Source organism: Stutzerimonas sp. LR2 (genome assembly GCF_055755175.1).
The window spans coordinates 345,111-400,033 of record NZ_JBVTRR010000004.1 but is presented as its reverse complement, the minus strand read 5'-3'; the positions used below and the strand labels follow the sequence as shown (position 1 = coordinate 400,033).

Here is a 54,923-nt window from a genome sequence, read left to right as displayed (position 1 = left end):
GTACCGGGCCTGGCTGTCTGGATATCCCATGTCTGTTGCCGACGCTTCCGCTTTGCCTGATTCCGTCTACCGTCAGCCTGGCTTTGTGCCATTTCTGATCAGTCGCGTGCTGGCCATGTTCGCCGTGCAGATCCTCGCCGTCGTGGTGGCCTGGCAGGTGTACGACATGACTCGCGATCCGCTGTCGCTGGCCTATGTCGGCCTGGCGCAGTTCGTCCCGATGTTCCTGCTGCTGATGCCTGCCGGCGACCTGATCGATCGCTACGATCGCAAGCGCATCCTCGCCCTGAGCTGGGCGCTCGAGGCAATCTGCGCGGCGGCTCTGCTGTGGCTCTCGCTGAGCGGCGGGGCGGTGCTCAGCTTCTATATCGTGTTGGTGTTCTACGGCTGCGCCCGTGCTTTCACCGGACCGGCGTTGTCCAGCCTGTTGCCGCAGATCGTGCCGCGCGAGCGCCTGGCTGCAGCCATCGCCGCCAACAGCATGATCGTCCGCGGCTCCACTATCGCCGGCCCGGTGTTCGGCGGAGGCCTGTACGCAATGGGTGGCGGTGGGCTGACCTATGCGGCTTGCCTGCTGTTCTTCCTCGCGGCAATCGTGCTGTTGCAACGGGTACCGGTGCGCTACGGCGAGGCCATGCGGGCGCTGGAGGCTACCGCATGGCAGCGCTTCACCGCAGGCATCCGCTTCATTCGCTCGCGGCCGATCATCCTCGGCACCATCTCGCTGGACCTGTTTGCCGTGCTGCTCGGCGGCGTGGTCGCGCTGTTGCCGATCTACGCCCAGGAGGTGCTGGAAGTCGGCCCGACCGGCCTTGGTGCACTGCGCAGCGCCATGGCGTTGGGCGAGGTGATGGTGGGCTTCTACCTGAGCACGCGGCCGTTCAACCGCCATGTCGGCATGACCATGTTCATTGCCGTGGCGGTGTTCGGTCTCGCCAACATGGTCTTCGCGCTGTCCAGCCTGTTCTGGCTGTCGTTCGCCGCGTTGTTCGTCGCCGGAGGTGCGGACATGGTGAGCATGTACATCCGCTCGTCGCTGATCCAGTTCTCCACGCCTGACGCCATGCGTGGACGCGTCAATGCCGTGAACATGCTGTTCATCGGTTCGTCCAACGAGCTCGGTGAGTTCCGCGCCGGCACCAGTGCCGCCTGGCTCGGTGCGGTACCGGCGGCACTGCTGGGCAGCTTCTGCACGCTGGCGGTGACCGGCGGCTGGATGCTCGGCTTCAGAAGCCTGCGACAGGTAGACCGCTTCGAGGATGCCTCGCCCGAGGCTCAGGCCTCGCGCGCCGGCTGAAACGCGACGGATTGACCGCCCAAACGAAAACACCCTGCGAAAGCGTTGCCTTCGCAGGGTGTCGGATTGCTCGCCGAGGCGGGCAGGTTCAGCGCTGAATCAGTCGTCGCCGCCGAAGATGCCCAGCAGCTGCAGGAGGCTGATGAACAGGTTGTACAGCGAAACGAACAGGCCGATGGTGGCCATGATGTAGTTGCGCTCGCCACCATGGATGATCGCGCTGGTCTGGAACAGGATGCAGGCCGAGGAGAACAGCACGAAACCTGCGCTGATCGCCAGCTGCAGCCCGGTGATCTGGAAGAAGAAGCCCGCCAGCATCGCACCGATCAGCACGAAGAAACCGGCAGTGATGAAGCCGCTGAGAAAGCTCATGTCCTTGCGGGTGATCAGCACGTAGGCCGACAGCCCGAAGAACACCAGTGCGGTCATCGACAGCGCCGAGCTGATCAGCTCACCACCGTTGGCCAACCCCAGGTACATGTTGAGGATCGGGCCGAGCGTATAGCCCATGAAGCCGGTCAGGGCGAAGGTGGACACCAGGCCCCATACCGAGTTGCGCAGTTTGGCGGTAAGGAAGAACAGGCCGTAGAAGCCGATCAGCACCACGAAGATATTCGGGTAGGCGGCGTTAGCCTGCATGGACAGGTATGCCACCAGGCCGCTGAACGCGAGCGTCATGGCCAGCAGCCCGTAGGTGTTGCGCAGGACCTTGCTGACCTCACGCTGTTCGACCTGCGTGTGGCTAAGCGCGTATTCGTGTTCGTGCATGGCGACACTCCTTGGATGAAATCAAGCCTGGGACGATTTGTCCCGGATCATAACAGAGGCAGTCCAGCTGCCTAGCATCAGTGTTTGACAGTGTATTTCTATCCGGTACTATTGCGCCCGCTTTATCCGGAAGTGTGGCCGAGTGGTTGAAGGCAGCGGTCTTGAAAACCGCCGAAGGGGAGACCCTTCCCAGAGTTCGAATCTCTGCGCTTCCGCCATCTGCAATTCTGAAGGCCCCGTACTCCGGGGCCTTCAGCGTTTCTGGGATGCGCATTCCGGCAGTCGGCGTTCCCATGTTGTTCCCATCCTCTAGCCTTTCAGCACCTGACTTTTGCTGGCCCCCTGGGTCAGGCCTGGCGTTCCGTTTGGTGCCTGTCCCACCGCGTACCCGTGATATCTCCATCCGGCTTGTGGCGCTGTTGGCAATCGGGCCGCCTGCGAGGCGGCCGCTGCTGCTAGAATCCGCGCCCCGACAAAAGGAGTTGTCGCCATGAAACGATTCAGACAGCCGGAGGCCTTCGCTCTGGTCCAGCAACACTACGAACCGCTGGTGTTCAACGCACGGATGGACTCGCCAACCACGGTGCGCGTGATGTTGCTCGATGAGGCCACTGGCGAATCCCTGCTGCTGACCGGCCTGCCGTGCCGCATCTCGCTGTCGCGCGCTGAAATCGCTGGCTTGATCGCCTCCATCGATGCCGATGCCGCCGCGCTTCGGCCCGCTCTGCTGAACAAGCTCAAGCGTCCGCGGCTACTCGGCTGATCGACCCGTTCCGCTTGTCCCGCCTGCCATCTCCAAGCCCGGCGCCAGCGAGCTCAACAGACGTCTGGTGAGAAACGGTGCCTGTTCCCTCAGCGAAAAGAGCTTGGGCGACAGCAGCCAGGTATGGGTGATGCCCATCAGGCTCGAATAGAGCAGCAAGGCCAGTGATCGCGCCGATCCTTCATCCGCGTGCGCCTTGGCAATCAGCTCTTCCAGCAACTGCACCATGGCACGGGTGAGCTTGCGTTCGCGTTTCAGGGTGCTCGCCATCTGCGCGGTGAGTTCGGTCTTGTTCAGCAGGATCTCGAAGGACTGCCGATACCAGCGCTCGTCCAGCAGCAGGCGAAACCATTCGCCGACGAAGTGCTCCAGCGCAGCCTGCGGGCTACCGGCCAGCTGGCGACTCTGCTCGATCAGCTGCTCCAGCGGCTCCTGGGAGTAGGCCAGCACCGCTTCGTACAGCTCGTCCTTGCTCTTGAAGTGCCAGTAGATCGGGCCACGGCTGAAGCCGGCGGCCTCGGCGATCATCGCCAGGGTGGTGTTCGAATAGCCGTTGCGGCTGAACAGCTCGAGCGCCGCGGCGATGATCTTGAGGCGGGTCTGTTCGGCGTCTTCTTTGGTACGGCGCATGAGGCTCCTCGAAATGCGCGGCGGCCACGCAGCGTGCCGGCAAGGCCCGCTGCGTGGCAAGCCCTCACAGGGCGCCGTCGGCGGCCATCTGCATGTAGGTGGTGTCGAAGCGCAGCTTGAGATTGCCCTGATCACCGAGCGCGCCGGCCGGCATGGCGATACCGACGAAGTCCGCCGAATCGGCACCGTCGCCCAGCAGGCCGTGGTCGAAGGAGAACTTGCGCACGCTGTCCATCGCTTCGTGGGCCGGTTCGCCGGAGATGAAGGCGACCGCTTCGGCTGGCTGATAGAACATGTGGGTGCCCTTGAGTTGCGCCTCGTAGCCGGCCTGGTCGGTACCGGAAGCTGCGCCCAGCTGGGCGCGTAGCTCGGCGCCTTGTGGCGTGTCGCTGGCCATGATTGCCATCACCTCGTACCAGGCGCCGGTGACCGCCTTGCCGAACGCGGGGTTGTCGGCCAGCGTCTCGCTGTTGACGATCAGCAGGTCCTTGACATGGCCCGGCACGCTGGCCGAGTCGAAGACCTGATGTGCATCCGGTGTGGCGGCGACTTCCTGCAGCAGCGGACTCCAGGTCGCCACGTTGCGTACATCGGCCGTGCTGAAGGCAGCGACGATGTCGGCGTCCGAGGTATTGACCACCTGCACGTCCTTCTCCGACAGGCCTACGCTGTCCAGCGCCTTGGCCAGGATGTAATGCGACACCGACAGTTCCACCAGGTGCACCTGCTGGCCCTTGATTTGTTTGAGATCGCTGGTGCCCTTCATCACCAGGCCGTCGTTGCCGTTGGAGTAGCTGCCGACGATCAGCGCGGTGGTGTCGACGCCACCGGCCGCCGGAATCGACAGCGCATCCATGCTGGTGGCGACCACGCCGTCGAACTGGCCGGCGCTGTACTGGTTGATGGACTCGACGTAGTCGTTGATCTGGCTGATGTTCACCTCGATCCCGTACTTGTCGGCCCACTTCTTCATGATTCCCGACTCGTCGGCGTACTTCCAGGGCATCCAGCCGACGTAAATGGTCCAGGCCAGGTTGAAGGTCTTTTTCTCCTCCGCCTGGGCCAGCGGGGCGAGGGCGGCGAGGGCAATGGCCCCGGCGCAAAGCAGCTTTTTCATCATGGTGCCGTGCATGGCGGTACTCCCGGTTCAGAAGAACTTCAGATAGCGCTGGATTTCCCAGTCGGAAACATGGGTGTGGTAGGCATTCCATTCGTCGCGCTTGAACTCGACAAAGGCCTGGTACATGGCATCGCCGAACACCTGGCGCGACAGCGGGTCGGCCTCGAAGGCGTCGATGGCTTCGCTGAGGGTGCGCGGCAGGGTCTCGATACCCATCTGCGCGACCTCCCGTTCGCTGTAGTGATACATGTTCTCGCGGTGCGGCTGGCCGGGATCGAGCTTGTCGCGGATGCCCTCCAGGCCGGCGGCGAGGATCATCGCGGCACCGAGGTAGGGGTTGCAGCCGATGTCGGCGGCGCGGCATTCGACCCGCGCGCCCTGGGATGGAATGCGCAGCATGTTGGTGCGGTTGTTGTTGCCGTAGCAGCAGAACACCGGCGCCCAGGTCGAGCCGGACATGGCGCCCTTGCGGATCAGCCGCTTGTAGCTGTTGACCGTAGGCGCGATGACCGCGCAGATGGCCTTGGCATGTTTCAGTACCCCAGCGATGAAGTGATAGGCCAGCGGGGTCACGCCGCAGCCGTAGGGGTCTTCGCCATCGACTTCGAACAGATTCTTGCCGGTCTCGATGTCGGCTAGCGACATGTTGTAGTGCGCGCCGCTGCCGGTGCGGTTGGCCGAGGGCTTGGGCATGAAGGTGGCGAAGGCGCCGTGCTTGCGGGCGATCTCGTTGGCCATCATGCGGAAGAACACGAAGCGGTCGGCCATGCCGAGGGCGTCGGCGTACTTGAAATCGGTTTCGAACTGGCCGTTGGCGTCCTCGTGGTCGAAGGAGTAGACGCCCCAGCCCATCTCGTTCATCGCCTGCACCAGTTCGTCGACGATGGGCAGGTTGTCCATCAGCAGGCGCGGGTCGTAGCAGGGCTTGGCCATGTCGTCGCGCTCGGAAATGGGCGCGAAGCCGCCATCCGGGGTGTCCTTGAACAGGAAGAACTCGGTCTCGATGCCGAGGTTGAAGGTGTAGCCCATCGCCGCAGCGGCTTCGGTCTGGCGCTTGAGAATGCCGCGCGAGCAGGCGTCGAAGGGCTTGCCGTCCAGGTAGAGGTCACTGGCGAACCAGGCAAGATCGCGGTTCCAGCTGCACTGGGTGGCGGTCGCCGGGTCTGGCATCGCGGCCACCTCGTTGTCGCTGATCTCCTGCGGGACGCCGTCCAGCGCCGCACCGGTGTAGAGCTCGGAGCCGCGGAGCATCTGGCCGAGATGGGCGATGGGGACGAACTTGCCCTTGATCACGCCGTGGATGTCGACGTAGCTGGCCATCGCGTACTTCACACCCTTGTCCTGCAACTGCTGTTTCAACTCCTCGACGGAGGAGAGGGGAAAGCTGGTCATCGGCTTGCGCTCCTTGGAGTCATGAATGGCGGCCGGGCCGCTGGCACGATTCCTTCATCCAATATACATGCCAGCGTGTATAGAAACGGGCCGACGCTGGTGCCGCCTGGCGCCCTATGCGCCACTGCAGGAGTCACGCAGATGATTGAAATAAAAAGGGAAAAGAAATTTTTCGCGCTGGGCGAAATGCGCCTCGAAAACGGCGAACGCCTGCGCAATGCGCGGCTCTGCTATCAGGTAGTGGGCACGCCGAACCGCGCCCGGGACAACCTGGTGCTGATTCCGAGCTACTACGGCGGCACACATTGGGGCAGCCTGCCCCTGCTTGGTGCGGATGGCCCGCTGGCAGGTGGCGATTACTGCGTGGTGCTGACCAACCTGTTCGGCGCAGGCTGGTCGACTTCGCCGAGCAACGCTGCGCCCGGTCAGGGCGCAGCGGACTTCCCGCGGGTCGGCCTGCTGGACAACGTGAGGGCGCAGAAGGCGTTGCTCGATCGGTTGTATGGCGACGACTGGCAGCTCGCCCTGGTCAGCGGCTGGTCCATGGGCGGCATGCAGACGCTGTTCTGGGCAATGGCCTATCCGGAACGGATGCGTGCCATCCTGCCGTTCTGCTGTACGGCACGCTGTTGGCCGCACAATCGGGTGTTTCTCGAAGGGGTGAAGGCGGCGCTGTGCGCCGACGCCGCCTGGCTGGGAGGGCGCTACAGCGTGCCGCCGGAACGTGCTTTGCGGGCTTTCGGCCGTGCCTATGCCGGCTGGGCCTATTCGCAGGCGTTCTATCGTCATGAGCTGTGGCGCGAGCTGGGTTTCGAGAGCCTTGAGGCGCTGCTCGACTACTGGGAACAGGATCATCTGGAGCAGGACGCCAACGACCTGCTCTGCGTGCTGCATACTTGGCAATCGGCCGACCCGGCCCGCAGTTTCGCTGCGGGCTCGCTGGCCGAAGCGCTGGGTCGCATCCGTGCGCGGTCCATCCTGATGCCCGGCAGCAGCGATCTGTATTTCACCGTCGAGGATGCCCGCCACGAGGCCGCGCTGATTCCGGGTGCCGAGCTACGGGTGCTCGAATCGGACTGGGGCCATTGTGCCGGTGGGCCGGGCCGCAGCGCGGCGGCCATGCGCCAGGTGTTCGCGGCAATGGCCGAACTGCTTGGCCGCTAGCCTTCAGCCGGCCACGGCGCTGAGTTTGGCCAGTTGCTCGAGGTCGGTCTGCATGCCGGAGGTTTCGCGGATCCGGGCGAGGATCTCGCGCTTGAGCTCGGTGAATTCCGGCGCGAGCTTCATGTCCTGGTGGCGCTGGGCCGGCAGCGGCGCCTCGTAGATGGAATCGATGCGCCCGGGGCGTGGCGCCATCAGCACGATGCGGCTGCCCAGATAGATGGCTTCTTCGACATCGTGGGTGACGAACAGGATGGTGCTCTTCTCCAGCCGGTGCACGTGACGGATCAGGTCGTGCATGACTTCGCGGGTTTGCGCATCCAGCGCGCCGAACGGCTCGTCCATCAGCAGTGTCGCGGGTTTGGGCAGCAGGGCGCGGGCAATGGCAACGCGTTGCTGCATGCCGCCGGAGAGCTGGCTGGGGTAGGCATCGGCGAAGCGCGTCAGACCCATCAGGTTGAGCAGGGCATCGGCGCGGCCGGCGGCGGACTCCACGTCTCCATCGTGGCGCACGGTATCGCCGATCACCTTGAGCTGGCGGCAGAACTTGATGTTCTGCATCACCGTCAGCCAGGGGTAGAGGCTGTAGTGCTGGAAGACCATGGCGCGGTCGACGCCGGGGCCGTCGATGGGCCTGCCGTCGAGCAGGATCTCGCCGCGACTCAGCGTCTCCAGGCCGGCGATGATGCGCAGCAGGGTGGACTTGCCGCAGCCCGAGGCGCCGACGAAGGTGACGAACTCGTTGGGCTGGATGTCCAGGTCGATCGACTGCAGCGCCTGCACCTCACGGCGCTCGCTGACGAAGGTCTTGCCGACCTGGCGTACACGAATCTTGGCATCGGACATGGTCATCTCCTCATCCAGGGAAAGGCGCGGCGGTGCAACCAGCGGAAGGCCTGATCGGTGATCAGGCCGATGAGACCGATCAGCAGGATGCCGGCGAAGATCTTGTCGGTGTGCATGTAGCGCTGCGCCTTGAGGATGGCGTAGCCGAGGCCGGAGTTGGCCGCGACCAGTTCGGCCACCACCAGGTAGGTCCAGGCCCAGCCACAGGTGATGCGCAGGGTGTCGAGCAGCGCCGGCTTGGCCGACGGCAGGATCACCAGCTTGACGATCTCGCTGCGGTTGGCGCCCATGGTCTGCGCCGCCTCGATCTGCGCCATGGGTACGCGGCGCACGTCTTCTGCGACCATCAGTACCATCTGGAAAAAGGTGCCGATGAAGATGATCAGCACCTTGGAGCCTTCGTCGATGCCGACCCAGAGCATCACCAGCGGAATGAAGGCCACGGCCGGCATATAGCGGATGAAGTCGGTGAGCGGTTCGAGAAAGGCCTGCACCGGCCGGTACGTGCCGATGTACAGCCCCAGCGGCAGGGCGATCAGTGCCGAGGCGCCGAAGCCGGCCATGACCCGCCAGACGCTGATGCCGATGTCTCCCAGCAGCCCCTCGCTGGTCCACCAGCGGCCGATGCGCTCGAGCACTGCGCCGGGGCTGGGCATGAACATCGGGTCGGCCAGACCAAGGGCGGTCCACAGCCACCAGACGACGAAGGGCAGGCTCAGCCCGGCGCCGGTGAGCAGCCAGGCGCTGCGCCGCGAGAGTTCGCCGCGAATGCGCCAGAAACTGCCTCTGCGGACCACCGGTTCGGCCCGCGCGACGGGTGCTGTGGTGTGTCGTTGTTGAGCAGCGGGGGCAGCGGAGGGGATGCTGATCTGTGCGGTCATGCGGGAACCTCCTCTGTAGCGGTAGGCACATCCAGTTCGACGCGTTGCCAGCCGCCGGCCGCCGGATAACGGCCGAGCGCGGCGAGGTCCGCGGCGGGCAGACTCGCGGGGTCGGCGAAGTTCCAATAGCTCGACAGCAGAGCGTCGCCGACGCGGCCGGGCAGCGTCGAATGGGTGATCTGCCAGGGTGTGGCGCCGTTGCGGTGGCGGCCGAAGGACAGCTCGCAGGCCAGCAGCTGCGGCCGCAACGCGGGGCCGACGGCGGCCAGCTGGTCACGCAGATGCCCCGAGCTGGCCGGCAGCAGAATTGGCCGCTCGGCGGCGAACAGGAAGTAGTCGCCCGCTACCAGCAGGCAGGCCTGGCGGGCTGGCTGCTCCGCCGCGCGCAGCCAGATCCCCCAGTTTCGCCCCTGCGATTCAGGCAGGCGCTGCCAGATTTCGTGATAGCTGCCGTCCAACCCGTCTTCCAGCAGCCGTCCCGAGGTCTCGAAGCGCATCAGGCCGATATCCGCAGGCCCGCCCGGCGGCTGGAAGTCGATCAGGCGATGCCACTGGCAGATATCGCCGTTGACCTCGGTGATGCCGGCAAAGCCGGCCTGTTCACTCAGCGCCAACTGCTGGGCATGGCTGCAGGTTTCAAGCGAAGCTGCCGGTGCCACGGGTTGACCCCCCGGCAGACGCAGGTCGGCGTGCAGGCTGGCGGTCTGCAGCCAGTAGACTTCGCTGGTTTCGTCGCGCAGGCCGGCCGTGGTGGTCAGCAGGCGGCGGCGCCAGACGCCGAGATAGGCATCGGGAACGGTTTTCATGGGTAATGCTCCGCAAATGACGTGCTTCGGGCGCGATCAGGCTGGGGGGTCATGGCGATCCCTCCAGCTGGCTCAGCAGCCGATGGCTGTCGATCACGCTGCCGAACAGGCCGCCTTCCACCCCGATCATCGCCAGCGCAGCCGCATGCAGTTGCGGGTCGGCCGAGGCGCAGGCGTCGCGGACGGTCAGGCAGTCGAAGCCAAGGTCGATGGCCTGGCGCAGCGTCGAGGCCACGCAGACCTCGGTGGTCACGCCGGTCAGGATCAGCCGCTCGATACCGCGACGGCGCAGGATCAGTTCGAGATCGGTATGGGCGAAGGCGCTGTAGCCCGGCTTGTCGATCACCGGCTCGCCGGCGCGCGGTTGCAGCTCGTCGATCAGGTCATGACCGAATTCGCCGCGCACCAGCAGGCGGCCGAGGGGGCCGGGGCTGCCGATGGCAGCGCCAGTGGCCTGGGCGCGGCGGCGCTTGGGCTCGGGCAGGTCGGAAAGATCCGGTCGATGGCCTTCACGGGTGTGCACCACCAGCATGCCCACGCCGCGCGCGCGATGCAGCAGCGCCTGGATTGCCGGGATCGGCGCGCGCAGGCGGCTGACGTCCATGCCGGCCTGGTCGGCGTATCCGCCCAGCGCGCAGAAGTCGCGCTGCATGTCGATCACCAGCAGCGCCGTATGCTCGAGGAACAGCGGGTTCGTCGTCAGGCTCACAGGGCAAACTCCTTGCACACCGCGGCGGCGATGCCTTCGACGATGTCGTGGGCCAGCCGCTGGCCTTTCGCCGCGCTGGAGCCTCTGGCCGAGGACAGCACCCCGGAGGGCGGCACCCATTCGGTACGGGTGGGGTACATGTCGTAGGGCGGAAAGTCGGCCGGGGCGTCGTCGGGAATCTTCTCCAGCGCGACCAGTTGCGGATGGAAATGCAGCATCAGCGAGGTCTCGATCACCGCGGCATGCTCCAGCGCGAAACCGGGAAAGCCTTCCGGGAAGATGTCGGTCAGGGTCTGCTCGTGGCAGAAATCCCAGTGCTCCAGGCGCATCACCTCCAGCCCGGCGTCCGGCCCTAGATCGCGCAGCGCCAGCTGGATGCCCTCGGCGACGAACCACTGGTTCTCGTAATGGCCGAGCACCAGCACCAGGCGGCGCACACCGTGGCGATGGAACTCACGCACGGCGTCGCGCACCAGGGCGCTCAAGGTCGTGCCATCCAGGCTGGTGGTACCGCAGAAGTGCTGGCCGCCGCCGCATTTCGGTTGCGACTTGTAGCCGTATGACAGCGCCGGTGCTACCAGCCCGCCGACTCGTGCCGCCACGTCGGCGCTGATGGCACTGGCCAGTAGCGCGTCGGTGCCCAGCGGCAGGTGCGGGCCATGTTGCTCGGTGGCGCCGCAGGGCAGAAAGACCACGGCGCCTTCGCGCACGCGGCGTTCGTAATCGACCCAGCTCAGTTGATCCATGTGCACGATCATGCGCAGGTGCTCCTTGTCGCGATTGAAAGGGGACGTTCCGGCCAGCCGGCGATCAGCGCGGCGGTGGTGATCAGGGCGGCGCCGAGCCATTCGTTCGGGCCGATGGCGTGGCTGCCGAACCAGGCGGACGACAGCACCGCGGCGATCAACTCGAACACCACCAGCACCGCGGCGCGGCCGGCTTCCAGATGAGTCAGGCCGTACTGCACGGCGGCCATGCTGACCAGCCAGCCGAGGGCGAGCAGGGCGATCTGCCAGCTCAGGGTCAGATCCAGGGGCGGAAGTGGCTGGCGCAGCAGCAGGCAGAACAGCCCACCGAGCAGCGCGCTGCCGACGAAACTGACCAGCGCCTTGCTCGCCAGTGGCACCCGGTCGGCGGCGCGAGTGGCGAGGTTGTTGAGGCTGAAGGCGAGGCCGGCGGAAAGCGCCAGCCAGTCGTTCGCGCCGGGCGCGTGCAGCGCTTCGCTCGTGACGCCGAGGGTCAGGCCGATGCCGAGCATCGCCAGCCCGAGGGCGAACAGCCGCGTGCCGTTGAGGCGTTCGTCCAGCAGCAGCCAGCCGCCGACCATCGCCCACACTGGCGCCAGGTAGAACAGCAGCATCACCCGCACCACGTTGCCCTCGGCCAGGGCGGTAACCAGGGCGGCGGTGGCCCAGCCACCGCACAGGCCCATGGTGAGCACCTGGCGATACTGGCTCGCCCACTGGCGGCGCTGCTGCCAGAGCACCGGCAACGCCAACAGGCTGAGCAGCGAATAGGTCAGCAGCACCAGCGGCATGCCGGCCAGGCCGCGGGCTGCGAAGAACTGCAGCGGCAGCCAGCCCAGCCCCCACATGATGGCGCCGCCGATCAGCATGCCCTGTGGCATCAGGCTGTTCATGCGCCCATCCAGGAGCCGCCGTTGGGCCCGAGCAGCTGTCCGGTGAAATAGCTCGCCTGCGGCGAAAGCAGGAAGACGATGGCCGCCGCGACTTCCTCCGGCGTGCCCAGGCGCGCCATGGGGATCGCCAGCTCCTTGGCCATCCACTCGTCGCTCATGTGCTCCGGGCTGACCATCGCCGTGGCGATGGGGCCGGGTGCGACGCCATTGATGCGGATGCCGTCTACAGCGAACTCGCGGGCCAGTGAGCGGGTCAGGCCGATCACCCCGGCCTTGGCCGTGCAGTAGGCGACGTACTGTTCGCGACCGAGAAACCCGAGGTCCGAAGCGACATTGACGATGGCGCCGCTGCGCCGCGGCTGCATCTGTGCCAGTGCATGGCGGCAGCAGCGGTAGACGCCGGCGAGGTCGACGCCCAGCACCCTTGCCCAGTCCGCCTCGCTGGTTTCGAGAAAGGGCTTTTCCAGGATCACCCCGGCGTTGTTGACCAGCAGATCCAGCGGTCCCTGCGCCTCGATGGTCTCGAACATTGCCGCGACCGCGGCCGGATCGCTGACATCGGACTCGATGGCCCAGGCGCGGCCGCCGCTGGCGATGATCTGCTCGACCGCTCGTTCCGCCAGGTCGTGTTGATTGCGATGGTTGATCCAGACCCGCGCGCCTTCGGCGGCCAGCGCGAGTGCGGTGGCGCGGCCGATGCCGGTCGCTGCGCCGGTGACCAGAGCGGTCTGCCCGGTAAGGATGGCAGCCATCAGTGCATCACCTCGCCGTGGCTGACCGACAGCGCCTGCCCGGTCAGGGCGGCGGCCAGCGGTGAGCCGAGGAACAGGAAGGTGCCGCCCAGATCGGCCGGTGTCAGCAGCTCCGGAATGGCCTGGTTGGCGAGTATCGCCGCGAGCTCGGCGCTGTCGCTGCGGCCGTTGGCGTCCGCCATCACCTGCAGCGAGCGCATGGCCGCATCGGTGCCGATCCAGCCGGGGCACACCGCGTTCACCCGGATGCGCCGCGGGCCCAGCTCCCAGGCCAGCGAACGGGTCAGGCCGACCACCGCGTGCTTGCTGGCGACATAGGCGGAAAAGCCCGGCACGCCTTTCAGACCCCAGATGGAGGCCTGGTTGATCACGCTGGCGCCAGCGCGCAGGCGTGGCAGCAATGCGCGGGTCAGGCGCTGCATGGAACCGACGTTGTTCTCCAGCAGGGCCGACCAGCGCTGATCGGCCTCGAAGCTGCACTCGCCCAGCGGCGTGGCGTACTCGACACCGGCGTTGTTGATCAGCACATCGGCGTTGAGGCCGCGGCAGGCGAGGTCATCGGCGTACTGCTGCACCGCCTGCCGATCACTCAGGTCCAGTGCGGTGCAGTGCAGCGGCGTCTCGCCAGCGAGTTCGTCGGCGAGCCGGGCCAGGGCGTCGGCGTCACGGTCCAGCAGCTCCAGGGTGGCGCCGGCAGCGGCGAAACTCTGCGCCAGGCCCCGGCCGATGCCCCCGGCGGCGCCAGTGATGACCACGCAACGGCCTCGGTAATCCAGTGCCTTGTGCATGTCACACCGCCGTCAGGAACGAGACGCCCACGGCGCCGTAGAAGTTGTCGGCCTTGTTCGGCCCTTCGCTGACCACCCCGTAGTCATCGTCCAGCACGCGGCGTACGCGGTAGCGGTGGAAGCTGCCGAGCAGCTTGCGCATCGGGATGACCTGGTTGTAGGTGCTGCCGTACAGCTCGGCGTGCAGCTTGGGCAGGCGATACCAGGGCGCCACCGGCTTCTCGTGGTGGGCGTTGTGGAAGGAAAAGTTGAGCAGCAGCAGGTTCAGCGCCGGCCAGCGCTCGGAAACCACGTTGCTGTAGGTGTTCTGCTGCTCGTAGCTGCGGTCGCGGCGCTTGTCCTCCGGCAGCTTGCCACCGTCCTCCAGCACGGCGAAGGCCTCGTAGGTGTGCTGATAGGCATCGGCGAAACGCAGCACGCTGAGCATGATCATCCAGGCCACGGCGTAGAGCAGCACGGCCTTCAGCGAGAGCACCGCGAGCCCGGCAAAGAGCAGTGTGCGAATGGCCAGCACCGCGGCGACCTTGCCGCGCCGGGCGCGGTGCTTGTCGTTGTCGGTGATGAAGGGAAGGGCGATCACATAGAAATGCATGATCAGCTCCACCGCCGGCACATAGGCCCATTCCAGCGCCAGCACCAGCTTCTGGAACCACAGCGGGCGTGCCTTGAGGAAGGCCTTGCTGTCGAAGGTGATCACGTCGGCGCGGTCGACGTGGTGGCGCATGTGCTTCTTGCGCAGGTCCTGGAACTCGGCGTAGCAGCTGCCGCACAGCCAGCTGCAGACATTGCCGGCCCATTCGTTGTGCTTGGGCACGCTGAAGATGGCGCCGTGGGCGAATTCGTGGATCAGGTAGGCGGCGATGATCATGCCGTGGGCCAGCAGCAGCGTGCCCAGCGCGTTCAGCCAGCCGTTACCGGCGAACAGCAGAGCCAGGCCGCCGCCGTAGGCGAGCGCGGTATAGAGGATCGCCAGCGTGTTGGGCAGGCGGCCATCGGCGTAACGGTACAGAGGTTTGGCAGTCATGGTTTTTCTCCAGCACAGGCGGGCCGCGGCCCGCCCGGCGTCGGCTTACTGGGCGAGCGCTTCGGTGAACTGGGCGTCGTAGGTCTGGCTGAAATCCGGGATGGTCGGGATCTGCCCGTTGTCCTTGAGCAGCTTGGCGATGATCGCGCCGCTGCCATGGAAGGAATGGGTGTCGTCGCCTGGGGTGAAGCTCTTGCCCATCTCCGCAAGGGGGATGTTGTAGGCGCCGGCCATCTGCTCGACGGCTTCCTCGGCGCTGACGCCGAGCACGTCGCCGATGATCTTCGCCGACTCCTCGGGGTGCGCCTGCATGTAGGCCAGGCCGTCGAGATAGCCCTGGATCATCGCCTTGATGGCGGCAGGCTTCTTGGCGATCACCGCCTCGTCGAAGACCAGCACATCGGTGATCAGCCCCGGTGCGTCCTTGGACGAATAGACCACCTTGAATTTGTCGCCGCCGCCCATGGAGAGGATCTGCGAGACGTTGGGCTCGTAGGTCACGCCGACCGGCAGGTTGCCCGAGGCCATGGCGCCGGGGATGCCTTCCGGAGTCATGTTGACGGCGTCGATGTCCTTGTCGCTCATGCCGTTCTGCTGCAGCGCGTAGGCCAGCAAGAAGTCGGAGGGCGACAGCGGGTTGAAGCCGACCTTCTTGCCCTTGAAGTCGGCGATGGACTGGATCGACGCGTCGGCGACGATGGCGTCACCGCCGTTGGAGAAGTCGATGGGCATCACCACCCGGTGCCTCAAGCCCTTGGCGACCGAGGCCACTACCTGGTCGTAGGTGAGCATGCCACCGTCCAGCGCGCGGCTCACCATGGCGGTGGGAATCAGCGCCGGGTCGTTGAAGAACTGCAGGTCCACGTCCAGGCCGTGGGGCTTGAACAGGTCGAGCTTGTCGGCGACATAGAAGGGGCCATAGCCGGCCCAGACCACGGTGCCGATCTTCAGCTTCTCGGCGGCCTGGCTGGCCAGCGGTGAAAACAACGTCGCGACGGCCAGGCCGGCGGCGAGGAGGGTCTTGTTCAGCGAGCGCAGTGTGGACATGGCGTGATTTCCCTACACATTGGAATGACAGGCACGGGATGACATCGCGTCTCCCGGGCTTTTATCCCTCCGTGTAGTCCCGTCCCTGGGACCGGAGAACTCTCGGACCAGCGCCCACTCCCTGTGAGCCGGAACCCTAGTTCTCCTTGAAGTTGCTCCTGATTGTGCCAAGCGTCATGAGTGCCGGAGGCGACTCATCCCGTGCAAGGGTGATAGAGCAGGTTGCGTGCCAGATGCGGTGGCTGGCAGCGAACTCGTGGAGTTTCAATGAGTTGCAGCCAGCGCCGGAGCCAACACGGGTGGCGCGCCCGGCACGGCGCTGCTCATTAATGGGGAGGCTTGCTCCGCGATAGTGCGGATGGCGCAGCTGATGACACCGTTACGGCCCGACCGCCGCCACGGGCCAGGCAGCGCATGGGGCGGTCAGCCCGTTACGGCTTGGCAGAGGTCAGATTGGCACCGGCGCATCCTCGCGCAGCAGGCCGTCGCGCTTGAGGGTCTGCCAGAACTCGCGGGGCACCTGGGTGTTGAAGTATTCCATGTACTGCCGGGGACGCTCGGGATTGGCCGTGCCCGGGATGACCGAGGCGACCACCGGGTTGGCCAGGCAGAAGTGCAGGGCGGCGGCCCGCAGATCGACGCCGCAGCGCTCGGCAGCGGCCTTGAGCTGCTCCCTGCGCTGGGCGACCTGTGGTGGGATCTGGTCATACTCATAGTGATCGCCACCGGCCAGGACGCCGGAGTTGAACGGCCCTCCAACGACGACGCCAACGTCGCGTGCCTGGCAGGTCGGGAACAGGGTGTCCAGCGCCTCGTCGTGCTCCAGCAGCGAGTAGCGGCCGGCCAGCAGGAACACGTTCGGGTCGCTCTGCTCCAGAGCCAGGCGGCATGGCTCGACCAGGTTGACCCCCAGGCCCCAGCCGCGAATCACGCCTTCATCGCGCAGCTGGGTCAGCGCCTTCGCCGCGCCGTTCATGGCCTGCTGGAAGTACTCGCGCCATTGCGGGCCCCATTGGTCTTCGGAAACGTCGTGGATGAACACCACATCGAGGCGATCGACGCCCATGCGCTCCAGGCTGTCCTCGATGGAGCGGCGTGCGCCGTCGGCCGAATAATCCGGCACACGCTTGTTGGGCAGCTCGTCGACGAAAGGCTTGGCGTTTTCCGGCTGGCCTGCCGGCTGCAGCAGGCGCCCGACCTTGGTGCTCAGGACGTACTCGTCACGCGGCTTGCCACTCAGCATGCGCCCGAAGCGCTGCTCGGCCAGGCCCGCGCCGTAGTGCGGCGACACGTCGTAATAGCGAAAGCCGGCGTCCCAGGCGGCATTGAGGGTGGCGTCGGCGGTTTCTTCGCTGAGCGGATGGAACATGTTGCCCAGCGGTGCGCCGCCGAGACCGATGCGTGGCAGGGTGATACGCATGGAGTCCTCCTTCGGATGCAGATGGTGCCGACCGGAGTCGGCGTGGCTCTGCATCGGAGGTCGGTCCGGCGCTGGATGTTCCGACAATGCGACGGGATGGCCGCAGTGCAACCCCGTCGCTCCTCGTCTGCCTCAGCTGCGACGCTTCAGATAGGTGCGCCAGCCGCCAAGTTCGGTGATGTCCTTGGCGCCGTCCAGGCCGTAGGGCTCGCAGATGAAGCCTGTTTCCCAGCGGCCGTCCGCGAGCTGCACCTTGCCCAGGCCGAGCGGTGCCGGAATGCCGGTGAGAAAGGAGCCGAGCTCCTGGCTCGGCAGCTCCCAGACTTCAACCTCGACGGCCGCTCCGCCTTCGGCGACGCGAACCATGCCCGGGCGCAGCGGTGGCCCGCCGGCCAGCGCGTAGAGCTTGTAGTCCGGCGAGCTGCGGGTGGTTTCCAGCAGCCGTCCGCCACGCTGCCTGAGTTGCCAGTTCAGCGGCAGGCCGTCCAGGTGCGCTCCGCAGACCACCAGGCGGGCGCGGTCGTTGCGGGCCGGATTCCGGGGCGGCGGGGTAATGAGCGCGTTGCCGCCGATCAACTTCAGCCCTGTCTGATGCTGCAGCGCATCGGCCAGGCTCAGCAGGTACTGGTCGGTGAACACCCGGCCGAACAGTGTCACGCCCCAGGGCAGGCCGTTAGCCATGACGCCGGCCGGCACCGCGACGGCGGCGTAGTCGAGCATGTTCATGAAGTTGGTGTAGTAGCCCAGGTCCGAATTGCGCTTGACCGGCTCGGCGTGAAGTTCGGCGAGCGTCACTGGGCGCGGGTAGGCGGGCGTCAGCACACAATCGACCTCGGCCATGGTGCGGTCGCAGACGGCCTTGAGTTGCTGCAGGCGGTATTGCGCCTGGAACAGCTGCACGGCGGTTGTACCGGGGGCTTTCTCCAGAACGGCCTTTATTACCGGCAGCACGGCGTCGGGTTGCTGCTCGATCAGCGCGCCCGCCACGCTGTAGCGTTCGGCGACCCAGGGGCCTTCGTAGAGCAGGCGTGCAGCTTCCAGAAAGGGCTCGAAGTCAATCTCCACCGGCTCGCCGCCGAGGGCTTTCAGATGCTCGATTGTGGCGGCGAACAACGCCGGGCTTTCGGCGCAGCCGAGAAATTCCAGCTGCTGGGGTATGCCGAAGCGGAAGGTCTTGATCTGGCCGAAGGCCGAGCCGTCATTCCACAGCGGGTTGCTGCGGCTGTACTCGTCGCGCGGATCGAGCCTGGCGGTGAGCGCCAGCAGCTGACTGGCTTCGGCCGCCGTCGCGGTGAAGAAGGTCACGCAGTCCAGCGTACGGCAGGCCGGGACAACGCCGGCGGTGGAGATCAGCCCTTTGCTGGCCTTCAGACCCACCAGGTTGTTCAGTGCCGCCGGCACGCGGCCGGAACCGGCGGTATCGGTGCCCAGCGCGAAGCTTGCCAGCCCCAGCGCCACGGCCAGCGAGGAGCCAGCGCTGGAGCCGCCGGAGGGGTAGTCCGGGTGCACCGAGTTGCGGCATTCGCCATAGGGCGAGCGGGTGCCATTGAGGCCGGTGGCGAACTGGTCGAGGTTGGTCTTGCCCAGCGGCACCGCGCCGAGGGCGAGCAGCTGCTCGACGATCGTCGCGCTGGTTTCGGGCGTGTAGGCGAACGCCGGGCAGGCGGCGGTGGTGGGCACGCCTGCGAGATCGATGTTGTCCTTGATGGCGAAGGGCACGCCGTAGAGCGGCAGGTCCTTCGGCGTCTTGCCGTCGAGCGCGGCCAGGTACGGCTCGAGCTCGGCGGCGCTCAGCAGGTGGATGAAGGCGTTGAACTCGCCGTTGAGCGCGGCGGCCTTGTCACGCAGGCCGAAGATCAGCTGGCGCGGGGTGGTTTCCCCCGCCGCATAGGCGGCGCGCAGCGTGGCCAGGCGCAGGTCGAACGTCATGGTCATCTCGTATCCCTCGTCATGGGCCGGGGCGCGTTGGCATCCGGCGTAGGGTGGGAAGCGGCGTAGCCTTTCCCACCGCGATATTCATGGCGGCCCGGGGGCCGGTCGGTGGACAGGTGAAGCGTTGTCCACCCTACGGTCGCTTCGGCCCTCGGGGTGCCGGTTGGCGTAGGGTGGGAAACGGCGCAGCCTTTCCCACCGTGATCTTTGTTGCCGGCCCGGTGGGCCGGTGGGTGGACAGGTGAAGCGCTGTCCACCCTACGGTCGCTTCGGCCCCCGGGGGTGCCGGTTGGCGTAGAGTGGGAAACGGCGAAGCCTTTCCCACCGCGATGTTCGTTGCCGGCCCGGTGGGCCGGTCGGTGGACAGGTGAAGCGCTGTCCACCCTACGGTTGCTTCGGCCCCCGGGGGTACCGGTTGGCGTAGGGTGGGAAACGGCGAAGCCTTTCCCACCGTGGCGTTCGTTGTGGCGGCTCACGCCTCCTCGATCACCACCACCCGCTGGCCGGCGCGCACCGGCGAGCCGGGCTGGGCGCGGACTTCCTTGACCACGCCGGCGACCGGCGCGGTGAGCGGGATCTCCATCTTCATGCTCTCGAGGATCACCAGCACGTCGCCGGCCTCGACCCGCGCGCCCTCGGCCACCGACACCTGCCAGAGGTTGCCGGCGATGTGGCTCTCGATGCCGTGCTGGCCGGCGCCGAGCGGGGTGTCCTCGCCGAGGTCGGCGGCGACTTCCTCGCTCTCGAAGTGCGCCTGGCCCGATTCGATCCAGCGCTGGCGCTCGGCGTCGAAGGCGCCGCGCTGCTGGCGACGGAAGACGTCGATGCTATCGGCCTCGGCGGCAAGAAAGTCCTGGTAGTCGGACAGGCGCAGCTCGGTGTGCTCGATCTTCAGCGGGTAGCGGCCGAGCGGGAAATCGCGGCGGATCCTCACCAGCTCCTCGGCCGAGACCGGGTAGAAGCGGATCTGGTCGAAGAAGCGCAACAGCCACGGCTGGCCGCCGAACGCCTCGACCGCGCGGTAGCGGTTCCACATCTGCAGGGTGCGGCCGACGAACTGGTAGCCGCCCGGGCCTTCCATGCCGTAGATGCACATGTAGGCGCCGCCGATGCCCACCGAGTTCTCCGCGGTCCAGGTGCGCGCCGGGTTGTACTTGGTGGTGACCAGGCGGTGGCGCGGGTCCAGCGGGGTGGCCACCGGCGCACCGAGGTAGACGTCGCCCAGGCCCATCACCAGGTAGCTGGCGTCGAACACGGTCTGAAACACCGCCTGCAGATTCGGCAGGTCGTTGATGCGGCGGATGAACTCCAGGTTGCTCGGGCACCAGGGCGCGTCCTTGCGCACCGTGGTCATGTACTTCTCGATGGCCAACTGGCAGGCCGGGTCGTCCCAGGACAGCGGCAGGTGGACGATGCGCGAGGGCACCTTCAGGTCCTGCGCGGCGCACACGGCATCCCACAGGCCGGCGACGATCTCCAACAGATCCTCCAGCGCCAGGGTCTCGGGCTGATAGTGCACCTGCAGCGAACGGATGCCGGGCGTCAGGTCGATCACCCCGTCGAGCTGCTTGGCTTCGAGGGCCTGCATCAGCGCATGGCCACGGAAGCGCAGCACCAGGTCCAGCTCCGGCGCGCCGATTTCCAGCAACAGGTGGGTGTCGCCGGAGAGGCGGGCGACCAGGCGGCTGTCCGCTTCACCGATATCCAGCACGATGGGCGACTGCAGCGCCACCGGCGTGGCGACCACTGCCGCCGGCGCGAGGCTGGCGCACTCGGCATTGGCGGCCTGGGCCAGCTGGCGTGCGGTCAGTACATCCACCGGCACGAAGCGTACCTTGTCGCCGGCCTTGAGCTGGCCGAGCTGCCACAGATCGGCCTCGATGATGGTCACCGGGCAGACGAAGCCGCCCAGGCTCGGGCCGTCCGGGCCGAGGATTACCGGCATGTCGCCGGTGAAGTCCACGGCGCCGATGGCGTAGGGGTTGTCGTGGATGTTCGACGGATGCAGGCCGGCCTCGCCGCCGCTGTCGCGCACCCACTCGGGTTTTGGGCCGATCAGGCGCACCCCGGTGCGGCTGGAGTTGAAGTGCACTTCCCAATCGGTGGCGAAGAACTTCTCGATATAGCCCTCAGTGAAGTATTCCGGCGCGCCGTGCGGGCCGTAGATCACCCGCAGCTCGCGCACCGCCGGCAGGGCGCGGCACAGCTCGGCGGCGAGCCTGGCGCCGGCTGACGAGTCGCTCAGCGGCGCCAGGTGCAGCACGTCGCCGGCGCGCAGGGCGCGGCCACCGTGGCCGCCGAACTGGCCGAGGGTGAAGGTGCTCTTGCTGCCCAGATACTCCGGCACCTGCACCCCGCCGCGCACGGCCAGGTAGGAGCGGGCACCGGCGCCGGCGATGGTGCCGATGGCCAGGGTGCTGCCGGCCGGGACGAAAATGGCGGTGCACATCGGCTGCGTGACGTCATCGAGCTTCACGGGGATCGCGGCGCCGGTCACCGCCACCACCGCGTCGGTGTTGAAGCGCAGGATCGGTCCGCTCATGGTGATTTCCAGCCCGGCAGCGTCCTCGGGGTTGCCGAGCAGGGCGTTGCCCAGGCGCAGCGCGCGGCTGTCCATCGGGCCGGACGGCGGCACACCCACCGCCCAGTAGCCGAGGCGACCGGGGAAGTCCTGCACGGTGGTCTGGGTGCCGGCGCTGATCACCTCGAAGGTGTTGGCCGAATAGCGCAGACCTTCCAGACAGCGGGTCCAGGGCGTGCCGAGGGCGAAGGGGGCAAAGCCGAGGATCTGGCGCAGGTACTCGCGGTTGGTCTCCACGCCGTAGAGCAGGGTGTCGCCGAGGGCGGCGTCCAGCGCGACGCGGGCCGCTTCGCGGCTCGGCGCCCAGCTGATGACCTTGGCGATCATCGGGTCGAAGTACGGCGGGATCTCGCAGCCGGCTTCGACCCAGGTGTCGATGCGCAGGCTCTTGCCGTCGGCGGCCGGGAAGGCCACGGCGGTCAACAGGCCCGGGCTTGGCTGGAAGTCGCGGCCCGGGTCCTCGGCGTAGACGCGCGCCTGGATCGCGTGGCCGCTCGGCTTGAGATCCTTCACCAGCTCGGCCAACGGCGGCAGGTCGCCGGCGGCCAGCTCGATCATCCAGCGCACCAGATCCACGCCCCAGACCTGCTCGGTGACGCCGTGCTCGACCTGCAGGCGGGTGTTCACCTCGAGGAAGTAGAAACGCTGGGCTTCGGCGTCGTAGACGAACTCGACGGTGCCGGCGCTGCGATAGCTGACCGCCTTGGCCAGGGTGATCGCCGCCTGGCACAGCGCCTCGGCCATGCCGGCCGGCAGGTTCGGCGCCGGGGTTTCCTCCAGCACCTTCTGGTTGCGCCGCTGCACCGAGCAGTCGCGCACGCCGAGGGCGATGACTTCGCCGGCGCCGTCACCGAACACCTGCACCTCCAGGTGGCGGGCGCGCTCGATGTATTTCTCGATGAACACGCCCGAATCGCTGAAGTTGTTCTGCCCCAGACGCTTGACCGCGTCGAAGGCATCAGTGAGCTCCGCCGCCGAGCGGCACACGCGCATGCCGATACCACCACCACCGGCGGTGCTTTTCAGCATCACCGGGTAGCCGACCTGCTCGGCTGCGCCGAGGGCATCGGCGAGGCTGTCGAGCAGCTCGGTGCCCTCCAGCATCGGTACGCCGCGTTGTTTGGCCAAGGCGCGGGCGGTGTGCTTGAGGCCAAACACCCGCAGCTGTTCCGGCGTCGGGCCGACGAAGGCGATCCCGGCGGCCTCGCAGGCTTCGGCAAACGCCGCGTTCTCGGAAAGAAACCCGTAGCCGGGGTGGATGGCTTTCGCGCCGGTTTCACGGGCGATGCGGAGAATCTTCTCCACGTCCAGATAGGTCTGTGTGGCCGGGCCTTCGCCCAGGCTGTGGGCCTCGTCGGCCTGCTGCAGATGCAGGCTGGCGGCGTCGGCCTCGGAGTAGACGGCCACGCCGTTCACATTCAGGTTGCGCAGCGTACGTAGGATGCGGCAGGCAATGGCGCCGCGGTTGGCGATCAGCAGTTTGTCGAACATGGTCAGTAACCCTCGAAGGGCTGGCGGGCCGTCCCGCCTTTATTCATCAGTGCCACGGCCGTCCGTGGTTGGGGAGGGTTTCTTCGTTGCCGGTCGCTCGGGTCGCTGCCCGGCGCGCGCCTGCAGCAGCGGCAGCAGGTAGCGACGCAAGAGCGGCATCAGTTCCACACCAGCACCTCGGCGGGCGTCGGGTTCCAGCCGTTGCACGGGTTGTTCAGCTGCGGGCAATTGGAGATCAGCACGATCACGTCCTGCTCGGCCTTCAGCTCCACATACTTGCCTGGCGCGGAGATGCCGTCGGCGAAGGTCAGGCCGCCTTCGGGGGTCACCGGCACGTTCATGAAGAAGTTGATGTTGGCGCCAATGTCGCGCTTGCTCAGGCGACCGTCGTTGAGGCTCGCGCGCAGGAAGTTGTCGCGGCAGCTGTGCATGTAACGCTTGTCCAGCGCGTAGCGCACCACGTTGCTCTCCTGGGCGCAGGCCCCGCCGAGGGTGTCATGGCGGCCGCAGGTGTCGGCGGTGATGGTCAGAAGCGGATTGCCGAGGTTCGAATAGAGCACCGTGCCGGTGGTGAGGTAGACGCGGTTCTGCCGGCGCAGGGTGCGCTGTGGATCGTAGCGCTCGCGCGGGTTTTTCGCGCTGAAGAACAGCGTGTCCACCGCCTGGTTGCCTTCGAGATCGAGCAGGCGCAGGGTCTGTCCGGCCTTGACTTCGAACAGGTACGGTTCGCCGGCCGGGATCACATGGCGGAACGCGGCGGTTTCGGGGTGCAGGCTGCTTTCGGTAAGGCTCATCGCGGCCACCTCCTCAGATGTACAGACGTTCGGTGTTGTGAAAGGCACGGCCGTTTTCCGGGCGCGAGGTGCGGCAGAGCACGCTGATGCCATCGCTCTCGACCTTGTGCCAGCTCAGCTGCACCGGTTTGGGTGCGTACAGCGGATTGGGGTCCAGCGGATGCTGCAGGGCGGTGAGGATCACCAGGGTGTCCATCGGTGCGTACAGTTCCAGGTAGTCGCCGGCCTGGGAGTTGCCGCTATGGAAGGCGAAGGCACCGTCGGCGGTGACGTCCACCCGAGTGAACAGATTGAGCACCATGAGCAGGTCCTGCAGGTTCAGGTTCCACTTGCCCATTTCCACCAGCAGGTTGTCGGTGCCATTGCGGAAGAAGCCATTGCGCAGCTTCTGATAGCGGCCCTGGCCGTACTTCTCCATGACTTCATCGGCGTTCAGCACGCCGCCGAAGCTGTCGTGCCAGCCGCAGGTGTCGGCCGTGATGGCGGCGAGTACGCGCCCCATGTCCGAGTACAGGCAGTGCCCGGCGGTGAGCTTGGCGGTGTGCTGGCCTTTGAGGGTATCCGGCAGGTTCAGCCGCTCGCTCTTTTCCTGGGCGTTGAGCAGCATCAGGCTGACGTTGGCGCCGCCTTCGAGATCGGTCAGACGCAGCAGTTGGCCCCGCTTGAGGACGAAGGAGGTGTGGCCGCCGCCAGGAACGGTTTCCTCGTACAGCGTGGGGCGGATCGCGAGTGAAGCACTCATGTCAGGCTCCTTGATAGGCAGTGCGAAAAGAGTCGGCGAGGGCGGTCGGCAGGCCTGCGGACGCGCCGGGAGCATGGCGGCCCTCGTGCAGCGGAATGTCGTAGGTCACCCGTGCGCCATAGGCACCCGGGGCGTGGGGATCGATGCGCGGTTTGTCGAAGACCAGGATGCGGCTGCCGAGGGTGAAGCCTTCCGAGAGGTCATGGGTGACCATGAACACCGTCAGCCGGGTTTCCCGCCACAGCTCCAGCAGCAGCTCATGCATGTCCTTGCGAATGCCGGGGTCGAGGGCGCCGAAGGGCTCGTCCAGCAACAGTACGCGGGGCTTCATCACCAGTGCCTGAGCGATGGCAAGGCGCTGCTGCATGCCGCCGGAGAGCTGTGCCGGGTACTTGTCCAGCGCATGGCCGAGGCCGACCTTGTGCAGCATCTGCGCGGCCTGCTCACGGGCATCGCGCTTGCGGCGTCCGAGCAGACGACCCAGCAGTGGGGCGCGCGGCAGTTCCAGGCCGAGGGCGACGTTGTCCAGCACCGTCAGGTGCGGAAATACCGAGTAGCGCTGAAAAACCACGCCGCGACTGGCGTCCGGTTCGTCTGCCAATGGCTGGCCATCCAGCAGGATCTCGCCACGGCTGGGCGCTTCCTGGCCGAGCAGCAGCCGCAGGAAGGTCGACTTGCCGCAACCGGAGGCACCGACCAGGGTGCAGAACTCACCTTCGGCAATCTTCAGGTTCAGGCGCTCCAGCACCACCTGGTCGCCATACTGCTGCCAGACATTCCTGACCTGGATGAACGGTCTGGCATCGCCTGCGCTGCGGCTTATAGGTGCGTCGTGCTCCAGGTGGGCGACGGATCCGCCCGCAACGGCTGCGCTCTTTCTGTCGCTCATGCCTTGGCTCCTTCATACCAGGGGAACAGCAGCTGGGTCAGGCGCCGCAGCGAGAAATCCATGGCCCACGCCAGCAGGGTGATCCAGGCGACGTAGGGCAGGATCACGTCCATGGCCATGTAGCGGCGTACGAGGAAGATGCGGTAGCCGAGCCCATCCGTGGAGGCGATGGCTTCGGCGGCGATGAGGAACAGCCAGGCCGAGCCGAGCACCAGGCGCAGGCTGATGAGCAGGCGTGGCAGTAGCTGCGGCAACACCAGGCGCAGGATCAGCGTCCAGGTGTTGGCGCCGAGGGTCTGCGCCTTGATCAGCAGTTCGCGGGGTATCTCGCGAGCACGCTGCTCGAGGTCGCGGGCGAGGATCGGGGTGATACCGATGACGATCAGCATCACCTTGGACAGCTCGCCCAGCCCGAACACGATGAACAGGATCGGCAGGATCGCCAGCGGTGGCACCATCGACAGCACGGTAAGCAGGGGCGACAGCGGCGCACCGAACAGCGGCAGGGTGCCGGCGGCGACGCCCAGGCAGAGGCCGGCCACGGCGGCGATGGCCAGTCCGCTACCGAGGCGCTTGAGACTCGAGGCGGTGTCCTGCCAGAACAGGTAGTCGCCCGAGCGCTTGTCCGGGGTGAAGGCGAGGCGTTCGACAGCCGCGCTCATCTGGCCGAAGCTGGGCAGGAGCTTGTCGTTGGGATTGATTTCCAGGCGCTGGGTAGAGCTGGTCAAGTACAGCGCCAGCAACAGGGCGAAGGGCAGTATGGCCAGAGCAAGCCAGCCGCTGCGGCTCGGCGTTCGATTGATCAGGCGCATGGGCAGGTGCCCCACTGCGAGGCAGCCGCGGGGGCGGGTAGAGCGGCGAGTGGCAGAGCCGATACGAGCGGGCACATGGCAAACCCTCCAGTGTTTGGGGATGGCGCAGGAGCTGCGTGCGGATCACGCTGTTCTCCCGGGCTTTTATCCCGCCGTGTAACCTCACTGGAGGTCGCCAACTCTCGGACCAGCCACTCGCGAGCGAGTCGGAACCCTAGTCGGCTATTTCGAATTGTCGCAGCAGCTTCGCCTGCAGGATCGACAAAGCAAGAGCGGTGCCAAGGCGCGATGGACAGGTGTCAGCGGCTTTTGCGCTGAACCAAGGCTGGCGAGGCGCCCCTTCATGGGGCATGAGATGGGGTGCTGCCTGTTTTTCGGGCAGGCCGCGCCGCGTTGTGGTGCACGCGGCGCGGGGCGTACCTCAGAGCCTGAGCTGGCCGATGGCGCGACTGAGGTCGGTGGAGAGGGCGGCGAGTTCGGCGCTGGTGCTGGCGGAGCTGACGGTTTGCTCCACGGTGCGCTCGGTGACGTCGCGAATGCCGGTAACCGAGCGGTTGAGCTCCTCGGCGACCTGGCTCTGCTGCTCGGCAGCCACGGCGATCTGCGTGTTGCTTTCGCGCATCTGCGCCACGGCTTCGGCAATGGCTTCCAGGGCTTGGGCGGCCTCGTGTGCCTCACGCACGCAATCGTCGGCCTTGAGCGAGCTCTCCTGCATGAACTCCACGGCGTCGCGGGTCATCGATTGCAGTCCGGTGATCATCTGGGTGATCTCGTCGGTGGAGTCCTGAACGCGTTTGGCCAGGTTGCGTACCTCGTCGGCCACCACCGCGAAACCGCGACCCTGCTCACCGGCGCGGGCGGCTTCGATCGCAGCGTTGAGCGCCAGCAGGTTGGTCTGCTCGGCGATGCTGTGAATTACGCTGACCACACCGTTGATCTTCTGGCTGTCGGCAGCGAGCTGCTCGATCATCTCGCCGGTCTGCTGCACACCCTGGGACAGGCTGGAAATGGACTTCTCCACCCGCCCGACCACCCGATGGCCATCGCCTGCGAGGCGATCGGCATTCTGCGACAGGTCGCGGGTTTCGCGGGCATGTTCGGCAATCTGATGCACCGTCGCGCTCATCTCGTTGATCGCCGTGGCTGCCTGGTCGGTTTCGCCTTGCTGGCCGCGCATGCCGCTATGCACATCGTTCATGCTCGAGGCCAGCCGGCTGGCGCCCTGATCCAGGCGCGCGGCGGCCTGGGCGACGGTGCTGACGACGCGCTGATAGCCGCCCTGCATCGCATTGAATGCGCCGGCCATCTGGCCGACTTCGTCGCGGCTGTCCAGCGGCACGCGGGCCTGCAGGTCGCCGCTGCGCTCGACGTGCAGCATGACGTCCTTGAGCGTGTTCAGGTGGCTGAGCAGGAAACGGATCAGCAGCTGCGAGGCGGCGAGCAGACCGAGCATCAGCACGGCGACGGCGGCGGCATAGCTGAAGAAATGTTGCCCCAGTACCTGGATCACGCTGGGCGCGCGAGCCATAACCGCGAGCCTCTGACCGTCGGGCCGGGACAGCATTTCCACACCGATCAGCGGATGGGTGGAAAACAGGCGGTCGTGGTCCAGTGCTGTCCAGCCGGAGTCGGCCAGTGACTGACGTCCGATCACGGCGCGCTGCCCCGCGGGATAGAGGGTCAGATCAGCGGCCTGCGGCAATGCCGCGTCATTCGGCCAGGCTGCCAGCACGCTTGCGCGCGCCTGGGCTGCACTGCGGGCATCGGCACTGCGTGCGCTCTGCTCCAACTGCACGGCGTAAAGCACCAGCAACAGGGCGATGACGAAGCTCACCATGTTGAGCGCCCAGAACTTGTACTTGAGCGACAGATCGCGAATCCAAACGGCCATGGCTGCTCTTCTTCTATTTGAGGGTTCCCGGAGCGCGGCTTGGCGCTTTCGGCACGACGGGATAATTAACGGCAGCCGGGCGCGGAGCTTGAGTGCAATCTGTGAATCAATCGATGTCCGGCAGGCCGAAGAACTGGCGCGCCGTCAGGGTTGTATGCGCGGCCAGCTGAGCTTCGCTTTCGCCACGATGGCGGGCCACCTCACGCAGCACTTCCGGCAGGTACGCCGGTTCGTTATGTCCGCTTTTCGGCTTTGGTCGCAGGCTGCGAGGCAGCAGGTAGGGGGCGTCGCTTTCCAGCATCAGCCGGTCCGCACGGATGTCCCGCACCAGAGGATGCAGATGGGTGCCTCGCCGCTCATCGCAGATCCAGCCGGTGATACCGATGTGCAGATCGAGGTCGAGATAGGCATACAGCGCCCGCTTGTCGCCGGTGAAGCAATGCACGACCGCTGCACTGAGCCGATCACGGAATGGTTTCAGGATCGCCACCAGTCGTTCGCTGGCGTCCCGTTCGTGGAGGAACACCGGCATTGCGCTTTCCACTGCGAGTTGCAGCTGCTCTTCCAGGGCGCGTTCCTGTTGCGGTCGGGGCGAGAAGTCGCGGTTGAAGTCCAGCCCGCACTCACCGACGGCACGCACCTCGGGCTCGGCCAGCAGGGCGCGCAGCTGGCTGGCGCTGTCTCCGGTCCACTGGCTGGCGTCATGCGGGTGCACGCCGGCGGTGCTGAACAGGTGCTGGCGGGATTCGTCGAGTTCACGGCACAAGGTCAGGGCGGCTTCGCTTTCCGCGAGGCTGGTGCCAGTCAGCACCATCTGCGTCACACCGGCGGCTCTGGCGCGCTCCACCACCGCGGAGGGGGCGGAGGCGAACGAGCGGTGAGTCAGGTTGACCCCGATATCCACGAGTTGCATGAGAACCTCTAAAAAGTAAATGTTATTTAAATCAAATAGATAGGAAATATAGCTAAACCAGTTTTTCAGGCGAAACTGGCGCATTCGTTCGAGCTGTGCGAATCTTTGCCACCTTTTGCGGGCAGGGAGCACCGCATCAGCGTTCTTCGTGTCCCAAACCGGTACATCTTCGATGTCACGATTGCTGCCACTTCTGCTCTGTCTGTTGCTGGGTTCGCTGCCGCTCACGGCAAGCGCCCGCATGGCCGGACCGGAGGCCTGGCAATCGAGCGACAAGGTACGTGATCTCGCCGAAATCCGCCGCAGCGGCGTGTTGCGGGTGCTGGTCAACCAGAGCCGCAACAGCTCCGGTGAGATCAAGGGCGAGGCGATCGGCGTGGAGTACGCCCGCTTGCGCGCCTTCGAACAGTACCTGAACCGCAACGCCGCATCCGGAAAGGCCATCACCCTCAAGATCGTTCCCAAGGCTAAGGATCAGTTGCTCGGAGCGCTGCAGCGCGGCGAAGGGGATCTGGTTGCACCCGGGGAGCTGCTTCCACTGACCGGCATGAAGGGCATCAGCCGCAGCCGACCGGTGGTCAGCGACGTTGCCCTGGTGCTGGTCAGCCGCCAGGGTGGGCCGCGCTACCAGCGCCTCGAACAGCTCTCCGGGCGCAGCCTGGCGCTGCCGCCGGGCAGCGCGGCCGGGCCTGCACTGGCGCAGCTGAACAAGCAGCTGATGGAGCGCAAGCTGGCCCCCATTGTCGCCGAGTGGGTCGACCCGACGCTGGCGGTGGAGGATGTGCTGGAGATGGTGCAGGCCGGGGTCTACCCGGCGACAGTCGTCGAGCAGACCATCGCCCAGCGCTGGGCCAAGGTCATGCCGAAGCTGCGCATCGAGCAGCACCTGAGTCTTGGCGAGAAGACCAGCATGCACTGGTTCGTGCGCAAGGAGGCCAGCATGCTCCGGGCCAGTGCCGATCGGTTTCTGAAGGACTATGACCTTCCCGACAATCAGGATGCAGCCTTCGAACGGGTCTACCGGCGACTGTACAAGGTGCAGTATCCGCTGGATCGGGTTGGCCGCCAGCGCCTGGAAAAGGTCCGCCCGACCCTCCAGCGCTACGCCGAGCAGATCGAGCTGGACTGGCTGAATCTGGCCGCGCTGGCGTTCAAGGAGTCGACGCTCAACCCCGCCGCACGAGGCGCAGGCGGTGCCACCGGCCTGATGCAGGTGACGCCGGCGACCGCGCGCGCAATGGGCGTGAGCAACGTCCAGCAGCTGGACAACAATGTGCAGGCCAGCGCCAGGTACCTGGCCAATATCCGTCGCAATCATTTCGCCAGCCCGCGGTTGAACGAGCGCGAGCGCATGGCGTTCATCCTCGCTGCCTACAACCTAGGGCCGCAGCGCGTGCAGAGCATGCGCGCCGAAGCCAGGCGGCGCGGCCTCAACCCGGACCAGTGGTTCTTCCAGGTCGAGCGCATCGCCATGGAAACGGTCGGCATGGGAGTCGTGGCCTACGTCAACAGCGTCAACAAGTACTACCTGGCCTACCAGCGCGAACGCTATCTGCTGGAGGCGGACCGCAAGACCGCCGCCAACTGACCCGCTCAGCGAGTCCGATCCTCCTGTACAACGGCGAGCAGACGCAGGCGCTCACTGTCGCTGAAGCGCTGTGCTTCAAGCCGTTCGACGGCGGCACGGCGTTCGACCTCATCCAGCCCGCGGGCGGTTTCGATACGGGTACGCTCCTGCTGGTAGCTGGCGACGCGCTGCTGCCACTGCCGCCGTTGCAGATCCAGTGCCTCCAACCGATCCGCTGCCTCGCTGCCGACCAGCTGTTGGCGCAGCTGCCGCAGCTGCTGTGGACCCGCTCCGTTCGCCAGCAGGGCGGTGGTCTGCTCACGCAGTTCGGTCTGCAGCTGGGGTATCAGCAGGTCCTGCAGTTCAGCGGGCAGCCCGGCTCGCAGCTGGTCGATGGCGCGACCCTTGGCATCGCTTTCCAGCGCGGGATCGAAGCGGATGGCCAACCGCTCCAGGCTGAAATGGTCATAGGCTTCTTCCAGGCCGAAAAACGCCTGGTGAATCGCCGGATCGAACGCGTGCGCGCGCAGCGCTCGTACGGCGCTCAATCGGTCCCGCATCGAGGCGAAGTCCGAAACCCGAGGATATTGCGCTTCGAAATCAACGAGTTGTCGCTTGTAGTTGAGATATTGGTTGAGCACGGCAAGTGCCTGCGCCTGGGCAGGCTCCGGCAATTGCGCAGCGATATGGCGCCGCAGGCGCTCGATGCTCTGTTTGAGCGGCTCCTCGCCAATGGCGCTGAGGAAGTAGTCGAACAGCTGACGCAGCTCTGGACCGATGATCAGGTTGCCGGCGGCGTCCAGCTGGAACTGGCCGTCGACCTCGGTGCCCTTGAAGGAGGCGGGCAGCTTCGCCATGACCTGCGGTGCCGCGCCGGTCGCTGTGCGCTGGGCAGGACGAGCGGCAGTGAGGTTGGCGGCGGGAGACGATGCGGGTGCTTCTGCCACCGGCGTCACGGTGGATTCGGGCCGGGCGATAAAGAAGCCCAGGCCCAGCGCGATGGCCAGCGGCAACAGAAGGATGGATCTGCTCATGGACTCGCCTTTCGGTAGCGGCCGGGATCGATGATCCCGGCCTGGTTCAAGGAAACGGCTGCGTCAGAGCCCTGCGTTCTTCAATCGGTTCGCGTGCTGGCGGTAGACGCTGACCGGATCGGTCTCGAACAGGCTGGTCAGCCCCATGAACTGGTTGACCTCGTCCAGATGGTTCATGCGGTAGTTGTCGCGGATCACCATCCCCAGGTGCGAGCTGCAGCGTCCGACCAGCCCGTCATTGGGTCCGCTGAAGGCCAGCGAGCCTGCGCCCATCATGGCGTCGCTCACGTCCAGCGGATTGGTCAGCGGACTGGTGCCGCTCCAGGAGTAGTAGTGCACGCCATTGACCTTGTAAGCGCCTTCGCCGCATGCGGTGGTGGGTATGCCCTGGGGGAACTTGGCATTGAAGCGGGCCGCGCCCTCGCTGTTGAGCGATTCCAGCGAACCCAGGGAGTTCTGCGGAGCGGTGCTGGAACTGCCGGAGACGAAGTTGATGAACGCGCCCATGGCGTTCACCAAGCCGGCGATTATGGCCTCACCGGATGAACCCTCTGGAACCTTGCGGATCAGATCCGCCACGTCCGAGCCCTTGTGGGGCGCGCCGACACTGGTGACCGAGGCGATCAGGTCCGGCCGTACGCCTGCCACGTACCGGATGGTCGGTCCGCCGTGGCTGTGGCCGATCAGGTTGACCTTCGGCTTGCCGCTGATAGCAACGATTTCCTCGACCTGGGCCAGCAGTTCCTCGCCACGCAGTTCCGATGTGTTGAGCTGGCTGACTTCGGTGACGTAGACCTGCGCGCCGTCTCGGCGCAGCGCACTGGGGATGCCATACCAATAGTCGATGCCCAGCAGACTGTCGAAACCCAGCATGCCGTGGGCGAGCACGATCGGGTACTTCGTGGCGGTGTAGCCGCTGCCGGTGGCAGCGAATGCCTGACCGGAAAGCGCCAGGGCGCTTCCGAGACAGAGGGCGAGCAAGGTTTTGTTCTTGTTCATGGACGCACTCTTCGAATGTGAATCGGGCTATGGGGCAGTCCCTTGCCGTTCACCGCGCATGGCGCGTACTGCGCCCTTGCCAGCGCAGCATTCGTGCCAGAGCCGACCCACTCGGCAGCGTCCGCTCTAACTGGCGGATCGCAGCGATGCGGCTAGCGTTGCGCTACCAGGCGGGTTGGGCGTGCCTGTTACGAAGCGAAACGCCGGAGTGGGTGATTAGGTGATGATCTGGCTTTTTCGCAGAACATGAGCGTTTAAAGCCTGCATGATCGACGATTATCGTGACTAAATGTTCTGTATCTGACTGCCTGGTCATGGATAATCGATGGCGACGACGTACCAGAGCTTTGTTCCGGTCGGCGTCTGCACCTGCACCTCGGCGTCCAGCGCCTTGCCAACCAGTGCGCGGGCGAGGGGTGAATCGATGCTGATCATGCCCTGGCGCAGGTCCAGCTCATCGGGACCGACGATGCGGTAGCGCGCCTGCTCACCGTCTTCATCCTCGAGCGTCACCCAGGCACCGAAGTACACCTTGTTGGGGTCGCTGGGTCGTTCGCTGACGACTTTCAGCTTCTCCAGACGCTTGGTTAGAAAGCGGACACGGCTGTCGATCTCGCGCAGCATCTTCTTGCCGTAGGTGTACTCGGCGTTTTCCGAACGGTCGCCCTGGGCGGCGGCTTCGCTGACCGACTGGGTAACCTGTGGTCGCCTGACATGCCACAGTTCGTGCAATTCGGCGCGCAGCCGGGCCTCGCCTTCTGGTGTGATCAGCGGCGTGCCGGCCGGGCGGGGTGGGCGATAACGGCTCATTGAATTCCGACCTCGCTGCAAAAGCGCCGATTGTAGCGCTTCAGTTCTCGCGCAGTACGCTCAGCGGGCTCGCGTTGAGGGCGCGACGCGTGCCGATCAGCCCGGCGCTGCCGACCAGCAGCGCGCCGATCAGCGGCATTAACAACAGCCAGGGATGCGGCTGCCAGCGCAGGTCGAACGCATAGTGATAGAGCAAGGCGCTCACCAGTTCGCAGCCAAGCGCGGCGAGCAGGCCGCTGGCAGCGCCGAGCAATCCGAACTCGGCCCGGCGCGCCCTCAGCAGCAGACGCCGTTCGGCCCCTAGCGCGCGCAGTAGCGCACCCTGGCGGATGCGTTCGTCCAGTGTCGCTTGCAGACCGGCGAAGAGCACGGCCAGCCCCGCCGCCAGCACGAACAGCAGTACGTACTCCACCGCCAGCGAGACCTGCGCGAGGATGCTGCGCAGCTGGGCCAGCAGCGCCTCCACCTGGAGCAGGGTCACCGACGGGAACGCCCGCGCCAGCTCCACCAGTTCGCGCTCGTTGCCTGGTGGCAGGTGAAAGCTGGTCATGTAGGTGGCCGGCATGCCCTGCAGGGTGTCGGGCTCGAAGATCATGTAGAAGTTGGGCTGGAAGCTGTCCCAGTTGACCTCGCGCAGGCTGGTGACGCGAGCCTCACGCGTCAGCCCGCCTATGGTGAAACTCAGCTGGTCGCCCAGCTTCAGCTGCAGGCTTTCGGCCAGTTCGGCCTCGACGGACACGCCTGGCAGCTCCGCCTCGGCCCGCTCATGCCACCACTGGCCAGCCACCAGATGATTGTCCTTGGGCAGGTCGGCCGACCAGGTCAGGCTGAGATCGCGACGAATCGCGCGTTCGCCCTGGGACTCCTTGCTGACCAGCTGGCGGACCGGCTCGCCATTGATCGCCACGAGTCGGCCCGGCACCACCGGATACAGTGGCGCGGCATGGCTGGAGAGTGCGTCGATTCGCTCGGCGAAGGCATCCTTTTCTGCAGGCAAGACGTTGAGTACGAAATGGTTGGGTGCGTCGTCCGGCAACTGGTCCTGCCAGGTGTCGAGCAGCTCGCCGCGCAACAGGGCGATCAGTGCCATGGCCAACAGGATCAGGCCGAAGGCAAGCGCCTGTCCCGCCGCTGCAAGCGGATGCCGCAGCAGCTGACCCAGCCCCAGCCGCCAGCTCAGCGAAGCGCCGGCAAGCAGGCGACGCATACCCTTCAGGCCGAGCAGCAACAGGCCTCCCAGCACCAGCGTGGCAAGCAGGCCGCCGCCCAGCAGAGCCAGGGTGATCTTCAGGTCCAGGCTCAGCCGCCACATGATCAGGCCGAGGGCCAGGATCGCCGTGCCGTACACCAGCCAGGCGCTGGGTGGCACCGGCAGCAGGTCGCGGCGCAGTACCCGCAATGGTGGTACGCGACCCAGTCCAGCCAATGGCGGAAGGGCAAAGCCCGCCAGTGCCACCAGACCCGTGGCCACACCGGCTGCGGCGGGCCAGACCCCTCCGGGGGGAATCTCCTGCGCCAGCAGATCGCGCAGGAGGTAGAACAGCCCGTGCTGTGCGGTCCAGCCGAGCAGGGCGCCGACAAGGCTGGCCAGCAGGCCAAGCATGCCCAGTTGCAAGGTATAGAGCAGCAGCGCGTCATGGCGGGAAAGGCCCAGACAGCGGAGCAGCGCACTGGCATCGAAGCGGCGTGTGGCGAAGCGGGCAGCCGACAGCGCGACGGCAACGCCCGCCAACAGAATCGCAGCCAGGCTCGCAAGGTTCAGATAGCGTTCCGCACGACCCAGTGCGCCCCCTATCTGCCGGTTGCTGTCGCCGGCGGTTTCGATGCGTTGATGGGCTTGCAGACCGGGCTGCAGTGCCTGCTGGTAAGCCGCCAGTGCGGCGCTTTCGCCGCGCCAGAGCTCCCGGTAGCGCACTCGGCTGCCAGGCTGGACGACACCGGTCGCGCCAAGATCGTCCAGGTGCATCAGCACGCGTGGCGTCAGGCTGTAGAAATCACCGACCCGATCGGGCTCGTAGGTCAACACGCGGGTCAGGCGCAGCAGCTTGTTGCCGACTTCGATGTCGTCACCGATTGCCAGGTCCAGGGCGGCGAACAGTCTGGCCTCGGCCCAGGCTTCACCCGGGGCCGGACCGGTGCCGGCTTCTTCGGCGCCGTAGGGTTGCGCAGCACTGCGCAAGGCGCCGCGCAGGGGATAGCTGCTGCTGGCCGCTTTGACACTGGCGAGCTGCAAGTCCTGGTCGGTGGCGATGACGCTGGAAAATTCGACCACCTGGGCGTGTTCCAGGCCCTGTGCCTTGCCGGCGTCGATCTGTTGCGCCGAGGCGGGTGCGCTGCCGCCCAGCACAAGGTCGGCGCCAAGGAACTCGCTGGCCCGCAGCAGCATGGCGTCGTTCAGGCGTGCACCGAAATAGCCGATGGCGGTACTGGCGGCGACGGCGATCAATAGGGCGAAAAACAGCACGCGCAACTCGCCGGCGCGAGCGTCGCGCAGCAACTGCCGGCAAGCCAGAGCGAACAGGCGCGCCTTGGGTAGGCCCATCATTCGCTCGTCTCGCTGGCGATCTGGCGCCCGCCCTCGAGGCGAAGCACGCGATGGCAGCGCCTGGCCAGGCGCTCGTCGTGGGTGACCAGCACCAAGGTCGTGCCGCGCTCGCGGTTAAGCTCGAACAACAGTTCGGTGATATGCGCGCCAGTATGAGTGTCGAGGTTGCCGGTGGGTTCGTCGGCAAACAGCACCTCGGGCTCGGCGGCGAAGGCGCGGGCCAGTGCGACGCGTTGCTGCTCGCCACCGGATAGCTGGCGGGGATAATGCTGCAGGCGCTCGCCCAGGCCGACGCGAGAGAGCAGCTCGGTGGCGCGCTCGCGAGCGTCGCGGCGCCCGTCCAGTTCCAGCGGCAGCATGACATTCTCCAGGGCGTTGAGGCTGTCGAGCAGCTGGAACGATTGAAAGACGAAACCGACGTGTTCGGCACGCACCCGCGCCCGCTGGTCTTCGTCGAGCGCCGCCAGCGCATGGCCGGCCAGATGAACTTCGCCCGAACTCGGTAGATCGAGCCCGGCCAGCAGGCCGAGCAGTGTCGACTTGCCCGACCCTGAGGTGCCGACGATGGCCAGGCTGTCGCCCTTAGCCAGCTGCAATGAAAGGTCGGCCAGGATGCTCAGCTCGCCTTCCGCGCTGGGTACCACTTTGTTAAGGTTCCGGGCGTCGAGAATATTGCCGCTCATGAGGGAATCCGATGCGAAGGTGGCTGAAATGCGGGGCCCTGGCGCTGCTGTGCTGGACTCAGGGAGCCCTGGCCGGAACCGTACTGGTGGTCGGCGATAGTATCAGCGCCGCTTTCGGGCTGGAAACCAGCCAGGGCTGGGTGCATCTGCTGCAGGAACGCCTCGTCGAGGGCGATGAATCCTGGCGTGTGGTGAACGCCTCCATCAGTGGCGATACCACGGCTGGCGGGCTTGCCAGGCTCGATCCGCTGCTTGAGGAACATACCCCTGAAGTGGTCATTCTGGAGCTGGGCGGCAATGACGGATTGCGTGGGCAATCACCTGTGCAATTGAAACAGAATCTTGCCGACATGATCGATCGCAGCCGCGAAGCCGGTGCTGAAGTGTTGCTGCTGGGCATGCGGATGCCGCCGAATCTGGGGCAGCGCTATACCCGTGCATTCGCCGATGCGTTCGACTCGCTTGCGCAGGAAAAGAGCGTCGCCTACGTGCCGTTCCTGCTGGAGGGTGTAGGGGGCGTTGCCGGGATGATGCAGGCCGACGGCATCCATCCGACGGCCGAGGCGCAGAGCCAGTTGCTCGAGACGGTCTGGCCGGCACTCGAGCCCTTGCTTTGAGGCGTGGCCGCAGCTACTGTCGCGCCCTCGATTGGAGCCTCAGATGTCGCGCTCAGCCAGGACCCTTTACGCTTATCGACTCATCGTGCCGGACGAACAGTACGACATGTTCGCCTGCCGCGAGAATCGACTGCACCTGGCGCTGCGGCAACTGGAACTGAGCGGAAATGCCGACCGCACGTTGTGCGGCGGCTTGCTGCCGGCTCAGCCCCGTTGGCGGGAACTCGAGCGGGCCACGCTGAAGGACCGTCAGTTGTGTCCCAGCTGCCGTCAGCTGCTCGAGGCGCGCCGCAAGGGCCTTCCGTCTGCCACTGCGGCCTGGTAGCTCACGTTTCGGTCGGTTCAAGTACAATCGCATCTATCCTTCTACTCTGGATTCTCAAGGACTCTTCAATGGTCTCGCGCGCGTTTGCGGTCGCCTCCTGTTTGTCATTCGCTGCTTTGCTTTCGGCGGGCCCCAGCGCGGCGCTCGAACTGCCGCTGCCGCCGGAAGGCGAAGACATCGTCGGCCAGATTCAGGTCATCAAGGCGAAGTACGAAGATACCTTCGCTGCCATCGGTGAAGCCCACGATCTTGGCTATCTGGAGTTGGTCGCGGCCAACCCGGGTGTCGACCCGTGGCTGCCGGGCGAGGGCACCGACATCATTCTGCCGACCCGTTTCATCCTCCCGCCGGGCCCGCGCGAGGGCATCGTGATCAACATTGCCGAGTACCGGATGTACTACTACCCGGAAGGCAAGAACGTGGTGCATACCTTCCCGCTGGGTATCGGCCGAGAGGGCTGGGGTTCTCCGGTTGGAACAGCCCGGATCACGGCCATGACCAGCAACCCGGCCTGGTATCCGCCGAAGTCGATTCGCGAAGAGCACGCCGCCGATGGCGATCCGTTGCCGACGGTGGTTCCGCCAGGCCCGGACAATCCTCTCGGCCCATACAAGATGAGCCTTTCGCTTCCGGGCTACCTGATTCATGGCTCGAACAAGAAGTTCGGTATAGGCATGCGGGTGAGCCACGGTTGCTTCCGTATGCTCAACCACAACGTGCTCGAACTGGCGAAGATGGTGAAAGTCGGAACGCCGGTGCGTATCGTCGACGAGCCCTACAAGTTCGGCGTCAGCGAGGGCAAGGTCTATCTAGAAGCCCATGCGCCGCTGGAAGACGGTGATCAAAAGACGCTGACACTGATGGACAAGCACGCCGTCGTCATCAATACCCTGCTCAAGCGTGACGAGGCCGCGGGCAAGTTGCACCTGGACTGGGAAATGGTGCGCGAGATCATTGCTGGCGAAGACGGCTTGCCGATCCAGATCGCCGAGCAGCGGACCGAAGTCGCCGTCCATGAAGAGCAGTTGTTCTGACTGCTTTTCCGCGGGCATAAAAAAGCCGACCTTGAAGGTCGGCTTTTTTGCTTTTACAAGCTTACTTGCGGCTGGCGCGTTCCAGCATACGCAGAGCACGCTCGTTGGCTTCGTCAGCAGTCTGCTGAGCCTTCTGAGCGGCGGCCAGAGCTTCGTCGGCCTTGCTGTACGCTTCGTCAGCGCGAGCCTGGGCGCGAGCAGCGGCGTCTTCGGTCGCGGTCAGGCGAGCTTCGCTTTCTTTGGTCATGCTGTTGCTGCAACCGGTAGCCAGAACTGCGGCCAGAGCCAGAGCAGAGAATTTCAGAACGTTGTTCATCTTGTTCCCCTTAAGGTGGAAATCCATAAAGCAACTTCCGTTATGGAAAGTTTGCGCGCACATACTACCTATAACTTAGCTTAAGTAAACTGAGTGGGCGCAGGCGCTACAGGTTTTTTTTCAAACTGCCTTTGCTTTGTCTCTCATTCCGGCAAGTTGGATAAAAAACATCCAGCGCTGGTTCCCCAAAGACCCATCATAGTTGCCTGATTGCATCACGCATCGAAAGTTCCGGTGCAGGGCGTGCAAATAATGATCAACGCAAGGCTGGTCGAACGACTTCGAAAGAGGTAGAAAAGACGTCTGTGAATGTATGCGGCTGCCGACGACACGTCCCTGGTGCAGCCACCCGAAAACAAGAAGACAGGACAATCCTGCTGAAGGAGTCACGATGAGCGACACGGTGCGCGTCCATCACGACCAGGCTGGCCATCGCTTCGAGGCGATGATCGAAGGTCACTGCGCCTACCTTGCCTACATGGATCTTGGCAAGCAGACACTGGATATGTATCGCACCTTCGTTCCGGACGCATTGCGTGGGCGAGGCATCGCAGCGGCTCTGGCGCAGCATGCGCTCGATTACGCCGAGCGCGAGGGCTATCAGGTCATCCCTTCATGCTCATATGTGGAACGCTACATCGAACGCAATCGAACGGGCTCTGGCCAGGCCACGCCAGAGCCATAAAAAAACGCCGGGAGACCGGCGTTTTTTCTTCCTAGCCGCGCTGTCGTTTGGGCAGCACGTCCTTGAGCTTGTCATGCATGCTCAGCACGGCTTTCTCGGTGGTGTCCCAGTCGATACAGGCGTCGGTAATGGACACTCCGTACTTGAGATCGCACAGGTTCTTCGGAATGGCCTGATTGCCCCAGCCAAGGTGGCTTTCGACCATGAGGCCGACAATGGAATTGTTGCCTTCGAGGATCTGGTTGGCGACATTGTCCATCACCAGCGGCTGCAGGGCAGGGTCCTTGTTGGAGTTTGCATGGCTGCAGTCGATCATGATGTTCGGGCGAATGCCCGCCTTGTGCAGCTCCTGCTCGCAGAGCGCGACGCTGACCGAGTCGTAGTTGGGCTTGCCGTTACCACCGCGCAGCACCACATGGCCGTAGTTGTTGCCCTTGGTGGTGACGATGGACACGCCGCCAGACTGGTTGATGCCAAGGAAACGGTGCGGGCTGGAAACCGACTGCAGCGCGTTGATGGCCACGGTCAGGCTGCCGTCGGTGCCGTTCTTGAAGCCGACAGCCGAGGACAGCCCGGACGCCATCTCGCGGTGCGTCTGCGATTCGGTGGTGCGCGCGCCGATCGCCGACCAGCTGATCAGATCCTGCAGATACTGCGGAGAGATGGGGTCGAGTGCCTCGGTGGCGGTGGGCAGGCCCATCTCCGCCAGATCGAGCAGCAGCTTGCGGCCGATGTGCAGACCGTCCTGGATCTTGAACGAGTCGTCCATGTAGGGATCGTTGATCAGGCCTTTCCAGCCGACAGTGGTACGGGGCTTCTCGAAATACACGCGCATGACGAGGAACAGGCTGTCGGACACCTTTTCCGCCAGGACCTTGAGGCGCTCGGCGTACTCGTGGGCGGCTTTCAGGTCATGGATGGAGCAGGGGCCGATCACCAGGAACAGGCGGTGATCCTTGCCGTCGAGAATGTCGCGTACGACCTGACGACCATGGGAGACGGTCTGCAATGCCGAGGCGGTCAGCGGGATTTCACGCTTCAGTTGCTCCGGCGTGATCAGGGTCACGTTGGACGCAACGTTGAGGTCGTCGATTGGTAAATCAGCCATTTGTCACTCGTCAGGAATCACGGGAGCCGTCCGCCAGCGATCCCGGTGCGGCGGAACTGGACTTGAGGGCGCAGCGGGGAAACGGAACCTTAGCGCTAAAGGGCTTAATCGACAACGAGATTGATGGCGTATTGAGTCGATCCGCCTGTCGATCTTCGCAACGCCAAGCGGGACGCTGTGATGCGCATCGTCGGGCTGCTATCGTTCTGCTTTTTCAATCGGTTGGCGCGGGTATCCCGCCGGCCACATGACCTGGAGCGCTTATGTCTGCAGCCAATCCACGTATAGGCATCATCGGCACGGGTGCCATCGGAGGCTTCTATGGCTTGATGCTGGCGCGCGCCGGCTTCGATGTGCATTTCCTGTTGCGCAGCGAATACGATGCCGTCCTCGCCCGTGGCCTGCAGGTCAATAGCGCGGTGCATGGGCCATTACTGCTGGAGCAGCCGCAGATTTACCGCGCTGCCGCCCAGATGCCTCCCTGCGACTGGCTACTGGTGGGGGCTAAAAGCACCAGCAACCGGGAGCTGGCGCCGCTCATCGCTCAGGTCGCAGCACCCGATTGCAAGGTGGTGGTACTGCAGAACGGGCTGGGTGTGGAGGATGTGCTCAGGCCATTTCTGCCGGCCAGCGTGCACCTGCTGGGCGGCCTGTGTGCGATCTGTGCACATCGTTCCGCGCCCGGCGTGGTCGAGCATCAGGCCCTTGGCGGGGTCAACCTTGGCTACCATTCCGGGCCCGCCGGGCATGACCCGCAGGCACAACAGGTATTACTGGGCGAGATGGTCGAGATGTTCCGTCGGGCCGGGGTGGATTCTTCACCGATGCCCAGCCTGGCACAGGCGCGCTGGATGAAGCTGGTGTGGAACGTGCCGTTCAACGGCCTCTCGGCTCTGCTCGACGCTGGTACCGAGTCGCTGCTCGCCAGCGACGACACGCGGGCGCAGATCAAGGCCATCATGCAGGAGGTCTGCGCCGCGGCGCAGGCGCTGGGTTGTGCGCTGCCAGAGGATTTCCCGAAGAAGTTGCTGATGGGAACGGCACGCATGCCCGACTACCTGCCCAGCATGTATCACGACAGGTATCACAACCGGCCGATGGAGCTGGAGGCGATCTATGCCGCACCGCTTGCCGCAGCTGCGCAGCAGGGCGTATCGATGCCCCGTACCGAAATGATCTATCGCCTGTTGCGCTTCCTGGAGCAGCGTAACGGCGCCTGACACAAACGCCGGCCCGGTTTTCGCCGCACTGCTAAGCTCAACGGCAGTCGCGGCGAGTCAGACCAAAGGTCGCACAGCAAAAGCCAGGCGGAACATCTATCATCCGTTGGCGCACCGTTCATAAGGTTATAAGTGTTGCGGCAGGCGCAGTGGTGCCTTTGCCTTGAGGGATTTCTATGAAGCTTCAACAACTGCGTTACATCTGGGAAGTGGCGCACCATGACCTCAACGTTTCGGCAACTGCCCAGAGTCTGTTCACCTCGCAACCCGGCATCAGCAAGCAGATTCGCCTGTTGGAGGATGAGCTCGGCGTCGAGGTGTTCGCCCGCAGTGGCAAGCATCTGACGCGGGTGACACCGGCTGGAGAGCGCATCATCACCACGGCTGGCGAGATTCTGCGCAAGTGCGAGAGCATCAAGCAGATCGCCCAGGAGTTCTCCAACGAAAAGAAGGGCACCCTGAGCATCGCGACCACTCACACCCAGGCACGTTATGCGTTGCCTCAGGTGATCAGCAGCTTCATCAAGCAGTACCCGGACGTGTCGCTGCACATGCACCAGGGTACGCCGATGCAGATCGCCGAAATGGCCGCCGACGGGACGGTCGATTTCGCCATCGCAACCGAGGGGCTGGAACTGTTCGGCGACCTGGTAATGATGCCTTGCTATCGGTGGAACCGCTGCGTGATCGTGCCTCGCGGCCATCCGCTGGCGAAACTGGACAAGCTCACCCTCGAGGCGCTGGCCGAGCACCCGATCGTGACCTACGTGTTCGGTTTCACCGGGCGCTCCAAGCTCGACGAAGCCTTCGGCCATCGTGGGCTTTCGCCGAAGGTGGTTTTCACCGCAGCCGACGCTGACGTGATCAAGACCTATGTCCGGCTCGGGTTGGGCGTTGGTATCGTGGCGCGCATGGCGGTGGACCCGAACCTGGATTCGGATCTGGTGGTGCTGGATGCCAGTGAGCTGTTCGAGTCCAGCGTGACCAAGATCGGCTTCCGCCGCGGCACTTTCCTGCGCGGCTTCATGTGCGACTTCATCCAGCAGTTCGCCCCGCATCTGAACCGGGACATGCTGGAAAAGGCCATCCAGTGCCGCAACAAGGCGGAACTGGATGAGCTGTTCGACGGCATGCAGCTGCCGACCTACTGATCATTCGAGACACCGGTTCGGCGCTGGCGCCAACCTGTCTACCGCATGAGTGTGCGGTCAGCTCTTGGCGATCAGATTGCCGGCGTGCAGCCCGCATTCCTTGTGGGTGGCTTCCTCCCACCACCAGCGACCTTCACGCTCGTGCTGGTTCGGTAGCACCGGCCGAGTGCAGGGCTCACAGCCGATACTGATGAACCCGCGCTCGTGCAGGCTGTTGTAGGGAATTTCCAGCATGCGGATGTAGCCCCAGACTTCCTCGCTGGTCATCTGTGCCAGCGGGTTGAACTTGTACAGCGGGTGGTCCGGTGTCGAGAACGCGGTATCCAGTTCCAGTACTGCAACCTGGCTACGGGTGCCAGGGCTTTGGTCACGCCGCTGGCCGGTGGCCCAGGCGCGCACTGTCGACAGTTTGCGGCGCAGCGGCTCGATCTTGCGGATACCGCAGCATTCGCCATGACCGTCGCGGTAGAAACTGAACAGGCCCTTTTCGTTGACCAGCGGCTGCAGCAACGCTGGGTCCGGGGTCATGATCTCGATGGCGATGCCGTAGTGATCACGGACCTGCTCGATGAAACGATAGGTCTCGCTGTGCAGGCGCCCGGTATCGAGGGTGAACACCTTGACGCTCTTGTTCAGCTTCCAGGCCATATCCAGCAGTACCACGTCTTCGGCGCCACTGAAGGAGATCCACAGGTCATCGCCGAACAGATCGAAGGCGAGCTTAAGAACGTCTTGCGGCGATTTCTCGGCGTAGGCTGTAGCCAACGCGGCGACGTCGATGGAGGTGCTCATCAGGCGGCTTCCTTATAAATGTCCACGGCGCTTCGGCGCTCTGAGGCGGCGGATGGTAGCAAAAGGGGTTTATGCCGCTAAATAACGTTTAGATACGCGTATCAGCCTTTTCGGGTATAAGCGCTGCGTTGCTTCGGCTGCGAGCTGCCGTTAGAGTGCCGCCTTCAATTTTCTGCATTGAGGAGTGGCCCGTGGAAATAGCCTGTCTCGACCTGGAAGGTGTGCTGGTTCCGGAAATCTGGATCGCCTTTGCCGAGGCCACCGGAATCGAATCGCTCCGGGCGACCACACGGGACATTCCCGACTATGACGTGCTGATGAAGCAGCGCCTGCGCATCCTCGACGAGCACGGCCTGAAGCTCGCCGATATCCAGAAGGTCATCGCAACGCTGAAGCCGCTGGAAGGCGCGCCGGAGTTCATCGACTGGCTGCGTGAGCGTTTCCAGGTGGTGATCCTGTCCGACACCTTCTACGAGTTCTCCCAGCCGCTGATGCGCCAGTTGGGCTTCCCGACGCTGCTCTGCCATCGCCTGATCACCGACGAGACCGACCGCGTGGTGGACTATCAGCTGCGCCAGAAGGACCCCAAGCGCCAGTCGGTCATCGCGCTGAAGAGCCTGTACTACCGTGTCATCGCTGCGGGTGACTCTTACAACGACACCACCATGCTCAGCGAAGCCCATGCCGGCATCCTGTTCCATGCGCCGGACAATGTCATCGCCGAGTTCCCGCAATTCCCGGCAGTGCATACCTTCGATGCGCTCAAGCAGGAGTTCCTCAAGGCGTCGAACCGCAAGCTGACGCTCTGATCTGTCCGGATCGAGGCGGCCGTTCCGTTGGCCGGTCGCCTCAGCCTGGTAGCTGCTCCAGCGTTTCCAGCAGCACCTTCACCTTGTCGATCGACTCCTGGTATTCCGCCTGCCAGTCCGAGTCGGCGACGATGCCGCCACCGCCCCAGCAGCTGGCTTGTCCGCCACGGACGAGCAGGGTACGGATGGCGATGGAGCTGTCCATTTCCCCCCTGACATCGACATACAGCAGCGACCCGCAGTAAATCGAGCGGCGGGTAGGTTCCAGCTCGTCGATGATCTGCATGGCGCGGATCTTCGGCGCTCCGGTAATGGACCCGCCAGGAAAGCTGCCGGCCAGCAGATCGAATGCGTCCAGCCGGTCGGCGAGCTCGCCGGTGACACAGCTCACCAGGTGATGGACATTGGGGTAGCTTTCCAGCGCGAACAGCTGCGGGACGCGCACGCTGCCGATGCGACAGCTGCGGCCGAGATCGTTGCGCAGCAAATCGACAATCATCAGGTTCTCGGCACGATCCTTCTCGCTGGCCAGTAGTGCCTGCGCCTGTGCGGCATCGCTCTGCTCGTCATGCCCGCGGGGCCGCGTACCCTTGATCGGCCGCGTCTCCACCCGGCCGCCCTGCAGCCGCAGGAAGCGTTCCGGCGAAAGGCTGACGATGGCGCCATCGCCAAGCCCGACGAACCCGGCGAATGGTGTCGGGCAAGCCTTGCGCAGGGCACTATAGGCACTCCATGCATCACCCGAGCAGGCGGCGCGAAAACGCTGGGTGAAGTTCACCTGGTAGCAGTCGCCCGCCTGGATATAGGTCTGGATGCGCTCGATGCCGCGGCGATAATCATCCCGCGAGATATCCGGAGTGAACCGCCCACGCAGCCTGAATGGCTCGGCTGCGGCAGGGGAGGCCGTTTCGAACAGACGGACCAGGCGTTCAAGTTCGGGCCGGGCGGTGGCCGGATGAAACAGCAGCTGGCTGGTCTGACGCTGGTGATCCGTGATCAACGCCCAGCCATACAGCCCCAGGCGCGCCAGCGGTAAACCACTGTCATCGCGTGCGCGCTGTGGAAGTCGTTCCAGCCGCGTGCCGAAGTCATAATTCAGCAGGCCGATCAGGCCGCCCGCGAAGGGCAGGTCGCAACCGTCGGGCAGCGTGGCCGGCCCCAGGTCGCGCAATGCCTGGCGCAAACGCTGGAAAAAATCACGCCCTGATTCTCTCTGGGCAGGCTCGAAGATCGCCGATGGCCAGGCGCTGAGGATGTCGAAGCGGCCGCGCTCGGCTACCGGCCGGCCGGAATCCAGCAGAACGGCGCCGGGCGCATGACGAATGCGTTCGAACCAGTGAGCAGGATCGGCCTTATAGGGCAGGGGGTGCAGCGTGCAGAGGGGCATGATCGGATCGATAAGGGCCGGCCCGCGAGATGCACGGGCCTGCCAATGGGTCAGTCGTGCGGCGGAACGTGGCCGAAGAGCTCCTGGGAGAACTTCACGCGTTCCTCGACGGTTTCCTGGATACCCTTTGCCTTGAGCTCTTCCAGACGGTTCTCCACGGCATGGGCGCGGTGGGTCAGCCCGCAGTCGTTGGCGATCTGGATGTTCAGGCCCGGGCGTGCATTCAACTCCAGGATCAGCGGTCCCTTGTCCTGATCGAGCACCATGTCGACACCGATATAGCCGAGCCCGCAGAGCTCGTAACAGCCGGCGGCCAGCTTCATGAAGCCGTCCCAGTTCGGCAGCTGTACGCCGTCCACAGCATTGGTGGTGTCGGGGTGCTTGGTGATCTTGTTGTTCAGCCAGGTGCCGCGCAGGGTGATACCGGTCGCCAGGTCCACGCCGACGCCGATGGCACCCTGGTGCAGGTTGGCCTTGCCGCCGGACTGGCGGGTGGGCAGGCGCAGCATGGCCATGATCGGATAACCCATCAGCACGATGATGCGGATGTCCGGCACGCCTTCGTAACTGATGCTCTTGAAGATCGGATCAGGCGTGACGCGGTACTCGATCAGCGCACGGTCGCGGTGACCGCCGAGAGAATACAGACCAGTGAGGATGTTGGAGATCTGATGCTCGATCTCCTCATGGGTCATGATCTTTCCGGACACGGTCTTGTAGCGGCCCTCGAAACGATCCGCGATCACCAGAATGCCGTCGCCGCCAGCACCCTGGGCCGGCTTGACGACGAAGTCGGTGTGATCCTTGACGATGTCCTTGAGCTTGTCGATGTCCTTCTCGGTCTCGATGATCCCGTACATCTCCGGCACGTGAATGCCGGCCTCGATCGCGCGCTGCTTGGTGATGATCTTGTCATCGACGATCGGGTACAGGCTGCGCTTGTTGTACTTGAGCACGTAGTCCGCGTTGCGGCGGTTGATGCCCATGATGCCCTTGGCTTCCAGGGCCTTCCACGTCTTGATCAGACCGAACATGGCTCAATCCTTCAGAAAGGCTTTGAAGCGGAACAGCTCGGTCAGGCGGTAGCCGCGGTAGCGACCCATCGCCAGCATGAAGCCCACCATGATCAGCAGCACGGCCGGGAAGGTGAAGATGAAGTAGGTCAGCTCCCGGATGTTCATCAGCATGAAGGCCAGGCTTGCGGCGATCAGCGTGCCGACCGCGACCTTGAAGGCATGGCCGCCGCCACGCTCTTCCCAGGTGATGGACAGGCGTTCGATGGTCATGGTCAGGATCACCATCGGGAACAGCGATACCGACAACCCGCGCTCGAGGCCGAGCTTGTGGCTGAGCAGGCTGATCACTGCAATCAGCACCACAACGAAGGTCAGCACGACCGACAGGCGCGGCAGCATCTGCAGTTTCAGATGTTCCAGGTACGAGCGCAGCGACAGGCCGAGCGCGGTAATCAGGGTGAACAGGATGATGCCGAAACCGATCTGGGTTTCGCGGAATGCCAGGGCGATCAGCACCGGGGTGAAGGTGCCGAGGGTCTGCAGGCCGCCGAGGTTACGCAGGATCAGGATCACCAGCACGCCGATCGGGATCATGATCATGATCTGGTAGGTCTGCTGAGTCTGCAGGGGCAGGCCGTACAGCGAATACTCCAGGAATCCGGCCTCGGTGTTTTCGTCTGTCAGCTTGGCGAGGCGGATGGCGTTCATCTCGCTGTTGTTCAGGGTAAAGGTCACCTGCGGGTTGCGGCCACCTTCCAGGTTGATCAGCGGCTCGTCACCGGTCCACCAGACCAGACGGTCACCCGGCAGGCCCTGTTCGCCAGTGCCGGGGTTGAAGAACAGCCACTTGTCGCCATTGAAGCTGCGCAGCCAGAGTTCGGGCGTTTGCGGCTGATCGGCATTCAGGCGGATGGTATGCACACGCTCCATCGGCACGTGGGCGATGGACAGCAGCAGCTCGATGACACGTGCCTTGTTCGGGATCGAGGTATCGCCCCCGAGCAGCAACTTGACGTTGTCATCGTTGGGATTGTTGACGCGCTTGATCGCTTCGCTGATGAAGGTCTCGACGTCGGCCGAATGCTGGCGAATGGGAGAGAGCAGGGCCTCGGCGGCAATCTTCTCCGGGCCTTCGACCGGGATGCTGTCGCGGAAGATCGGGCCGGTGGGCTTGCTCTGCTCGCCGCTGTAGCGCTTGGTCAGCACCAGGCGGTAATAGAGCGTCTGGTTGCCGCTGGCGCGACGCGCGGACCAGGTGACGCGGCGGTTGCCGTCGACGCGGTTGACGCTGACACCGTAGTTGTTGGAGATGAAGCTCTCGTTGAGGCTGACGAACTCCTGATTCAGCGGCGGCACGTACATCTGCAGCTTCACTGGCTCGCGCGGATTGGCCTGGAACTCGACCTTGGCGTCGATATTCCACAGGTCATCGGTTTCGTCTTCGGTAACCGGAATGCCGAGGATGAAGATCTGGTAGGCAGTAATCGAAATTCCCAGTGCGACGAGCAGGAAGATCAGGACTTTCAGATGCAGAGTGAGAGCGCGCATGGGTATTACTCGTCAGCGTCAGATTCGTTGAGGCAACCGGGCTTGCCGGCAATAAAGGTGCGACTTGGGTCCACCAGGGCACCGAAGCGGGTGAGCGCATCGGAACCGATCAAAAGTGGGTATTGGAAAGCCGTACGGTCGGTGAGGTTCACTTCGATGGTGCGTTTGACCTTGCCCATGCACAGATCGAGCTCGATGACCGGTCGTGCGGTATAGGTCTTTTCCTCTTCCGGATCGAAGTCGCCGGCGCGACGTTTGATCTTGCTGATCCGCGCCAGGGGGCGTTCGATGGGGTGCGCATGGGCGCTGTCGACGGCCAGGTAGAAGCGCACCCAGGATTCGCCCTTGCGCTTGAAGCGAGTGATGTCGCGCGCGCTGAGCGATGCCGTCTGCGCGCCGGTGTCGAGTTTCGCTTCCACTTCCAGATTGAAGTCGGGAATGCCGACGTGTTCGTTCAGACCGTAGATCGCCTTTTCGGCAGCCACGCCGATGGCGGGCAGGATCAGTACGCAGAGCAGCAGAAGGTGGGCTTTAACTCTCATGGAACCTGAAATCTAAGGGAAGGGAAGAATGGCCGGCTGGCCTGCGCCGAAAGGTCCGGCGAGCGGCCTGGACGCGAAAGGCTGGCATTCTAGCATGCTGATTTCTTGGCGCTACAACGGCCACCAGCGCTTTGACACCCCTTGATACAGACCATGCCGAACGTACGACTTTAGTAAAGGTGTCGACAATCGGCGGTCTGTGTCAGTTGACGGTTAGGTCGTGCAGGCGTAATTTCGCCGTACTGTCTTTCGGATTGTCGACAATCATGCTGGATACCGTTGAGCTACCCCCTTCAGTACAGCAGCTTGATAGCGGCACGCTTGCCGAGAACGTGTTCCGCCTGATCCAGGCTGCGATCGTCAAGGGTGAAATTGCGCCGGGCAGCAAGATTTCCGAGCCCGAACTGGCGCGTACCTACGGCATCAGCCGCGGGCCGCTGCGCGAGGCTATCCACCGGCTGGAGGGCCAGAAACTGCTTGTCCGCGTTCCCCATGTGGGCGCGCGCGTGGTTTCGCTGAGCCATGCCGAGCTGATCGAACTCTACGAAATTCGTGAGTCCCTGGAAGGCATGGCCTGTCGTCTGGCCGCCGTACGCATGAGCGAGGCGGAGATCGATGAGCTGCGTCGGGTGCTCAGCACTCACGAACGCGATGAGGCGTTTCAGGCTGGCGTCGGTTACTACCAGCAGGAAGGCGACTTCGACTTCCACTACCGGATCATCCAGGGCAGCGGCAACCGCACGCTGGCCAAGCTGCTGTGCGACGAGCTCTACCAGCTGGTGCGCATGTACCGCATCCAGTTCTCCACCACGCCGAATCGGCCGCATCAGGCCTTCGCCGAACACCACCGAATCCTGGACGCCATCGCCGAGCGCGATGGCGAACTGGCGGAGCTGCTGATGCGCCGCCATATCGCCGCTTCCAAGCGCAATGTCGAGCGCCATTTCAAAGGTGCTCTTGAGCAAACACCACAACCAAGAGGTGAGGCATGACACTCCCAACTCCCGGTCAGCGTTTTCGCGACGCGGTCGCCAGCGAACATCCCCTGCAGGTGGTCGGTGCGATCAACGCCAATCATGCGCTGCTGGCCAAGCGCGCCGGCTTCAAGGCGATCTACCTGTCCGGCGGTGGCGTCGCCGCGGGCTCGCTGGGTCTGCCTGACCTGGGAATCACCGGGCTCGACGATGTGCTGACCGACGTCCGTCGCATCACCGACGTCTGCGACCTGCCGCTGCTGGTGGATGTCGACACCGGCTTCGGCTCCTCGGCGTTCAACGTGGCCCGCACCGTGAAGTCGATGATCAAGTTCGGCGCTGCCGCGATCCACATCGAGGACCAGGTCGGCGCCAAGCGTTGCGGCCATCGTCCAAACAAGGAAATCGTTTCCCAGCAGGAAATGGTCGATCGCATCAAGGCGGCGGTCGACGCGCGCACTGACGACAGCTTCGTGATCATGGCGCGTACCGATGCGCTGGCGGTGGAAGGACTGAACTCCGCGCTGGATCGTGCTGCAGCCTGCATCGAGGCCGGTGCTGACATGATCTTCCCAGAGGCGATCACCGAGCTGGCCATGTACAAGACCTTCGCCGACCGCGTGAAGGCACCGATCCTGGCCAACATCACCGAGTTCGGCGCCACGCCGCTGTACACCACCGAGGAGCTGGCCAGCGTCGACGTTTCCCTGGTGCTCTATCCGCTGTCGGCGTTCCGCGCCATGAACAAGGCGGCCGAGAATGTCTACACCGCGCTGCGCCGTGATGGCACCCAGAAGAATGTGATCGACACCATGCAGACCCGCATGGAGCTCTACGATCGCATCAACTACCACGCGTTCGAGCAGCATCTCGACGCGCTGTTCGCCCAGAAGAAGAGCTGACGAGCAGGTCCCGCCGGGATTTGCCAGCGGGGACCTTTGCGATCCATTTTTCAACGTGATTTGCAGTATCCAGAACAAATCCAAGAAGGAGATAGCAATGGCTGAAGCAAAAGTATTGAGCGGTGCGGGGCTGCGCGGACAGATCGCCGGGCAGACCGCCCTGTGCACCGTCGGCAAGACCGGCGCCGGTCTGACCTACCGTGGCTATGACGTACGCGACCTGGCGGCTGAGTGCGACTTCGAAGAAGTGGCCTATCTGCTGTTCTACGGCGAGCTGCCCACCACTGCGCAACTGGCCGACTACAAAAAGCGCCTGAAGACCATGCGCGACCTGCCGCAGCCGCTGAAGGAAGTGCTCGAGCGCATCCCGGCCAGCGCGCATCCGATGGATGTGATGCGCACCGGTTCGTCGGTGCTCGGCACCCTTGAGCCCGAACTCAGCTTCGATCAGCAGCGCGACGTGGCCGAGCGCCTGATGGCGGCCTTCCCGGCCATCATGTGTTACTGGTACCGCTTCACCCATGACGGTGTGCGCATCGACTGCACCAGCGACGAAGACACCCTGGGTGGTCATTTCCTCGCGCTGCTGCACGGCAAGAAGCCGAGCGACCTGCACGTCAAGGTGATGAACGTCTCGCTGATCCTCTACGCCGAGCACGAGTTCAACGCCTCGACCTTCACCGCCCGTGTCTGCGCTTCGACGCTGTCCGACCTGTATTCCTGCGTGACCGGTGCCATCGGTTCGCTGCGCGGCCCGCTGCATGGCGGCGCCAACGAAGCGGCGATGGACATGATCGAGCAGTGGAAGAGCCCGGAAGAAGCCCGCGAAGCGATCCTCGGCATGCTCGAACGCAAGGACAAGATCATGGGCTTCGGCCACGCGATCTACAGCGTCTCCGACCCGCGCAACGAGGTAATCAAGGTCTGGGCCAAGAAGCTCGCTGACGAAGTGGGCGATACCGTGCTCTACCCGGTCTCGGTGGCCGTCGACGAAACCATGTGGGAGCAGAAGAAGCTCTTCCCCAACGCCGACTTCTACCATGCCTCCGCTTATCACTTCATGGGCATTCCCACCAAGCTGTTCACGCCGATCTTCGTCTGCTCGCGCGTTACCGGCTGGGCGTCCCATGTGTTCGAACAACGCAGCAACAACCGGATCATTCGGCCGAGTGCCGAGTACATCGGTCCGGAACAGCGCAAGGTAGTACCGATCGCCCAGCGCTGATCGGGATGGGGAGCCCGCCGTGCGGGTTCCTCCAGGCCTTGCCCCTCGGAACATTACTGGATTGAGTTCTTCCGGCATGAATACAGAACACCGCAAACCGCTGCCAGGCACCGGGCTTGACTACTTCGACACCCGCGAGGCGATTGAAGCCATTCAGCCGGGCGCCTATGACAAGCTGCCCTATACCTCCCGCGTGCTGGCCGAGCAGCTGGTGCGCCGCTGCGAACCGGCAGCGCTGACCGATTCGCTCAAGCAGATCATTGAGCGCAAGCGCGATCTGGACTTTCCCTGGTATCCGGCGCGCGTGGTCTGCCATGACATCCTCGGCCAGACCGCGCTGGTCGATCTCGCCGGCCTGCGTGACGCGATCGCGGAGCAGGGCGGCGACCCGGCCAAGGTCAACCCGGTGGTGCCGACCCAACTGATCGTCGACCATTCGCTGGCCGTCGAGTACGCCGGCTTCGATCCGGACGCCTTCGAGAAGAACCGTGCCGTCGAGGAGCGCCGCAACGAGGATCGTTTCCACTTCATCGAGTGGACCAAGACGGCGTTCAAAAACGTCGACGTGATCCCCGCCGGCAACGGCATCATGCACCAGATCAACCTGGAGAAGATGTCCCCGGTGATCCAGGCCCGCGGCGGCGTAGCCTTCCCGGACACCTGCGTGGGCACCGATTCACACACGCCGCACGTCGATGCACTGGGCGTCATCGCCATCGGCGTCGGCGGCCTGGAGGCAGAGACCGTGATGCTCGGCCTGCCTTCGATGATGCGCCTGCCCGACATCGTCGGGGTCAAGCTCACCGGCAAGCGTCAGCCAGGCATCACCGCCACCGATATCGTTCTCGCGCTGACCGAGTTCCTGCGCAAGGAACGTGTCGTCGGAGCCTGGGTGGAGTTCTTCGGCGAGGGCGCCGACAGTCTGTCCATCGGTGACCGCGCCACCATTTCCAACATGTGCCCGGAGTACGGCGCCACCGCCGCGATGTTCTACATCGACCAGCAGACCATCGAGTACCTCAAACTGACCGGCCGCGAACCGGAGCAGGTTGCCCTGGTCGAGCAGTACGCCAAGGAAACCGGCCTGTGGGCGACAGCTCTGGAAGGCGCCGAGTACGAGCGCGTGCTCGAATTCGACCTGTCCAGCGTGGTGCGCAACATGGCCGGCCCGAGCAACCCGCACAAGCGTCTGCCGACGTCGGCACTGCACGAGCGTGGCATCGCCGACGAGGCCAAGCTGGCCGCCGCACGTGCCGAGGAGGCCGAAGGCCTGTTGCCGGATGGCGCGGTGATCATCGCCGCCATCACCAGCTGCACCAATACCTCCAACCCGCGCAACGTGGTCGCGGCGGGCCTGCTGGCCAAAAAGGCCAACGAACTGGGGCTGGTACGCAAGCCCTGGGTGAAGACGTCGTTTGCGCCGGGCTCGAAGGTGGCCAAGCTGTACCTGGAAGAGGCGGGCCTGCTGCCGGAACTGGAGAAGCTTGGCTTCGGCATCGTCGCCTATGCGTGCACGACCTGTAACGGCATGTCCGGTGCGCTGGACCCGAAGATCCAGCAGGAAATCATCGACCGTGACCTGTATGCCACGGCAGTGCTGTCCGGCAACCGCAACTTTGACGGACGCATCCACCCGTACGCCAAGCAGGCCTTCCTGGCCTCGCCGCCGTTGGTGGTGGCCTACGCCATCGCCGGCACCGTGCGCTTCGACATCGAACAGGACGTGCTGGGCACCGACAAGAACGGCCATCCGGTCACTCTGAAGGACCTCTGGCCATCCGACGAGGAGATCGACGCCATCGTCGCCGCCTCGGTCAAGCCGGAGCAGTTCAAGCAGGTCTACATCCCGATGTTCGACCTGGGCAGCATCGAGGAGGCAAAGAGTCCGTTGTACGACTGGCGCCCGATGTCTACCTACATTCGCCGGCCGCCGTACTGGGAAGGCGCGCTGGCTGGCGAGCGTACCCTCAAGGGCATGCGACCGCTGGCGATCCTGCCGGACAACATCACCACCGATCACCTGTCGCCATCCAATGCCATCCTGCCGGATTCGGCGGCGGGCGAGTACCTGGCCAAAATGGGCCTGCCGGAGGAGGACTTCAATTCCTACGCAACCCATCGCGGCGATCACTTGACCGCACAGCGCGCCACCTTCGCCAACCCGCAGCTGGTCAACGAAATGGCCGTGGTCGATGGCAAGGTGCAGAAGGGCTCGCTGGCCCGTGTCGAGCCGGAAGGCCAGGTCATGCGCATGTGGGAAGCCATCGAAACCTACATGAATCGCAAGCAGAACCTGATCATCGTCGCCGGTGCCGACTATGGCCAGGGCAGCTCGCGTGACTGGGCGGCCAAGGGCGTGCGTCTGGCCGGCGTGGAAGTGATCGTCGCCGAAGGCTTCGAGCGCATCCACCGTACCAACCTGGTGGGTATGGGCGTGCTGCCGGTCGAGTTCAAGCCGGGCACCACCCGCCTGACCCTCGGCCTTGACGGCACCGAAACCTACGACATCGAAGGCGAACTGTCGCCGCGTTGCGATCTGACCTTGG

General features: G+C 64.8%; 50 protein-coding genes, 1 tRNA gene and 2 riboswitches (1 of these 53 only partly in view). Of the genes, 16 read left to right on the top strand and 35 right to left on the bottom strand.

Annotated elements, in window-relative coordinates; genetic code table 11:
• Positions 1-28: 28 nt before the first annotated feature.
• Positions 29-1,297: an MFS transporter gene (locus tag ACVRRC_RS16265; RefSeq protein ID WP_019406271.1), complete on the top strand. Its 1,269-nt coding sequence runs from the start codon at positions 29-31 to the stop codon at positions 1,295-1,297.
• A gap of 99 nt (positions 1,298-1,396) precedes the next feature.
• Here ACVRRC_RS16265 and ACVRRC_RS16260 read toward each other — a convergent pair whose 3' ends face one another.
• Positions 1,397-2,065: a Bax inhibitor-1/YccA family protein gene (locus tag ACVRRC_RS16260; protein WP_011913132.1), complete on the bottom strand. Its 669-nt coding sequence runs from the start codon at positions 2,063-2,065 to the stop codon at positions 1,397-1,399.
• A 128-nt stretch (positions 2,066-2,193) separates the two neighbouring features.
• Between ACVRRC_RS16260 and ACVRRC_RS16255 the strand changes: the two genes are divergently transcribed.
• Both ACVRRC_RS16255 and ACVRRC_RS16250 read left to right on the top strand, forming a co-directional pair.
• A tRNA-Ser gene (locus ACVRRC_RS16255) sits at positions 2,194-2,283 on the top strand.
• Positions 2,284-2,555: 272 nt separating this feature from the next.
• On the top strand, positions 2,556-2,828 hold the full coding sequence (locus ACVRRC_RS16250) for a DUF1652 domain-containing protein (protein WP_011913133.1): 273 nt from the start codon (positions 2,556-2,558) through the stop codon (positions 2,826-2,828).
• Here the strand turns inward: ACVRRC_RS16250 and ACVRRC_RS16245 are convergent.
• From ACVRRC_RS16245 to glnT, 3 genes are all read right to left on the bottom strand, one after another.
• Positions 2,817-3,458, bottom strand: a complete 642-nt coding sequence (locus ACVRRC_RS16245; protein WP_023082656.1) for a TetR family transcriptional regulator — start codon at positions 3,456-3,458, stop codon at positions 2,817-2,819. The two genes, ACVRRC_RS16250 and ACVRRC_RS16245, sit on opposite strands and share 12 nt — an antisense overlap.
• Before the next feature lie 64 nt (positions 3,459-3,522).
• Positions 3,523-4,590 (bottom strand): putative urea ABC transporter substrate-binding protein, encoded by a 1,068-nt coding sequence (locus tag ACVRRC_RS16240; protein ID WP_013982697.1) that lies wholly within the window; start codon positions 4,588-4,590, stop codon positions 3,523-3,525.
• A 15-nt stretch (positions 4,591-4,605) separates the two neighbouring features.
• A complete protein-coding gene (gene glnT, locus ACVRRC_RS16235) occupies positions 4,606-5,970 on the bottom strand; it encodes a type III glutamate--ammonia ligase (RefSeq protein WP_472997237.1) in 1,365 nt (454 codons plus the stop codon).
• Between the two features lie 141 nt (positions 5,971-6,111).
• Here glnT and ACVRRC_RS16230 point away from each other — a divergent pair, with 141 nt between their 5' ends.
• Positions 6,112-7,134 (top strand): alpha/beta fold hydrolase, encoded by a 1,023-nt coding sequence (locus ACVRRC_RS16230; protein ID WP_472997236.1) that lies wholly within the window; start codon positions 6,112-6,114, stop codon positions 7,132-7,134.
• 3 nt (positions 7,135-7,137) lie between these two features.
• Here ACVRRC_RS16230 and ACVRRC_RS16225 read toward each other — a convergent pair whose 3' ends face one another.
• The 19 genes from ACVRRC_RS16225 to ACVRRC_RS16135 all read right to left on the bottom strand — a co-directional run bounded on the left by ACVRRC_RS16225 (position 7,138) and on the right by ACVRRC_RS16135 (position 29,088).
• On the bottom strand, positions 7,138-7,977 hold the full coding sequence (locus ACVRRC_RS16225) for an ABC transporter ATP-binding protein (protein ID WP_472997235.1): 840 nt from the start codon (positions 7,975-7,977) through the stop codon (positions 7,138-7,140).
• A 2-nt stretch (positions 7,978-7,979) separates the two neighbouring features.
• A complete protein-coding gene (locus ACVRRC_RS16220; protein WP_472997234.1) occupies positions 7,980-8,858 on the bottom strand; it encodes an ABC transporter permease in 879 nt (292 codons plus the stop codon).
• Complete coding sequence (locus ACVRRC_RS16215) at positions 8,855-9,664, bottom strand: hypothetical protein (protein WP_472997233.1); 810 nt, start codon at positions 9,662-9,664, stop codon at positions 8,855-8,857. Before ACVRRC_RS16215 ends, ACVRRC_RS16220 begins: the two co-directional genes overlap by 4 nt.
• A gap of 49 nt (positions 9,665-9,713) precedes the next feature.
• Positions 9,714-10,373 carry a cysteine hydrolase family protein gene (locus ACVRRC_RS16210; protein WP_472997232.1) on the bottom strand — a complete coding sequence of 220 codons (660 nt, stop codon included), beginning with the start codon at positions 10,371-10,373 and terminating at the stop codon, positions 9,714-9,716.
• Positions 10,370-11,131 (bottom strand): creatininase, encoded by a 762-nt coding sequence (locus ACVRRC_RS16205; RefSeq protein ID WP_472997231.1) that lies wholly within the window; start codon positions 11,129-11,131, stop codon positions 10,370-10,372. The genes ACVRRC_RS16210 and ACVRRC_RS16205 overlap by 4 nt, the downstream gene beginning before the upstream one ends.
• On the bottom strand, positions 11,128-12,012 hold the full coding sequence (locus ACVRRC_RS16200) for a DMT family transporter (RefSeq protein WP_472997230.1): 885 nt from the start codon (positions 12,010-12,012) through the stop codon (positions 11,128-11,130). Before ACVRRC_RS16200 ends, ACVRRC_RS16205 begins: the two co-directional genes overlap by 4 nt.
• Positions 12,009-12,764, bottom strand: coding sequence for an SDR family NAD(P)-dependent oxidoreductase (locus tag ACVRRC_RS16195; RefSeq protein ID WP_472997229.1), 756 nt, complete (start codon positions 12,762-12,764; stop codon positions 12,009-12,011). The genes ACVRRC_RS16200 and ACVRRC_RS16195 overlap by 4 nt, the downstream gene beginning before the upstream one ends.
• Complete coding sequence (locus ACVRRC_RS16190) at positions 12,764-13,552, bottom strand: SDR family NAD(P)-dependent oxidoreductase (protein WP_011913144.1); 789 nt, start codon at positions 13,550-13,552, stop codon at positions 12,764-12,766. The genes ACVRRC_RS16195 and ACVRRC_RS16190 overlap by 1 nt, the downstream gene beginning before the upstream one ends.
• 1 nt (position 13,553) lies before the next feature.
• Entirely contained in the window at positions 13,554-14,576 is a 1,023-nt protein-coding gene (locus ACVRRC_RS16185; RefSeq protein WP_014596628.1) for a fatty acid desaturase family protein, read from the bottom strand.
• Between the two features lie 45 nt (positions 14,577-14,621).
• Positions 14,622-15,623, bottom strand: a complete 1,002-nt coding sequence (locus ACVRRC_RS16180; RefSeq protein WP_017245038.1) for an ABC transporter substrate-binding protein — start codon at positions 15,621-15,623, stop codon at positions 14,622-14,624.
• Between the two features lie 48 nt (positions 15,624-15,671).
• Positions 15,672-15,774: riboswitch (guanidine-I (ykkC/yxkD leader) on the bottom strand.
• Positions 15,775-16,071: 297 nt separating this feature from the next.
• The gene (locus ACVRRC_RS16175; protein ID WP_043942172.1) at positions 16,072-17,043 is read right to left on the bottom strand and encodes an aldo/keto reductase; all 972 of its coding nucleotides are present in this window, start codon (positions 17,041-17,043) and stop codon (positions 16,072-16,074) included.
• Between the two features lie 132 nt (positions 17,044-17,175).
• A complete protein-coding gene (gene atzF / locus ACVRRC_RS16170) occupies positions 17,176-18,978 on the bottom strand; it encodes an allophanate hydrolase (RefSeq protein WP_472997228.1) in 1,803 nt (600 codons plus the stop codon).
• Positions 18,979-19,447: 469 nt separating this feature from the next.
• A complete protein-coding gene (uca, locus tag ACVRRC_RS16165) occupies positions 19,448-23,047 on the bottom strand; it encodes an urea carboxylase (protein ID WP_472997227.1) in 3,600 nt (1,199 codons plus the stop codon).
• 158 nt (positions 23,048-23,205) lie between these two features.
• On the bottom strand, positions 23,206-23,841 hold the full coding sequence (locus tag ACVRRC_RS16160) for an urea amidolyase associated protein UAAP2 (RefSeq protein WP_017245043.1): 636 nt from the start codon (positions 23,839-23,841) through the stop codon (positions 23,206-23,208).
• A 13-nt stretch (positions 23,842-23,854) separates the two neighbouring features.
• Positions 23,855-24,583 carry an urea amidolyase associated protein UAAP1 gene (locus ACVRRC_RS16155; protein ID WP_172881864.1) on the bottom strand — a complete coding sequence of 243 codons (729 nt, stop codon included), beginning with the start codon at positions 24,581-24,583 and terminating at the stop codon, positions 23,855-23,857.
• Between the two features lies 1 nt (position 24,584).
• The gene (locus ACVRRC_RS16150; RefSeq protein WP_078451645.1) at positions 24,585-25,472 is read right to left on the bottom strand and encodes an ABC transporter ATP-binding protein; all 888 of its coding nucleotides are present in this window, start codon (positions 25,470-25,472) and stop codon (positions 24,585-24,587) included.
• A complete protein-coding gene (locus tag ACVRRC_RS16145; RefSeq protein ID WP_013982717.1) occupies positions 25,469-26,284 on the bottom strand; it encodes an ABC transporter permease in 816 nt (271 codons plus the stop codon). The genes ACVRRC_RS16150 and ACVRRC_RS16145 overlap by 4 nt, the downstream gene beginning before the upstream one ends.
• Before the next feature lie 131 nt (positions 26,285-26,415).
• Positions 26,416-26,513, bottom strand: a riboswitch (guanidine-I (ykkC/yxkD leader).
• A gap of 192 nt (positions 26,514-26,705) precedes the next feature.
• The gene (locus ACVRRC_RS16140; RefSeq protein WP_125850251.1) at positions 26,706-28,175 is read right to left on the bottom strand and encodes a methyl-accepting chemotaxis protein; all 1,470 of its coding nucleotides are present in this window, start codon (positions 28,173-28,175) and stop codon (positions 26,706-26,708) included.
• Between the two features lie 106 nt (positions 28,176-28,281).
• Positions 28,282-29,088 (bottom strand): TatD family hydrolase, encoded by an 807-nt coding sequence (locus tag ACVRRC_RS16135; RefSeq protein WP_017245048.1) that lies wholly within the window; start codon positions 29,086-29,088, stop codon positions 28,282-28,284.
• Between the two features lie 172 nt (positions 29,089-29,260).
• Between ACVRRC_RS16135 and ACVRRC_RS16130 the strand changes: the two genes are divergently transcribed.
• The gene (locus ACVRRC_RS16130; protein ID WP_014596638.1) at positions 29,261-30,676 is read left to right on the top strand and encodes an MltF family protein; all 1,416 of its coding nucleotides are present in this window, start codon (positions 29,261-29,263) and stop codon (positions 30,674-30,676) included.
• Between the two features lie 5 nt (positions 30,677-30,681).
• Here the strand turns inward: ACVRRC_RS16130 and ACVRRC_RS16125 are convergent, their stop codons facing one another.
• The 5 genes from ACVRRC_RS16125 to ACVRRC_RS16105 all read right to left on the bottom strand — a co-directional run bounded on the left by ACVRRC_RS16125 (position 30,682) and on the right by ACVRRC_RS16105 (position 36,726).
• Positions 30,682-31,689: a lipase secretion chaperone gene (locus tag ACVRRC_RS16125; protein WP_472997226.1), complete on the bottom strand. Its 1,008-nt coding sequence runs from the start codon at positions 31,687-31,689 to the stop codon at positions 30,682-30,684.
• Between the two features lie 63 nt (positions 31,690-31,752).
• Positions 31,753-32,688 (bottom strand): triacylglycerol lipase, encoded by a 936-nt coding sequence (locus tag ACVRRC_RS16120; protein ID WP_011913157.1) that lies wholly within the window; start codon positions 32,686-32,688, stop codon positions 31,753-31,755.
• A gap of 312 nt (positions 32,689-33,000) precedes the next feature.
• Positions 33,001-33,498 carry a transcription elongation factor GreB gene (greB, locus tag ACVRRC_RS16115; protein WP_013982722.1) on the bottom strand — a complete coding sequence of 166 codons (498 nt, stop codon included), beginning with the start codon at positions 33,496-33,498 and terminating at the stop codon, positions 33,001-33,003.
• A gap of 40 nt (positions 33,499-33,538) precedes the next feature.
• Positions 33,539-36,040, bottom strand: a complete 2,502-nt coding sequence (locus ACVRRC_RS16110; RefSeq protein WP_472997225.1) for an ABC transporter permease — start codon at positions 36,038-36,040, stop codon at positions 33,539-33,541.
• Positions 36,040-36,726 carry an ABC transporter ATP-binding protein gene (locus ACVRRC_RS16105; protein WP_011913160.1) on the bottom strand — a complete coding sequence of 229 codons (687 nt, stop codon included), beginning with the start codon at positions 36,724-36,726 and terminating at the stop codon, positions 36,040-36,042. Before ACVRRC_RS16105 ends, ACVRRC_RS16110 begins: the two co-directional genes overlap by 1 nt.
• Before the next feature lie 11 nt (positions 36,727-36,737).
• Here ACVRRC_RS16105 and ACVRRC_RS16100 point away from each other — a divergent pair, with 11 nt between their 5' ends.
• The 3 genes from ACVRRC_RS16100 to ACVRRC_RS16090 all read left to right on the top strand — a co-directional run bounded on the left by ACVRRC_RS16100 (position 36,738) and on the right by ACVRRC_RS16090 (position 38,702).
• Positions 36,738-37,343, top strand: a complete 606-nt coding sequence (locus tag ACVRRC_RS16100) for an arylesterase (RefSeq protein ID WP_011913161.1) — start codon at positions 36,738-36,740, stop codon at positions 37,341-37,343.
• 43 nt (positions 37,344-37,386) lie between these two features.
• Positions 37,387-37,668: a hypothetical protein gene (locus tag ACVRRC_RS16095; protein WP_013982725.1), complete on the top strand. Its 282-nt coding sequence runs from the start codon at positions 37,387-37,389 to the stop codon at positions 37,666-37,668.
• Positions 37,669-37,736: 68 nt separating this feature from the next.
• Positions 37,737-38,702, top strand: a complete 966-nt coding sequence (locus ACVRRC_RS16090; protein ID WP_014596643.1) for a L,D-transpeptidase family protein — start codon at positions 37,737-37,739, stop codon at positions 38,700-38,702.
• Positions 38,703-38,763: 61 nt separating this feature from the next.
• On the opposite strand, the gene ACVRRC_RS16085 is transcribed toward ACVRRC_RS16090, so the two are convergent.
• Positions 38,764-39,018, bottom strand: coding sequence for an Lpp/OprI family alanine-zipper lipoprotein (locus ACVRRC_RS16085; RefSeq protein WP_003294452.1), 255 nt, complete (start codon positions 39,016-39,018; stop codon positions 38,764-38,766).
• A 391-nt stretch (positions 39,019-39,409) separates the two neighbouring features.
• On the opposite strand from ACVRRC_RS16085, the gene ACVRRC_RS16080 reads away from it, so the two are divergent.
• A complete protein-coding gene (locus ACVRRC_RS16080) occupies positions 39,410-39,703 on the top strand; it encodes a GNAT family N-acetyltransferase (protein WP_048329227.1) in 294 nt (97 codons plus the stop codon).
• A gap of 31 nt (positions 39,704-39,734) precedes the next feature.
• Here the strand turns inward: ACVRRC_RS16080 and ACVRRC_RS16075 are convergent, their stop codons facing one another.
• Complete coding sequence (locus ACVRRC_RS16075; RefSeq protein WP_013982729.1) at positions 39,735-40,811, bottom strand: 3-deoxy-7-phosphoheptulonate synthase; 1,077 nt, start codon at positions 40,809-40,811, stop codon at positions 39,735-39,737.
• Positions 40,812-41,074: 263 nt separating this feature from the next.
• Between ACVRRC_RS16075 and ACVRRC_RS16070 the strand changes: the two genes are divergently transcribed.
• Entirely contained in the window at positions 41,075-42,031 is a 957-nt protein-coding gene (locus ACVRRC_RS16070; RefSeq protein ID WP_472997224.1) for a putative 2-dehydropantoate 2-reductase, read from the top strand.
• A gap of 176 nt (positions 42,032-42,207) precedes the next feature.
• Complete coding sequence (cysB, locus tag ACVRRC_RS16065) at positions 42,208-43,182, top strand: HTH-type transcriptional regulator CysB (protein WP_011913166.1); 975 nt, start codon at positions 42,208-42,210, stop codon at positions 43,180-43,182.
• Positions 43,183-43,239: 57 nt separating this feature from the next.
• On the opposite strand, the gene ACVRRC_RS16060 is transcribed toward cysB, so the two are convergent.
• Positions 43,240-43,974, bottom strand: coding sequence for a phosphoadenylyl-sulfate reductase (locus ACVRRC_RS16060; RefSeq protein ID WP_011913167.1), 735 nt, complete (start codon positions 43,972-43,974; stop codon positions 43,240-43,242).
• Between the two features lie 191 nt (positions 43,975-44,165).
• Between ACVRRC_RS16060 and thrH the strand changes: the two genes are divergently transcribed.
• Complete coding sequence (gene thrH, locus ACVRRC_RS16055) at positions 44,166-44,783, top strand: bifunctional phosphoserine phosphatase/homoserine phosphotransferase ThrH (protein WP_011913168.1); 618 nt, start codon at positions 44,166-44,168, stop codon at positions 44,781-44,783.
• 40 nt (positions 44,784-44,823) lie between these two features.
• Here the strand turns inward: thrH and pabB are convergent, their stop codons facing one another.
• The 4 genes from pabB to rloA are packed head-to-tail and all read right to left on the bottom strand — an operon-like array spanning position 44,824 to position 49,276.
• A complete protein-coding gene (pabB, locus tag ACVRRC_RS16050) occupies positions 44,824-46,170 on the bottom strand; it encodes an aminodeoxychorismate synthase component I (RefSeq protein ID WP_079328384.1) in 1,347 nt (448 codons plus the stop codon).
• Between the two features lie 50 nt (positions 46,171-46,220).
• Entirely contained in the window at positions 46,221-47,204 is a 984-nt protein-coding gene (locus ACVRRC_RS16045) for an alpha-L-glutamate ligase-like protein (protein ID WP_011913170.1), read from the bottom strand.
• Between the two features lie 3 nt (positions 47,205-47,207).
• Positions 47,208-48,734, bottom strand: a complete 1,527-nt coding sequence (gene rloB, locus ACVRRC_RS16040) for an osmotic stress tolerance membrane protein RloB (RefSeq protein ID WP_011913171.1) — start codon at positions 48,732-48,734, stop codon at positions 47,208-47,210.
• 5 nt (positions 48,735-48,739) lie between these two features.
• The gene (gene rloA, locus ACVRRC_RS16035) at positions 48,740-49,276 is read right to left on the bottom strand and encodes a retropepsin-like aspartic peptidase RloA (RefSeq protein WP_014596645.1); all 537 of its coding nucleotides are present in this window, start codon (positions 49,274-49,276) and stop codon (positions 48,740-48,742) included.
• A gap of 266 nt (positions 49,277-49,542) precedes the next feature.
• Here rloA and ACVRRC_RS16030 point away from each other — a divergent pair, with 266 nt between their 5' ends.
• The 4 genes from ACVRRC_RS16030 to acnD all read left to right on the top strand — a co-directional run.
• Positions 49,543-50,268, top strand: coding sequence for a GntR family transcriptional regulator (locus ACVRRC_RS16030; RefSeq protein WP_126526528.1), 726 nt, complete (start codon positions 49,543-49,545; stop codon positions 50,266-50,268).
• Entirely contained in the window at positions 50,265-51,152 is an 888-nt protein-coding gene (prpB, locus tag ACVRRC_RS16025; protein WP_011913174.1) for a methylisocitrate lyase, read from the top strand. The genes ACVRRC_RS16030 and prpB overlap by 4 nt, the downstream gene beginning before the upstream one ends.
• Before the next feature lie 97 nt (positions 51,153-51,249).
• The gene (gene prpC / locus ACVRRC_RS16020) at positions 51,250-52,377 is read left to right on the top strand and encodes a bifunctional 2-methylcitrate synthase/citrate synthase (protein WP_011913175.1); all 1,128 of its coding nucleotides are present in this window, start codon (positions 51,250-51,252) and stop codon (positions 52,375-52,377) included.
• 76 nt (positions 52,378-52,453) lie between these two features.
• Positions 52,454-54,923 carry the 5' portion of a Fe/S-dependent 2-methylisocitrate dehydratase AcnD gene (gene acnD / locus ACVRRC_RS16015; RefSeq protein ID WP_014596647.1) on the top strand. It continues 134 nt past the right edge of the window, so only the first 2,470 of its 2,604 coding nucleotides appear in the window; it begins with the start codon at positions 52,454-52,456; its stop codon lies beyond the right edge, outside the window.

What these genes read in the sequence shown, in the direction of transcription:
- ACVRRC_RS16265 (WP_019406271.1), top strand. Translation starts at nt 29, where the DNA reads ATGTCTGTTGCCGACGCTTCCGCTTTGCCTGATTCCGTCTACCGTCAG.
- ACVRRC_RS16260 (WP_011913132.1), bottom strand. Translation starts at nt 2,065, where the DNA reads ATGCACGAACACGAATACGCGCTTAGCCACACGCAGGTCGAACAGCGT.
- ACVRRC_RS16250 (WP_011913133.1), top strand. Translation starts at nt 2,556, where the DNA reads ATGAAACGATTCAGACAGCCGGAGGCCTTCGCTCTGGTCCAGCAACAC.
- ACVRRC_RS16245 (WP_023082656.1), bottom strand. Translation starts at nt 3,458, where the DNA reads ATGCGCCGTACCAAAGAAGACGCCGAACAGACCCGCCTCAAGATCATC.
- ACVRRC_RS16240 (WP_013982697.1), bottom strand. Translation starts at nt 4,590, where the DNA reads ATGCACGGCACCATGATGAAAAAGCTGCTTTGCGCCGGGGCCATTGCC.
- glnT (WP_472997237.1), bottom strand. Translation starts at nt 5,970, where the DNA reads ATGACCAGCTTTCCCCTCTCCTCCGTCGAGGAGTTGAAACAGCAGTTG.
- ACVRRC_RS16230 (WP_472997236.1), top strand. Translation starts at nt 6,112, where the DNA reads ATGATTGAAATAAAAAGGGAAAAGAAATTTTTCGCGCTGGGCGAAATG.
- ACVRRC_RS16225 (WP_472997235.1), bottom strand. Translation starts at nt 7,977, where the DNA reads ATGTCCGATGCCAAGATTCGTGTACGCCAGGTCGGCAAGACCTTCGTC.
- ACVRRC_RS16220 (WP_472997234.1), bottom strand. Translation starts at nt 8,858, where the DNA reads ATGACCGCACAGATCAGCATCCCCTCCGCTGCCCCCGCTGCTCAACAA.
- ACVRRC_RS16215 (WP_472997233.1), bottom strand. Translation starts at nt 9,664, where the DNA reads ATGAAAACCGTTCCCGATGCCTATCTCGGCGTCTGGCGCCGCCGCCTG.
- ACVRRC_RS16205 (WP_472997231.1), bottom strand. Translation starts at nt 11,131, where the DNA reads ATGATCGTGCACATGGATCAACTGAGCTGGGTCGATTACGAACGCCGC.
- ACVRRC_RS16200 (WP_472997230.1), bottom strand. Translation starts at nt 12,012, where the DNA reads ATGAACAGCCTGATGCCACAGGGCATGCTGATCGGCGGCGCCATCATG.
- ACVRRC_RS16195 (WP_472997229.1), bottom strand. Translation starts at nt 12,764, where the DNA reads ATGGCTGCCATCCTTACCGGGCAGACCGCTCTGGTCACCGGCGCAGCG.
- ACVRRC_RS16190 (WP_011913144.1), bottom strand. Translation starts at nt 13,552, where the DNA reads ATGCACAAGGCACTGGATTACCGAGGCCGTTGCGTGGTCATCACTGGC.
- ACVRRC_RS16185 (WP_014596628.1), bottom strand. Translation starts at nt 14,576, where the DNA reads ATGACTGCCAAACCTCTGTACCGTTACGCCGATGGCCGCCTGCCCAAC.
- ACVRRC_RS16180 (WP_017245038.1), bottom strand. Translation starts at nt 15,623, where the DNA reads ATGTCCACACTGCGCTCGCTGAACAAGACCCTCCTCGCCGCCGGCCTG.
- ACVRRC_RS16175 (WP_043942172.1), bottom strand. Translation starts at nt 17,043, where the DNA reads ATGCGTATCACCCTGCCACGCATCGGTCTCGGCGGCGCACCGCTGGGC.
- atzF (WP_472997228.1), bottom strand. Translation starts at nt 18,978, where the DNA reads ATGACCATGACGTTCGACCTGCGCCTGGCCACGCTGCGCGCCGCCTAT.
- uca (WP_472997227.1), bottom strand. Translation starts at nt 23,047, where the DNA reads ATGTTCGACAAACTGCTGATCGCCAACCGCGGCGCCATTGCCTGCCGC.
- ACVRRC_RS16160 (WP_017245043.1), bottom strand. Translation starts at nt 23,841, where the DNA reads ATGAGCCTTACCGAAAGCAGCCTGCACCCCGAAACCGCCGCGTTCCGC.
- ACVRRC_RS16155 (WP_172881864.1), bottom strand. Translation starts at nt 24,583, where the DNA reads ATGAGTGCTTCACTCGCGATCCGCCCCACGCTGTACGAGGAAACCGTT.
- ACVRRC_RS16150 (WP_078451645.1), bottom strand. Translation starts at nt 25,472, where the DNA reads ATGAGCGACAGAAAGAGCGCAGCCGTTGCGGGCGGATCCGTCGCCCAC.
- ACVRRC_RS16145 (WP_013982717.1), bottom strand. Translation starts at nt 26,284, where the DNA reads ATGCGCCTGATCAATCGAACGCCGAGCCGCAGCGGCTGGCTTGCTCTG.
- ACVRRC_RS16140 (WP_125850251.1), bottom strand. Translation starts at nt 28,175, where the DNA reads ATGGCCGTTTGGATTCGCGATCTGTCGCTCAAGTACAAGTTCTGGGCG.
- ACVRRC_RS16135 (WP_017245048.1), bottom strand. Translation starts at nt 29,088, where the DNA reads ATGCAACTCGTGGATATCGGGGTCAACCTGACTCACCGCTCGTTCGCC.
- ACVRRC_RS16130 (WP_014596638.1), top strand. Translation starts at nt 29,261, where the DNA reads ATGTCACGATTGCTGCCACTTCTGCTCTGTCTGTTGCTGGGTTCGCTG.
- ACVRRC_RS16125 (WP_472997226.1), bottom strand. Translation starts at nt 31,689, where the DNA reads ATGAGCAGATCCATCCTTCTGTTGCCGCTGGCCATCGCGCTGGGCCTG.
- ACVRRC_RS16120 (WP_011913157.1), bottom strand. Translation starts at nt 32,688, where the DNA reads ATGAACAAGAACAAAACCTTGCTCGCCCTCTGTCTCGGAAGCGCCCTG.
- greB (WP_013982722.1), bottom strand. Translation starts at nt 33,498, where the DNA reads ATGAGCCGTTATCGCCCACCCCGCCCGGCCGGCACGCCGCTGATCACA.
- ACVRRC_RS16110 (WP_472997225.1), bottom strand. Translation starts at nt 36,040, where the DNA reads ATGGGCCTACCCAAGGCGCGCCTGTTCGCTCTGGCTTGCCGGCAGTTG.
- ACVRRC_RS16105 (WP_011913160.1), bottom strand. Translation starts at nt 36,726, where the DNA reads ATGAGCGGCAATATTCTCGACGCCCGGAACCTTAACAAAGTGGTACCC.
- ACVRRC_RS16100 (WP_011913161.1), top strand. Translation starts at nt 36,738, where the DNA reads ATGCGAAGGTGGCTGAAATGCGGGGCCCTGGCGCTGCTGTGCTGGACT.
- ACVRRC_RS16095 (WP_013982725.1), top strand. Translation starts at nt 37,387, where the DNA reads ATGTCGCGCTCAGCCAGGACCCTTTACGCTTATCGACTCATCGTGCCG.
- ACVRRC_RS16090 (WP_014596643.1), top strand. Translation starts at nt 37,737, where the DNA reads ATGGTCTCGCGCGCGTTTGCGGTCGCCTCCTGTTTGTCATTCGCTGCT.
- ACVRRC_RS16085 (WP_003294452.1), bottom strand. Translation starts at nt 39,018, where the DNA reads ATGAACAACGTTCTGAAATTCTCTGCTCTGGCTCTGGCCGCAGTTCTG.
- ACVRRC_RS16080 (WP_048329227.1), top strand. Translation starts at nt 39,410, where the DNA reads ATGAGCGACACGGTGCGCGTCCATCACGACCAGGCTGGCCATCGCTTC.
- ACVRRC_RS16075 (WP_013982729.1), bottom strand. Translation starts at nt 40,811, where the DNA reads ATGGCTGATTTACCAATCGACGACCTCAACGTTGCGTCCAACGTGACC.
- ACVRRC_RS16070 (WP_472997224.1), top strand. Translation starts at nt 41,075, where the DNA reads ATGTCTGCAGCCAATCCACGTATAGGCATCATCGGCACGGGTGCCATC.
- cysB (WP_011913166.1), top strand. Translation starts at nt 42,208, where the DNA reads ATGAAGCTTCAACAACTGCGTTACATCTGGGAAGTGGCGCACCATGAC.
- ACVRRC_RS16060 (WP_011913167.1), bottom strand. Translation starts at nt 43,974, where the DNA reads ATGAGCACCTCCATCGACGTCGCCGCGTTGGCTACAGCCTACGCCGAG.
- pabB (WP_079328384.1), bottom strand. Translation starts at nt 46,170, where the DNA reads ATGCCCCTCTGCACGCTGCACCCCCTGCCCTATAAGGCCGATCCTGCT.
- ACVRRC_RS16045 (WP_011913170.1), bottom strand. Translation starts at nt 47,204, where the DNA reads ATGTTCGGTCTGATCAAGACGTGGAAGGCCCTGGAAGCCAAGGGCATC.
- rloB (WP_011913171.1), bottom strand. Translation starts at nt 48,734, where the DNA reads ATGCGCGCTCTCACTCTGCATCTGAAAGTCCTGATCTTCCTGCTCGTC.
- rloA (WP_014596645.1), bottom strand. Translation starts at nt 49,276, where the DNA reads ATGAGAGTTAAAGCCCACCTTCTGCTGCTCTGCGTACTGATCCTGCCC.
- ACVRRC_RS16030 (WP_126526528.1), top strand. Translation starts at nt 49,543, where the DNA reads ATGCTGGATACCGTTGAGCTACCCCCTTCAGTACAGCAGCTTGATAGC.
- prpB (WP_011913174.1), top strand. Translation starts at nt 50,265, where the DNA reads ATGACACTCCCAACTCCCGGTCAGCGTTTTCGCGACGCGGTCGCCAGC.
- prpC (WP_011913175.1), top strand. Translation starts at nt 51,250, where the DNA reads ATGGCTGAAGCAAAAGTATTGAGCGGTGCGGGGCTGCGCGGACAGATC.